Here is a 56,286-nt window from a genome sequence, read left to right as displayed (position 1 = left end):
GCAGCTCGTAGCCGTGCATCGGGGATTCGCGGAGCAGTCCGAGGACAGCGAACTCGAGGATCCCGGAACGTCGGCTCATCCCCTCGCCTCCTCGTCATATCTCGCGCTGATGTATCGACTCGATACATCACGACGATAGAACGGCCTTCCGGGCGCGACAAGTGGGGGAACGGTGAACGGGATCACATCAACGATTCATGTGGAGCGAGTTGCCTGATTTGGGGTGAAGTTCGGGGCTAGGGGGGCTTTGACGGTGCGTAGTCTGTGCGCCATGCACACCACCGGGAACCGAGTGACACCTGAGGGCGTCGTCGTCCTTGGTGCAGTACGGGTGAATGCGGAACCGACCGCATCCGTACTTCGGGGGGACCGGAAATCAGCCGCCGTTGCCAGGCGCGCAGGAGTGCGCCTGCCCGAGGAGTAGTCGTTCGATGAGCGAGCACCGTCGCAAACCGCCGCAGCCGCAGGGAGGCGGACGTGCCGCGGCCCGACGCGGCCAGCCCGGTTCGTCCGCCGGCCGCCGAGCGGCATCGCGAGGCGCCACCGGATCTCCTTCCGACTCGTACGGGTCGGGTTCCAGCGGTTCGGCAGGCGAGGAACGGCCGTATGGCGGCCGCGCCGAGGCACGCCGCGCGGCCCAGAGAAGTGGAGGCGGCCGCCGCAGAGCGGCCGAACCGGGCCGAGGCGGCCGCCGTGCCGCTCCCGGCGGGCCGAACGGTCCTGGGCGCGGCAGAGGGCGCGCGGCCCCGCCCGGCAGGAAGCGGTTCGTCGACTATCCGCGCGCGGGCAAGTACGGAGTGGCGCGGTGGGTGCCGTCGTGGCGGCTCGTCACGGGGACGTTCCTGGCCTTCATGGGCGGTCTGGTCGCTGCCGCCGGCATCGGGTACGCCATGGTGGGCATTCCGAAGGAACAAGACACGGCCCTTGCCCAGAACAACGTCTTCTACTGGTCCAACGGCAAGCAGATGGCGTCGACCGGCGGTCAGACCAACCGCCAGCTGGTGAGCGACGCGGAGATCCCGAAGGAGATGAAGAACGCGGTCGTCTCCGCCGAGAACGCGTCCTTCTACGAGGACAACGGCATCGACCCGGCGGGTATCGGGCGGGCCCTCCTCAACATGGCGAGGGGCGGCGAGACGCAGGGTGGTTCGACCATCACCCAGCAGTTCGTGAAGAACACCTTCCTGAGCCAGGAACAGACGATCTCCCGCAAGTTCAAAGAGCTGTTCATCTCCATCAAGGTGGGCCAGAAGATGTCCAAGGACGACATCCTCGCGGGCTACCTCAACACCGCCTACTACGGCCGTAACGCCTACGGCATCCAGGCGGCGGCCCAGGCGTACTTCGGTGTGGACGCCACGAAACTCAGCACCTCGCAGTGTGCCTTCCTCGCCGCCGTGCTGAAGGGCCCGAACTTCTACAACCCCGACGGCGGTGTGGGAGCGGGTGCCACGGCGGAGTCCAACACCAAGCGGGCCAAGGAACGCTGGTCGTGGATCCTGGACCGGATGGTCGAGGTGGGGCGCTTGTCGGCGGCGGACCGTGCCAAGGTCGGTGACTTCCCCACGTTCAAGAAGCAGAGCTCGAACCTGTCTGGGCAGAGCGGCTATCTCATCGACATCGCCAAGGAGTACGTCGCCAAGAAGGCGGGTCTGTCCCCCGAGGACCTGGAGAAGGGCGGCTACCGCATTTACACGACCTTCGACAAGAAGAAGGTCAACGAGCTGGCGGCGGCCGTCGAGAAGACGCGGAAGGGCTTCCTCGACCCCAAGAAGCGTGAGAAGGACAAGTACGTTCAGTTCGGCGGTGCGTCGGTCGATCCCCAGAGCGGAGCGATCGTCGCGCTGTACGGCGGCGAGGGCTACGACAAGGGCCACTACTCCAACAACGCCAACACGCTGGGTGTGCCGGTCGGATCGACCTGGAAGCCCATCGTGCTGGCCGCCGCGATGAAGTACGGGACCCACGAGACCGACGGAAAGCCGCTCTCGCCGTTGGCCAAGTACAACGGCAACGACCTTCTCGTGATCAAGAACCAGAACGGTGACCCGATCATGGGCGACAACGGAAAGCCGTTCCGGCAGAAGAACGAGGGCACCACGGCCTGGGGCATGGTGACGCTCAAGAAGGCCATGGAGCAGTCCATCAACAGCCCGTTCGCGCAGCTGGGCATCGATGTGGGCCTGTCCAACACCCAGAAGCTCGCGAACGACATGGGCATTTCCTCGAGCTTCTTCGACCAGGCCAACATCAGGAACGTGTCCTTCTCGCTGGGTACGTCGACGCCCAGCGCCATCCGCATGGCCGACGCGTACGGGAGCTTCGCTGCCTCGGGCGACCACTACGAGCCGTACTCCGTCACCAAGGTGATCAAGGACGGCGAGGAGGTCCCGGGGTTCAAGCCTCCGGAGAAGAAGATCGCCATGGACGCCGAGATCGCGAACAACGTGACGGACGTCCTGGAGAACGTGGTCCAGAACGGCACCGGTAAGAAGGTTGCGGACATTGGGTTCCCGGTGGCCGGCAAGACGGGCACGACCGACCAGAACAAGTCGGCGTGGTTCGTCGGGTACACCAGGGAGCTGTCCACGGCCGTGACCCTGTTCCGGACGGATCCCGACAAGGGCAAGCTGCTGTCCATGAACGGCACCGGTGGCGTGCCGTCCATCCACGGTGGTGACATCCCGGCTCAGGTCTGGAAGGACTACATGGTCGAGGCGATGAAGAGTTACGGCACCCCGGAGCCCTTCCCGGAGGCCGAACCCATCGGCGAGATCATCAACGACACGCCGACGCCGACCGTGGTGCCTACGCCCACCGAGACCGTCGAGGAGAGCCCGAGCCCGTCGCCGTCGCCCTCCGAGTCGCTGATCTCGCCGTCGCCGACACCGACCGTGACCTGCGACGACCTCAGCTGGCAGTGCGAAACCGCCAACGGTGGGCAGAACGGTGGCTCGGACGGGGGCGTGACCACGTCACCTACGCCCACGGAGACGGAGACAGACAACTCCGGAGGTAATGCCAACGGCAACGGAGGCTTCTTCGGCGGACCATCAGGCTGACCGACGGGCTCACCTGACGCGAGAAGGCCGGTGGCCGGCACCCATGAAGCAGGGTGCCGGCCACCGGCCTGTTTCACGTGAAACGTCGGTTTCACGTGAAACACTCAGCCGTCGCACCCCGTCGTCCTCGCAACGTTCTCAGACACGTACGGCAGGATGTGCCCCATGCCCAGTGCAGAGACGACGCCCACGAGCGTGCACGAGCCGGACCCGGTGCGGCCGACCAAGGAGGACGAGGTCGCCGCGAGCGGGAGTGAGCTGATCGGTGGCCCCATCGGACGGCGCGCCCTGCTCGGGACGTCCTGGTGGACTCCCGTGCGGATCGTCGCTCTCGTGGCGATCGGCATGTTCGCCCTCGGTCTGGTCCAGAAGGCACCCTGCTACAACGGCGCCTGGTTCTTCGGCGCCAGCTCGCAGTACACACATGCCTGCTACTCGGACATCCCGCACCTCTACCAGGGGCGCGGCTTCGCCGACGGGCTGGTGCCGTACTTCGACAAGCTCCCCGGCGACATGCAGTACCTCGAATACCCGGTGCTGACCGGTGTGTTCATGGAGGTCGCCTCCTGGCTCACGCCGGGCAGTGGCAGCATCCAGGACCAGGAGCAGTGGTACTGGATGGTCAATGCCGGGATGCTGATGGTGTGCGCGGCCGTCATCGCCGTCTGTGTGACCCGCACGCACGCCCGGCGCCCCTGGGACGGACTGCTGGTCGCCCTCGCGCCCGCCTTCGCGCTGACCGCGACCATTAACTGGGACCTGCTGGCCGTCGCCCTGACGGCCGCAGCGATGCTGATGTGGTCGCGCGGCCGCTCCCTTGCTTTCGGCATCCTGCTGGGGCTCGCCACGGCCGCGAAGCTCTACCCCGTCTTCCTGCTCGGCCCGTTGTTTGTCCTGTGCTGGCGTGCCGGCAAGTGGCGGGACTTCGGGAAGGCGCTGGGCGGCACCGTCCTCGCCTGGCTGGTCGTGAACCTGCCGGTGATGCTGCTTGCCTGGGACGGGTGGTCGCAGTTCTATCGGTTCAGTCAGGAACGGGGCGTCGACTTCGGCTCCTTCTGGCTGATCATGGCCCAGAACTCCGCCGACCCACTGAGTACGGAGACCGTCAACACGCTTGCCACTCTGCTGATGCTGCTGTGCTGCGCCGGCATTGCGGCCCTCACGCTCACCGCGCCGCGACGTCCGCGGTTCGCCCAGCTGGCCTTCCTGATCGTCGCGGCGTTCATCCTCACCAACAAGGTCTACTCGCCTCAGTACGTGCTGTGGCTGGTGCCCCTGGCCGTGCTGGCCCGGCCGAGGTGGCGGGACTTCCTCATCTGGCAGGCGGGCGAGGTGGCGTACTTCCTCGGGATCTGGCTGTACCTCGCGTACACGACCAGCGGGGACGCCCACAAGGGACTGCCGCCCGACGGCTACCACTGGGCCATCGGCGTGCACCTGCTCGGGACGCTGTACCTGTGCGCCGTCGTCGTACGGGACATCCTCATGCCGGAACGGGACCCGGTGCGCCGGGGTGGTGACGACGATCCCTCGGGAGGCGTGCTCGACCGGGCGGACGACGTGTTCGTGCTCGGCTCCGCAGCCCATCCACCGCGGCACGCGGCCCACTTCGACGGGCCGCAAGTGGAGTGGGGCAAGCAGGGGACGGCCGACGGTTCGCTCTGAGCGAACAGGGCGTAGGCCGGGCACGCGAAAGGCCGTACACGGAAGAGTCCGTGTACGGCCTTTCCCCGTTCGGAGTGCCGAGCGGCGGTCGTTTCAGTGCCAGCGGCGTTCGTTCAGCGGTCGACGAGCCGGTCGAACTGCGTGGTGGTGTGCCGCAGATGGGCGACCAACTCGTCGCCGACCTTCGGCTCGGGAGCGTCCGAGGGGACGAACAGGATGGAGACCTGCATGTGCGGCGGCTCCGCGAACCAGCGCTGCTTGCCGCCCCATACGAAGGGAGAAAGGTTCCGGTTGACGGTGGCGAGGCCGGCCCGGGCGACGCCCTTGGCGCGCGGCATGACGCCGTGCAGGGCCTTGGGGGCCTCCAGACCCACCCCGTGCGACGTACCGCCCGCCACGACCACCAGGAAGCCGTCGGAGGCCGCCTTCTGCTGCCGGTAACCGAAGCGGTCGCCCTTGGAGACGCGCGTGACGTCCAGGACCGCGCCGCGGTACTCGGTGGCCTCGTGGTCCCCCAGCCACAGCCGGGTGCCGATACGGGCGCGGAAGCGGGTCTGCGGGAACTGCTGCTGCAGGCGGGCGAGTTCCTCGGCCTTGAGGTGGCTGACGAACATCGTGTGCAGTGGCAGCCGCGCGGCACGCAGACGGTCCATCCAGCCGATGACCTCCTCGACGGCGTCCGAGCCGTCGGTACGGTCCAACGGCAGGTGGATGGCGAACCCCTCGAGCCGGACGTTCTCTATGGCGGCGTGCAGCTGCGGCAGGTCGCGCTCGCTCACACCGTGCCGCTTCATCGAGGACATCACCTCGATGACGACGCGGGCGCCGACGAGGCCGTACACGCCGTCCACCGACGACACCGAGCGGATGACCCGGTCGGGCAGCGGCACCGGCTCCTCGCCGCGTCGGTACGGCGTCAGCACCAGCAGGTCACCGCCGAACCAGTCCTTGATACGCGCGGCCTCGTACGTCGTGCCGACGGCGAGGACTTCGGAGCCCAGGCGCGTGGCCTCCTCCGCCAGCCGCTCGTGCCCGAACCCGTAGCCGTTGCCCTTGCAGACCGGGACGAGGCCCGGGAACTGCTCCTGCACGTGCTTGTGGTGCGCCCGCCAGCGCGCGGTGTCGACGTAGAGCGTGAGCGCCATGGCCGGACCTGGAACCTTTCTCGTGGCTGCGGTGTATCAGAGGTATGGAAGCTATCGACGGTGCAGCAGTTGACGGTATCGAAGCAGAGAACGGGAGGTCAGCGGCGCGACATGTAGATGTCGAGCGCCTTGTGGAGCAACTTGTTCAGCGGGAAGTCCCACTCACCGAGGTACTCGGCGGCCTGCCCGCCCGTGCCCACCTTGAACTGGATCAGGCCGAAGAGGTGGTCGGTCTCGTCCAGCGAGTCGGAGATGCCGCGCAGGTCGTAGACGGTCGCGCCGAGCGCGTAGGCGTCGCGCAGCATCCGCCACTGCATCGCGTTCGAGGGCCGGACCTCACGTCCGATGTTGTCGGAGGCGCCGTAGGAGTACCAGACGTGCCCGCCGACGATCAGCATCGTCGCCGCCGACAGGTTCACACCGTTGTGGCGGGCGAAGTACAGGCGCATGCGGTTGGGGTCCTCGGTGTTGAGGGCCGTCCACATGCGCTGGAAGTACGACAGCGGGCGTGGCCGGAAATGGTCCCGCACGGCCGTGATCTCGTACAGGCGCTGCCACTCCGCGAGGTCCTGGTAACCGCCCTGGACGACCTCGACGCCGGCCTTCTCGGCCTTCTTGATGTTGCGGCGCCACAGCTGATTGAAGTTCTTGTGGACCTCTTCGAGGGACCGATTGGCCAGCGGCACCTGGTAGACGTAACGCGGCTGGACGTCGCCGAAGCCGGCACCACCGTCCTCGCCCTGCTGCCAGCCCATACGGCGCAGCTTGTCGGCGACCTCGAAAGCGCGCGGCTCGATGAAGTCGGCCTCGATGTCACGCAGCCGCTTCACGTCAGGATTCTGGATGCCCGCCTTGATGGAGGTGGCCTCCCAGCGCCGGATGATCACCGGCGGGCCCATCTTCACGGAGAAGGCGCCCTGGTGCTTCAGGTGCGCGAGCATCGGTTCCAGCCAGTCGGTCAGATTCGGCGCGAACCAGTTGATGACCGGGCCCTCGGGGAGATAGGCGAGATAGCGCTTGATCTTGGGCAGCTGTCGGTAGAGGACAAGGCCCGCGCCCACGAGTTCGCCGCTCTTGTCGAACCAGCCGAGGCTCTCCGAGCGCCACTCCGCCTTGACGTCCGCCCAGGCCGGAACCTGCATGTGGCTCGCCGACGGCAGGCTCTGGATGTATGCCAGATGCTGCTCGCGACTGATCGTCCTCAGGGTCAGGCTCATTCGGGGCGCTCCTCGGGCTGGTGTGTCCCCATGGGTTCAGGGGCTCCGGCTCTCGCGCCGAAGCCTACTGCGCCTTGGGAGCGCCCCGACTGGGCGTATGGAAGCTTCGCCCCGGCCCTGGGGGCCACCGAGGCGTTCGGTGGTGTTCTATGCGCTGTTCTACCGGTGTTCGGAGGACAGTCTCCGTGGCCGGTTCTTCGGAGGACGATGCCCTGGCGTCAGAAGACCCCGCCGAAGAGGCCACCGTGCGCCATGCCGAGGAAGAAGCCGACCGCCGAGGCGCCGAGGCCGATGATCAGCCCGAAGCGCTCGCGGGTCGTCTCCGAGATCCACTGGCCGTATGCGCCGGTGAAGATCCCCACCAGACCGGTCCAGGAGCTGAGCAGGTGCAGGTTGTGGAACATCGCCGTGACGAAGGCCGTGATGCCCAGCACCAGGGTCACCGCGAGCAGGGTGTCCTGGAGAGGGTGGGGCTTTCCGTCCGTGGCGAAAAGGCCTCCGACGGTGTTGGGTCGCATTGCCTGTGCCATAGGGCACCTCCTGCGGAAGGCGGCGCATCGTAGCGCCATACACACCCGATGTGTACAGATTGTCGGTGATGGCGGCCGGATTTCAACCGGACGCCGGTGTGCAGGTACTGTGTACCGTCTGCACCGGTGTCTGCCCGGGCCAGCTCGGAGAACCGCGAGGTCATCTCCGATTGTCAGTGGCGGCCGATACCGTTGCGTACGCATCACAACCCTCCTGCCACGGAACGACCGTGGCCGCTGAGTCCAAAGGAGGTGGGTTCCACATGCGTCACTACGAGGTGATGGTCATCCTCGACCCCGATCTGGAGGAGCGCGCTGTCGCCCCCCTGATCGAGAACTTCCTCTCCGTCGTCCGTGAGGGCAACGGAAAGGTCGAGAAGGTCGACACCTGGGGCCGTCGTCGTCTGTCGTACGAGATCAAGAAGAAGCCCGAGGGCATCTACTCGGTCATCGACCTGCAGGCCGAGCCTGCGGTCGTCAAGGAGCTCGACCGCCAGATGAACCTGAACGAGTCGGTCCTCCGGACCAAGGTCCTCCGCCCCGAGACCCACTGAGCTCTCCCGCTCAGCTCATCTCGGGATTCGAGTAGCAGCACAAGCAGCCAGCAGCAAACCCGCCGAGAGGTTCCCCCATGGCAGGCGAGACCGTCATCACGGTCGTCGGCAATCTTGTCGATGACCCCGAGCTGCGCTTCACCCCCTCCGGTGCGGCGGTCGCGAAGTTCCGTGTCGCGTCCACTCCCCGCACCTTCGACCGCCAGACGAACGAGTGGAAGGACGGCGAGAGCCTGTTCCTGACCTGCTCGGTCTGGCGTCAGGCGGCGGAGAACGTCGCAGAGTCGCTCCAGCGAGGCATGCGCGTCATCGTGCAGGGCCGGCTGAAGCAGCGGTCCTACGAGGACCGTGAGGGCGTCAAGCGCACGGTCTACGAGCTGGACGTCGAGGAAGTCGGCGCCAGCCTGCGCAACGCCACGGCCAAGGTCACCAAGACCGCCGGCCGCGGTGGCCAGGGTGGTTACGGTGGCGGTGGCGGTGGCGGCCAGGGTGGCGGCGGTTGGGGCGGTGGCCCCGGCGGCGGTCAGCAGGGCGGCGGCGCTCCCGCTGACGACCCGTGGGCGACCGGTGCTCCCGCCGGTGGCCAGCAGGGCGGCGGCGGTGGCGGCGGCTGGGGTGGAAACTCCGGCGGCAGCGGCGGCGGCTACTCGGACGAGCCCCCCTTCTAGGCCTTGGGCCGGGGGCGGGTCGTACCCAAACTTCTTGATCACACAGGAGATACACCATGGCGAAGCCGCCTGTGCGCAAGCCGAAGAAGAAGGTCTGCGCTTTCTGCAAGGACAAGGTCACGTACGTGGACTACAAGGACACGAACATGCTGCGGAAGTTCATTTCCGACCGCGGCAAGATCCGTGCCCGCCGCGTGACCGGCAACTGCACGCAGCACCAGCGTGACGTCGCCACGGCCGTGAAGAACAGCCGTGAGATGGCGCTGCTGCCCTACACCTCCACCGCGCGATAAGGGAAGGGTGACCGACACATGAAGATCATCCTCACCCACGAGGTCTCCGGCCTCGGTGCCGCGGGCGACGTCGTCGACGTCAAGGACGGTTACGCTCGCAACTACCTGATCCCGCGGAAGTTCGCTATCCGCTGGACCAAGGGCGGCGAGAAGGACGTCGAGCAGATCCGTCGTGCTCGCAAGATCCACGAGATCCAGACCATCGAGCAGGCCAACCAGGTCAAGGGTCAGCTCGAGGCGGTCAAGGTCCGTCTGGCTGTCCGCTCCGGCGAGGCCGGCCGTCTCTTCGGTTCCGTCACCCCGGCCGACGTCGCCTCGGCGATCAAGGCTGCCGGTGGCCCCGAGGTCGACAAGCGCCGCATCGAGCTCGGTGCGCCGATCAAGACCCTGGGCGCCCACGAGACGTCCGTGCGTCTGCACCCCGAGGTTGCCGCCAAGGTCAACATCGAGGTTGTCGCGGCCTGATCGCTGCGCTCGGCTGGAACAGCTGAATGAAGGGGCCGTACCCGGTGGGTACGGTCCCTTCGCTGCACAGAGAGCGGATCCGGCCCGTTTCACGTGAAACAGCGTGTTTCACGTGAAACATTCAGCGCGTCGCGCCGGTGACGATCCAACGGCCCGAGCGCGTGCGCGCCCAGAGCGTCAGCATGCGCACCGTCATCATCAGCGTCATGGCCGCCCAGACTGTGGTGAGGCCGCCGCCGAACGCGGGGATGAGCAGGGCCACCGGAGTGAACACCGCCAGGGTGAGCACCATGGCCCACGCTAGGTAGGGACCGTCGCCTGCCCCCATCAGGACACCGTCCAGGATGAAGACGACGCCGCAGATCGGTTGGGAGAGCGCCACCATGAGCAGGGCGGGAACCGCGGTTTCCTTGACGACCGTGTCACTGGTGAACAGCGGCAGGAAGAGCGGTCGGGCGAGCACCACGAGCAGCCCGAGGACGACGCCGGATGCGATGCCCCACTCCACCATGCGGCGGCAGGCGGCGCGAGCCCCCTCGGCATCGCCGGCACCGAGATACCGCCCGATGATGGCTTGCCCAGCGATGGCGATGGCGTCCAGTGCGAAAGCGAGCAGGCTCCACAGCGACAAGATGATCTGGTGCGCCGCGATGTCGGCGTCCCCGAGGCGGGCTGCGACGGCCGTGGCGATCAACAGAATGGCCCGCAGGGAGAGGGTGCGGACCAACAGGGGCACTCCGGCCTGTGCGGAGGCCCTTATCCCGGCTGCGTCAGGGCGCAGGGAAGCATCGTGCTTGCGGGCCCCGCGGACGACCACCACGAGGTAGGCCGCGGCCATGCCGCACTGAGCGAGGACGGTGCCCCAGGCGGAGCCCGCGATGCCGAGGTCGGCGCCGTAGACGAGGCCCGCGTTGAGGGCGGCGTTGGCGACGAAGCCCGCGACAGCGACGTAGAGCGGCGTCTTGGTGTCCTGCAGTCCGCGTAGAACGCCGGTGGCGGCGAGTACGACGAGCATGGCCGGTATGCCGAGTGTCGAGATCCGCAGATAGGTGGTGGCGTAGGGGGCTGCTGTGTCCGAGGCGCCGAAGAGTTCCACGAGATACGGTGCGGTCGGCAGTACGACTGCAATGACGGCGGCACCGAGCAGGAGAGCCAGCCAGATGCCGTCCATGCCCTGGCGGATGGCGGCCTGGAGGTCACCAGCGCCGACACGTCGGGCAACGGCGGCTGTGGTGGCGTAGGCGAGGAAGACGAAGACGCTGACCCCTGTCATGAGGAGAGCCGAGGCGACCCCAAGTCCGGCGAGCTGTGCGGTGCCGAGATGGCCGACGATCGCACTGTCGGCCATGACGAAGAGGGGCTCGGCGACGAGCGCGCCGAAGGCCGGGACGGCGAGTGCGACGATCTCTCGGTCGTGCTTTCGCCGTGTGGCCGTAGGAGTCGCGGGAGCCTGTGTCATGGCCACCAATCTAATCGTCCACAGGTAAGAGATGCAATGCGGATGTGACCCTTACTGGTCATCTCATGGTGTGTGCTTCTGTGTACCGTTCGAAGCGATCTTGGTCCGACTGGGGAAGTTTTTCTTCTGCACAGCCGGTGGACGGTAAATGGGCAGGTCAGGGTGGGTGTTCGGAATTCTTGCGGGGCTTGTTCACAGGGCTGTCCACCGCCTCGTGCACAGGTTTTGCGGAGTTCTCCACAGCATCCGGGCCGTCGTCCACATGGCCTGTGGATAACCAGATTGGCTGACGGTGCCTGCGGGCCTACCGTGGTCCGGCGCCCGCTCCGTCCGCCGACCGTGAAACCCTCACAAAACCGGCGAGCCAGAACCGGAGTTGGGCCTCTTATTTGTCAGTGGCGTGCCGTAGAACTGATGGGCACGGCGAGGTCCGCTCGGCGGACGGGAGGAGGTGGCTCGGTTGAGCATTTCCGAGCCCTTGGACGACCCGTGGGCCGACAGCGGTCCCAGTGATCGTCTGCCTGCTTCCCGCCGACGCGGTGACGGTGGCCGGGGACGCGGTGAGCAGCATGATCGCGGCCGGGACAACGGCGAGTGGGACGGCGGTGGTTCGGCCTTCGAGCGGGTTCCGCCGCAGGATCTCGACGCCGAGCAGTCCGTCCTCGGCGGCATGCTCCTGTCCAAGGACGCCATCGCCGATGTGGTCGAGGTCCTCAAGGGCCACGACTTCTACAAGCCCGCGCACGAGACGATCTTCCAGGCGATCCTCGATGTGTACGCCAAGGGCGAGCCGGCCGACCCCATCACCATCGCCGCCGAGCTCACCAAGCGCGGCGAGATCAACAAGGTCGGCGGAGCCTCGTATCTCCACACCCTCGTCCAGACGGTGCCGACGGCGGCGAACGCGGAGTACTACGCGGAGATCGTCCATGAGCGCGCCGTACTGCGCCGCCTGGTCGAGGCCGGCACCCGCATCACGCAGATGGGATACGCGGCCGACGACGACGTCGACGAGATCGTCAACCGCGCCCAGGCCGAGATCTACGCGGTCACCGAGCAGCGCACCAGCGAGGACTATCTGCCGCTCGGCGACATCATGGAGGGCGCGCTCGACGAGATCGAGGCGATCGGTTCGCGCAGCGGCGAGATGACGGGTGTGCCCACCGGGTTCACGGACCTCGACTCACTCACCAACGGTCTGCACCCGGGCCAGATGATCGTCATCGCGGCACGTCCTGCCATGGGTAAGTCCACGCTGGCGCTGGACTTCGCGCGGGCGGCGTCGATCAAGCACAACCTGGCGAGCGTCATCTTCTCCCTGGAAATGGGGCGCAACGAGATCGCGATGCGTCTGCTGTCGGCCGAGGCGCGGGTGGCCCTGCACCACATGCGCTCCGGCACCATGACGGACGAGGACTGGACACGCCTGGCGCGGCGTATGCCCGAGGTCTCGGCGGCGCCGCTCTACATCGACGATTCCCCGAACCTGTCGATGATGGAGATCCGTGCGAAGTGCCGCCGGCTGAAGCAGCGCAATGACATCAAGCTCGTGATCATCGACTATCTGCAGCTGATGCAGGCCGGTGGTTCGAAGCGTTCCGAGAGCCGTCAGCAGGAGGTCTCGGACATGTCCCGTAATCTCAAGCTCCTGGCCAAGGAGCTGGAGGTCCCGGTGATCGCGCTTTCGCAGCTCAACCGTGGTCCCGAGCAGCGTACGGACAAGAAGCCGATGGTGTCCGACCTGCGTGAGTCCGGCTCCATCGAGCAGGACGCCGACATGGTGATCCTGCTGCACCGTGAGGACGCCTACGAGAAGGAGTCGCCGCGCGCCGGCGAGGCGGACATCATCGTGGGCAAGCACCGTAATGGCCCGACGGCGACGATCACGGTGGCCTTCCAGGGCCACTACTCGCGGTTCGTGGACATGGCGCAGACCTGATCCACCCCACCTGGGGATATGCGCTCGACTCCCGAGAGTCCACCGGGGTGGACTGGGGGCATGACGACATCTCAGGAAGAACTGCTCCCCACCACTCGCCGGGCGCTGCTGCACCGCATCGCCGTGGCACAGTCCGAAGGGCGTGCGCCCTCGCTGGTCGCCGCTGTCGTACGGGACGGCCGGACCGTGTGGCACGGCTCACGTACGTCGGTGGACGGGCACGCGCCGGACGAGAACGTGCAGTACCGCATCGGCTCGATCACCAAGACCTTCACGGCGCTTCTCGTCCTGCGCCTGCGTGACGAGGGACTGCTCGACCTGGGCGACCCGCTGGAGAAGCATCTGCCGGGGACGGGCGTGGGGGAGGCCACCATCGCCGAACTGCTCGCGCACACGAGTGGGCTGGCAGCCGAGACGCCGGGACCGTGGTGGGAGAGGAGCCCCGCATCACTGCGACCCGAGCTCCCCGACGTGCTGGGCGAGCAGCCGCTCCTACATCCGTCCGGCCGCCGATTCCACTACTCGAACCCCGGCTACGCGCTGCTGGGCACGCTGGTCGAGAGGCTCCGGGGGGCTTCCTGGGAGGACGTACTCCGGCGTGAAGTGCTCGAACCCCTGGGTCTGAATCGCACGAGTATGCGACCGCAGGCGCCGCACGCGGGAGGCTGGGCGGTGCATCCCTGGGCCGATGTGATGCTTCCCGAGCCCGTCGAAGACCTGGGCTTGATGGCTCCCGCTGGTCAACTATGGTCGACGACCGGCGACTTGGCGAGGTTCGCGGCCTTTCTGGCCAAGGGTGACGATCGTGTGCTGAGCGCCGAGTCGCTGCGGGAGATGAGGACGCCGGCGGCTCCGCCCGAGGCGATGGACGTGGCGAGTGGCTATGCGTATTGCCTGGGGCTGGAGATCCGGCATCAAGACGGCAGGACCCTGGTCGGACACACGGGCTCCCTGCCGGGTTTCCTTGCCTGCCTCACCGTCGGCGTGGAGGACGATGTGGCCGCCGTCGTCCTGGCCAACTGCACCTCTGGCCCTCTGCTGTTCTCCGTTGCCGCCGACCTCGTCCGCATCGTCGCCGAGGCCGAGCCGCGCATCCCCGAGCCATGGCGTCCGATGCCCGAGGCCGAGTCAGCGGCACTGGAGTTCGCAGGCCAGTGGTACTGGGGAACCCATGCCTTCGGTCTGCGGCTGACGGCCGACGGACTGGTCTCGTTGGAGCCGTTGTCCGGCAAGGGCCGCCGTTCCCGGTTCCGGGCCAACGGTGACGGCACATGGACGGGCTTGGAGGGCTACTACGCAGGTGAGCTCCTGAAAGCCGTACGACGCCCGAACGGCGCCGTCGACCATCTGGACCTCGGGTCGTTCGTCTTCACGCGTCAGCCGTACGACGAGGGGGCTGCTGTACCGGGCGGCGTGGATCCCGACGGATGGCGGGGGATCGGCTCGGTCTGACCGCCTGGTGAAGGCGCCTGTTTCACGTGAAACAGGCGCCTTCACCTTGTCACAGCGTGAGCTTGAAGCCCACATGCGAGGCTGTGAAGCCGAGCCGCTCATAGAAGCGATGGGCGTCTGTACGGGTGTTGTCGGAGGTCAGCTGCACCAACTGGCAGCTCTGGCGCCTGGATTCGGCGACCGCCCACTCGATGAGCTGTGTGCCGAGGCCGCTGCCGCGCTCATCGGCGTGGATGCGTACACCTTCGATGATGGAGCGGGTCGCGCCTTTGCGGGACAGTCCGGGAATGACAGTGAGCTGGAGCGTGCCGACTACGCGGCCTTCGCGGGCGGCGACGACCAGGTGCTGGTTCGGGTCGCTGCTGAGGCGCTCGAGCGCGGCCAGGTAAGGCGTCAGGTCGTCCGGTGACTCGCGCTGGGCGCCCAGTGGATCGTCCGCGAGCATGGCAACGATCGCGGGGACGTCGTCGGCGACGGCGGCTCGTATCTCAAGATCTCCCATGATCGCACCCTAAACGGGTGCCCGGAGCGTCTCCACGGCCCGGACGAGCGGGGTCAGTTCGGGATTCTTGGCGGCCTCGTCGAGGGCCTCGCGCAATGCGGCCTCGTTGGTGGGCCGTGCCTCTTCCAGGAGGTCGCGGCCGGCTTCGGTGACGTCGGTGTAGATGCCGCGGCGGTCGGTGGGGCAGAGGTAGCGGGAGAGCAGGCCGCGGTCCTCGAGGCGGGTGACGAGGCGGGTGGTGGCGCTCTGGCTGAGGACGACGGCGTCGGCGACCTGCTTCATCTGCAGATGCCCGCCTTCGCCGTCGTGCTGGCGGCTGAGCACGTCGAGCAGGGAGTACTCGCGCACGCTCAGGTCGTGCTTGGTCTGCAGGGCGCGCTCGATGTGCGCCTCGATCCTGCCGTGCAGCAGGGAAAGGGTGCACCAGCCCTGGGCGAGGGCGGTGAGCGCGGGGTCCTTGGCGGTCATGGCTTTTCCTCCGGGCCGGAGCGGCTGAAGCCAGAGTAGAGCAGAAGCGCAATAACCTGCGCTTGCAAGTATGCCGCGTGCGCAAGTATTGTCTTCAGTTGTAAAGCGCTCCTGCAATCTTTTGGGAAGGTGTACTCCTACATGCCTCTCGCGCTCCTGGCCCTCGCGATCGGGGCCTTCGGAATCGGAACGACCGAGTTCGTGATCATGGGCTTGCTGCCCGAGGTCGCGGGCGACTTCGGGGTCTCCATCCCCACGGCAGGGCTGCTCGTGACCGGCTACGCGCTCGGCGTGGTCCTCGGCGCTCCCCTGATGACGGTGCTCGGCACCAAGGTCTCTCGCAAGCGGATGCTGATGCTGCTGATGGGACTGTTCATCGCCGGCAACCTGCTGTCCGCTCTCGCCCCCGCCTTCGGCGTCATGCTGATCGGCCGTGTGGTCGCCTCGCTCGCCCACGGCGCCTTCTTCGGCATCGGCTCGGTCGTCGCGGCAGACCTGGTCGCCCCGGACAAGAAGGCCGGGGCCATCGCGATGATGTTCACCGGCCTGACCGTCGCCAACGTCGTCGGCGTCCCGCTGGGCACGTTCGTCGGGCAGGCCGCCGGCTGGCGCGTCACCTTCGGCATCGTCGCCGCCCTCGGCGTCGTCGGCCTGGTCGGCATCGCCAAGCTCGTCCCCGAACTGCCGCAGCCTCAGGGCGTACGCCTGCGCCACGAACTGGCCGCGTTCAAGAACGCCCAGGTCCTGCTCGCCATGGCGATGACGGTCCTCGGCTTCGGCGGCGTCTTCGCGGCCATCACCTACATCGCACCGATGATGACCCATGTCGCCGGCTTCGCCGACGGCTCCGTCACCTGGCTGCTGGTCCTCTTCGGGCTCGGCATGGTCGGCGGAAACCTCGTCGGCGGGAAGTACGCCGACCGCGCGCTGATGCCCATGCTGTACGTCTCCCTGGGCGCCCTGGCCGTCGTGCTCGCGCTCTTCACGCTCACGGCCCAGAACAAGGTCCTCGCGGCCGTCACCATCGCGCTGATCGGCGCCCTGGGCTTCGCCACTGTCCCCCCACTGCAGAAGCGCGTCCTCGACCAGGCACACGGCGCACCGACGCTGGCCTCGGCGGTGAACATCGGAGCCTTCAACCTCGGCAACGCCCTCTCCGCCTGGCTCGGCGGCATCGTCATCGCGGCAGGCTTCGGCTACACATCCCCCAACTGGGTCGGCGCCGCCCTGGCCGCGGCCGCGCTGCTGCTCGCCCTCCTCTCGGCCGCACTGGAGCGCCGCGACGGAGCATCCTCCAGCACGGTCGTCACGGGCACCGCGCCCACCGAGCGGCGAGCCGCCGTACACCACTGAGCCGAACCAAGTGCGGGGTCAGGGCCGCTCCCGCACCTCCGGCGCCTCGAGAACCACCTCAGCACCATGCACCACACCACGAGGAGAAACCCCTCATGAGCACTGCCACCGCCGTCGCCCCCCTGACCACTCAGGACGCCGACGTCCTCCTAGCCGCAGCCCACAGGGCCGCCGATAGCGCCGGTGTGGCCGTCAGCGTCACGGTCCTGGATGCCGGCGGCAATCTGCTCGCCTTCCGACGGGACGACCGGGCCGTGCTGATCTCCGGGGAGACCAGCACCCGCAAGGCCTACACGGCACTCCAGCTCGACGCCCCCACCGCCGATCTCGTCGATGCCGTACAGCCTGGCGGTCCCTTCCACACCCTGCCCACGGCGCTCGACCGGCCGCTGCTGTTCATCGCGGGCGGTGTGCCGATCCATCGGGACGGCCGGCTGATCGGCGCGATCGGGGTGGGCGGCGGGGCGCCGGAGCAGGACCGCCGCTTCGCGACGGCCGCGATCGAGGCGCTCGCCTGACGACTCCCCAGCGTCGATGACTCCCCAGCATCGACAACGAAGCCATCGACAACGAAGGCGTCGACTGCGAACGCCCGGCAACAAGACGCCGGTCCCCGACGGGACCGGCGTCTCCTATGGCTGTCTCAACCCGCCGCCACCGTCAGCGGAGCGAACCGCCGGGTCCAGTCGCCGGGCAGTTCCGAGATGCCGTACGCCATGACCGAGTTGAAGGCGACGGAGGCCAGACCGCGTTCCTTGGCCCAGGTCAGCAGCTCCTCGTGGCGTACGTCGATGTCGGTGCGCAACGGGCGGTCGGTGTGAGCGGCGAGGGAGGCGATGAGTGCCTTGGCGGTCTCCGTGTCGCGGGCGATCAGTGGGCCCACGACCTGCGTGGCCATGTTGGGCCAGGCACCCGCGTATCCGATGATCCGGCCGTTCTCCTCGGCGACGCGCAGCTGATCGGCGAATGCGGGCAGCCGCGTGATGATGTGCGTGCGATCGGCGCCGAAAACCTCCTCGTCGAGCCGCAGGATCGCGGTGAGATCCTCGGCGGTGGCGCCGCGCGTGACGACCGACGGCCCCGAGGGGCCGGGCGTGAAATGCCCGCACAGCATCTCTACCCGACCGGTGACCTTGAAGCCGAGTTCCTCGTAGAGCGGTTGGCCGTTCGGCGTCGCATGCAGCGTCAGCGGTGTCGTGCCCATCGCGGAGACGACGTGACGCATCAGGCGACGCCCGATGCCCTGGCGGGAATGCCGCTCGGCGACCAGGACCATGCCGATGGCCCCCAGGTCGAGGCGGTCGTGTGGCCCGTACTCCGTGACGACGCAGGCACTGACGAGCCCGCCGTCTGGGTCATCGATGCCGTAGCCCTTCCCGGCTGTGAGGAGGAACCCCCACTTGTGTTCCTCACGGGGCCACCCCCGATCCTCGGACAAGTCGGCGCAGGCGGTGAGATCGCGAGGCGTCAGACGGCGGATGGGCAGAGCGGCGAGGGAAGGAGTCGGCACGCAGGTCAGGCTGTCTGACGACTGCCCTGGTCGTCCAGCCGTTTCCGGGGAGACGTACGAGCTTTTGGCCATGCCATGGGCCGACGCACAGCGTGCCTATGGACGCTGGGTGTTTCACGTGAAACATGGAGAAACGGCTGGCGTCCAGCAAGCGAGCGATCATCAAGGGTGGAAGCCTCAGGCCAGTACAGTCTCCGGCCAAGACGGTCTCCGGCAAGCGGCTACAGCACATCCCATTAGCCTCATGGCCCATGGCGAGACTTCACCTCTTCGACCTCGACGGCACGCTTCTGCATGGAACTTCCGCCCCCGTCGAGATCTCGCGACAACTCGGGCTGGAAGCCGAGACCGTGGCGCTCGACCGGGAAATCTCGGCAGGGTTGATCGGGCCACCTGAGTATGCGGCGCGGGTGCACGCCCTCTGGGTGGATCTCGCCGAGGCTCATGTGGCGGCTGCTTTCGAGGGCGCTCCTTGGCTGGCCCGGATCCATGAGGTCTGGGCGGAGATCAGGGGACAGGGCGACTACTGCGCGGTCGTATCGCTCTCGCCCTCCTTCTTCGTGGAACGGCTGACGGGCTGGGGCGCGCACGCGGCGTACGGCTCCCGCTTTCCAGCCGTGCCGTTCACCGAGCCCGTCGACCCGGCCGGAGTTCTCAGTGCCGCGGCCAAGGTCCTTATCGCCGACCGGCTCTGTGAGGAGTTCGGGGTGACGCGGGCCGATTGCGTCGCTTATGGCGACTCGCTGTCGGACAAGGACCTGTTCGGTGCTGTCCCGGTCTCCGTCGCCGTCAACGCCGACAGCCATCTGGCCGGCCTCGCGACGCACTCTTATATGGGGATGGATCTGTGGGAAGCCTATGAATTGGTGCGCAGTAGCCGGTAATTGAAGGAATTAGTCGTTCGCTGCCTCACCCAATTCGTGTGGGAGGCAGGGGGGACTTGTGATCGGGGCATCGGCCGGTAGGGTCGACTCCGGTTCGTGTCCGAGCTGTGATGCAGACTCCCAGCGCGGACCAAGCGCAAGGCAATGCAGCCTAACGGGACGGAGAGATCGAAGACCCGCATTCACGGGTATGCGGCCGGAGCGCCCACGCGCGGTGGGATGCTGCGGTGAGAGCACTGCGGCCAATGTCACACTCTCGCCCTACTTGTCCGCACCGAGTGTGCATACGGGTTGAATATGGCCGTATTGGTCACGGCAACGAACAGGGAAAAGCAAGCCGTCGCGGGGGAAGCAGGCACATCCCGACCGAGGAAGTGCGCAGACCGACCGAAAGATGTTCGAGGCGAGGCACACCATGGACGCTCCGACCACCACGTCGGCCGACAACGGCACTTCCGGCGGCGGGGGCGGCTGGTTCACTCCGCGCAAGCAGCCGACGACGACTCCGGGCAGCGAACAGGAGACGGCCGACGGCCGCCGCCTGGCCGCGATGCGCCCGGTCGGAAGGACGGCGACGGGCGACGACCCGTCCCTGTCGGCCCAGGACGGCACACAGCCTGCCACGGAGGTCGGCCCGGCAGCGCCCACCCCCACCCCCGCAGACGCCGGTCCCGGAACACCGGACCCCGCCTCACACCTGGCCCCGGAACAAACGTCCCCCGGGGCCGGATACGGCACCGGCGAACCCGGCCGGGCATCGAACGCCTCCGCTGACCCGACCTGGAGCCCCGGGCCCAGCTCTGCCGACGCCTACCACGCGGGCCACGGCACACTGTCCCCGGAGCGAGAGGCGTCGACCGCGATATCGACGCCCGGCATGCCTGCCCCGGGTCACCTACCGCCCGCGTCCCCGCTGTCGACGCCTGCTGCCGCGCCCGCTCCTGCTCCCGCCTCGGCCAGAACTCAAGCGCCGGCTGCACCTGCCCCCACCCCAAGCCAAGCGCCACCTGCCCCCGCGGCCGCCCAGTCCACCGCCGCCCACCCGGGGATATCAGGCCCCAGCCCCATATCCCCGCCCTCGCCCCAACTGCGCGTGCCCACCCAGCGCCCGGCCCCGGCCCAACCCGCCTCCCCGGACGCCGTCCTGATCCGCCGGACGATGGCCGAGGTCGCCCCCGTGGCCGACAAGGTCACCTCGTACTTCTACGCGCTGCTCTTCGTACGCCACCCCGACCTGCGCTCTCTGTTCCCGGCCGCGATGGACACCCAGCGCGACCGGCTGCTCAAGGCGCTGCTCACCGCAGCCGAGCACATCGACAACACGCCCGTCCTCGTCGAGTATCTGCAGAACCTCGGCCGCGGCCACCGCAAGTACGGCACCCGCGCCGAGCATTACCCGGCCGTCGGCGAGTGCCTCATCGGCGCGCTGCACAAGTACGCCGCCGGCGTCTGGGATGCGGAGACGGAGGCCGCCTGGGTGCGGGCGTACACGACGATCTCGCAGGTCATGATCGACGCGGCGGCCGCGGACGAACTTCGCGCCCCCGCTTGGTGGTACGCGGAGGTCGTGTCGCACGACCTCAGGACGTCGGACATCGCCGTCGTCACCGTCCGCCCCGACCAGCCCTACCCCTTCCTCGCCGGGCAGTACACGAGCCTGGAGACGCCTTGGTGGCCGCGGATCTGGCGGCACTATTCCTTCGCCTCCGCGCCCCGCTCCGACGGCCTGCTGACGTTCCATGTGAAGGCCGTGCCCGCGGGCTGGGTCTCCAACGCGCTGGTGCACCGAGCCCGGCCTGGGGACATCATCCGGCTCGGCCCGCCGACCGGTTCGATGACCGTGGACCACACCACCGACAGCGGTCTGCTCTGCGTGGGCGGAGGCACCGGCATAGCGCCCATCAAGGCACTCGTCGAGGACGTCGCCGAGCACGGCGAACGGCGGCCGGTAGAGGTCTTCTACGGCGCCCGTACCAACCAGGACCTGTACGACATCGACACGATGCTCCGGCTTCAGCAGTCCCACCCCTGGCTGGCGGTCCGCCCCGTCGTGGACCGTCACGGACTGCTCCAGCTTCCCGATGCCATACGCGAGTACGGCCCCTGGACCGAGTACGACGCCTATGTCTCCGGACCGCCTGGCATGATCCGCAGCGGTGTGGATGCGCTCAGGGACATAGGCATTCCGTCCGAGCGCATACGCCATGACTCGGTGGAGGAACTCGTCGCCACGGGGGACTGAGGACCGTCGCCACAGCCGAGTCCGGCCGTAGGTATCAGCCCAGGTCGGGGGCGTGCATGGCGCGGACGCCCTCGATGTTCCCGTCCAGGTAGTGCCGTAGTGACAGCGGCACGAGATGGACGGAGGCGATCCCGACCCGGGTGAACGGCACCCGCACGATCTCGTACTCGCCGACCGGCTCGTCCACCTCGGGCCCGTGCCGCAAGGACGTGTCCATCGACTCCAGGCGGCAGACGAAGAAGTGCTGCACCTTCACACCGGTCGCGCCGCCGTCCTCGCCTATGTGCTCGACGGTGTCGACGAAGCAGGGCACCACGTCGATGATCTTGGCGCCGAGCTCCTCGTACACCTCGCGGTGCAGGGCTTCGACGACAGTCGTGTCCGTCGGCTCGACCCCTCCACCGGGAGTGAGCCAGTAGGGATCCAGACCAGGCTTGGTGCGCTTGATCAGGATCAGATCGTCGCCGTCCAGGAGAACGGCGCGTGCGGTGCGCTTGACCACGGGTCGGACGGTCATGGGAGAAATGTGGCCCGGCTGGTTCCACGTGAAACATCGCAAGACGTCACCGGTCGAGCTCACGGTGTGATGGGCCTGAATGCCCTGCTCAGGCCCAGTCGGAAGCCGCGTGCAGCAACCACTCGTGGGCCCGAGCGATGTGCGGCATCGCCAGCGTGCCGGTGCGGACCACCAGGAAGTACGTCCGCAGTGGCGGCACCGGCGGATCGTGCAGGGCGACGACGTCGCCGCGCTCCAGGGCGTCCGCGCACAGATAGCGGGGCAATACCGCCAGCCCTGCCCCCGCGGCCGCACAGGCGAGGACCGCGCGTAGGTCCGGGACGATCACGGTGCCCGGAGCGGCGGGCCGGGAGTCGTAGACCGAAGCCCAGTAGCGGGAGACGAAGGGCAGGGACTCATGCACCTCCACCACGGGGATCTCCTCCAGCGCGTGTGCTCCCTTGAGGCGCAGCGTCCCCGAGCCGATCCGGTCGGCCCAGCGGGGAGCGGCGACGAGGACGTGCTCCTCGTCGCAGAGCGGAGCCGCCGTGAGCAGAGCGCCACGCGGACGGGCCGTACAGATGGCCAGATCGTGATGCCCGGCGGCCAGCCCTTCGAGGGTCTCCTCGGCATTGCCGAAGGACGTGCGCAGGGCGAAGCCTTGGCCGTCTTCGCCGGTCAGCTCGGTGAGGGCGGGCAGTGCCCGCTCGGCGGTGAACTCAGGAGGGCCGGCGAGGTGCAGGGTGCGTAAGGAGGACTCGTCGTCCAGACCCGTCTCGGCGATCTCCACCAAGGCGTCGAGGTGCGGTGCCGCCTTGTGGGCGAGTTCGTCTCCGATGGTCGTCGGGGTCACACCGCGGGCCTGCCGCAGGAACAGGGGGCGGCCCAACTGTCGTTCCAGGGTGCGTATCTGGGAGGTCACGGCCGGCTGTGACAGCCCGAGCAGTGCGGCGGCACGGGTGAAGGAGCCGGCCCGGTGCACCGTCACAAAAGTGCGTAACAAGGCCAGATCCATGCCACATCCTCCCCTTCCCCGCCCTTCTCCCCACCCCCAGAGCAGGGCCCAACTATAAATAAGTCGATAGGTCGCTGTCGCTACTGTGATTGGACACTGACAGAGAGTCAACTAGCCTTGTTCGCGCGGTTCTTCGCGCGCAGAACCGAGGACGGTCCGAGCCACGAGGGGGGAGGTTCGGACCGTCCGTTCTACGTAGCCGGACGCCGACAGCCGCAGGGGCGAACCCGATCACTCCGCCGATTCGTCCAGCGCACGCAGCACATCGGCCACCAGATCCTCGGGATCCTCCGCACCGACCGACATACGAATGAAGCCCTCCGGTACGGCGTCGCCGCCCCAGCGTCCGCGCCGCTCGGCCGTGGATCGCACCCCGCCGAAGCTGGTCGCGTCGTCGACCAGCCGCAGGGTGTCGAGAAAGCGCTCGGCACGCGCGCGCGTGGGCAGCGTGAAGGACACCACGCACCCGTAAGCTCGCATCTGCTGCGAGGCGATCTTGTGAGAGGCATCGCCGGGCAGCCCCGGATAACGCACCCCGAGCTCCTCCGGCCAGTTCTGCAGCGCCTCGGCGACCGCCAGGGCATTGGCGTTCTGCCGCTCCACCCGCAGCTGGAGCGTGGCGAGGGAACGGTGCGCGAGCCAGGCCTCCATGGGCCCCGGAATCGCCCCGACGATCTTGCGCCAGCGCCGTACGGCGGCCATGGCAGCGGCGTCGCGGCCGGTGACGTATCCCAGCAGGACGTCGCCATGCCCTGTCAGCTGCTTGGTGCCGCTGGCCAGGGAGAAGTCGGCACCGAGTTCCAGTGGCCGCTGCCCGAGCGGCGTCGCGAGCGTGTTGTCGACGGCGACGAGTGCGCCACGCGCGTGTGCCGCTTCGACGAGTCGCCGGATGTCGCACACGTCGAGGCCGGGATTCGAGGGGCTCTCGATCCACAGCAGCTTCGCGCCCTCCAGGACGCCGAGCTGTGCGTCCCCGCCGGTCGGCGCCGTGCGCACCTCGATGCCGTACGCCTCCAGCTGCGCCCGTGCCAGGGACAGCGCCTGGTAGCCGTCGCTGGGCAGGACGACCGCGTCCCCGGCGCGCAACTGGGAGAAGAGCACCGACGAGGTGGCGGCCATGCCCGACGCGAAGACCAGCGTCTCGACACCGTCCTCCCCCGGCGCCTCCAGCTCGCCGATGGCGCGCTCCAGGTGGGTCCAGGTCGGGTTCTCGTCGCGGCCGTAGGTGTACGGTCCCGTGGGCTCGCCCGGCAGGTGGTAGTGGGCGGCGAACACCGGACCCGGCAGGGTCGGCTCGTACTTGACCGGCTCGGGCAGCCCGGCCCGCACCGCGCGCGTGCCGTCTCCGCCCCCGGAGGGCCGTCCCTGAGGACCCGTAGCGCTCATGCCGCCTCCCCCTCCACCTGCTCGCGGACCGCCGCGAGGAGGCCTGCGCTTGCCGCCTCCACCATCTCGATGCACTCCTCGAAGCCGTCCCGGCCCCCGTAGTACGGGTCGGGTACATCGAGGTCCTCGCCCGCGGCGGGGTCATAAGAACGCAGCAGCCGCACCTTCGCCGCGTCCTCCGGCGAGGGCGCGAGGCGGCGCAGCGCCTTGAGGTGCCCGGTGTCGAGCGCGACGACGAGGTCGAGACGGGCGAACCACGACTGCTGGAACTGCCGGGCGGTGTGGCCGCCGTCGTAGCCGTGCTCCTCGAGGACGGAGACGGTGCGCGGGTCGGCGGGGTCACCCTCGTGCCAACCGCCGGTGCCGGCGCTGTCGACCTCGACCAGCCCGTCGAGCCCGGCTTCCGCAATGCGGGCGCGGAAGACGGACTCGGCCATCGGGGAGCGGCAGATGTTGCCGGTGCACACGAAGCAGACGCGGTAGGTCATCGGATGCTCAGTCCCCGTCGGGCAGGACGACGTTGAGCGCCCAGGAGACGATCGAGATGATCAGGCCGCCGAGCACGGCGGTCCAGAAGCCCTCGACATGGAAGCTCAGGTCGAGCTTGTCGGCGAGCCATGAGGTCAGCAGCAGCATGAGCGCGTTGACGACCAGCGTGAACAGGCCGAGCGTCAGGATGAGCAGCGGGAGGCTCAGGAGCTTGACTATCGGCTTGACCAGGAAGTTCACCACACCGAAGATCAGCGCGACGACGATCAGGGTGCCGATCTTCTTGCCCGTGCTGTCACCGGTGAGAGTGATCTTGTCGAGCAGCCACACAGCGACCGCCAGGGCCCCCGCGTTGGCGATCGTCTTGACTACGAAATTCTTCATGTGTCTGATCGTGGCAGACGAAATCGGCCACGGGCACTGTGACAAGGGCGGACGACAGCGATGAAGGCATTCCGGCTGGACGAACTGGAGGCGGAGCGCGCCGCCAATGAGGGCGCCTACCTGCAGTTTCTGCGGGAGCGGAACATGTCGGTCGGTCTGTATGCCCTCAACGCGGGCGAGCACGATCCACAGAAGCCGCACAACCAGGACGAGGTCTACTTCGTTGTGAGCGGGCGCGCCCAGATCACCGTCGGCATGGAGACCACACAGGTGGCGCGCGGCAGCGTGGTGTACGTGCCGGCCGGGGTCGCCCACAAGTTCCACCACATCAGCGAGGACCTGCGGGTGCTCGTGGTGTTCTCTCCGCCAGAAAGCTGACCTTTGGCCTCGGGGTTCCCTAGGGGATCGATCAGGGGAGGACAAGGGCTGCGAGGCCCCCGCCGAGACACCTGCCCGCCTAGCATCGAGTGCAGGGAATCAGCAGATTCGAAGGATCGGACCCGGCACTGTGACGGGCGGAGAGGTAAGGACGAGGGCGATGCGTGAGATCTTCGCAGGACTGCCGTGGTGGGTGAAGTGGATCGCGGTGCCTGTCATCGCCCTGGTCGTGTTCGGCGGGTTGATAGCCAGCGTCGTCGGGTTCGTCATCGGGCTGCTCTTCAAGGTGCTGGTCTTCGTGGCACTGGTCGGTGGACTGATCTACGTCGTACGGAAGTTCACGTCGAGCTCGTCGTCGCGCAGCGACTGGTGAGGGCCGGCAGCGGCTGATGAGGGCCGTGGGGACGGGGAGGCGGTAACAGGAATCACCGGTTCCCTCGGGCGAGGGAAGTTTTCCGGGCAGAGCGTCTGCGAGCGGTGGCGGACGAATAGAGTCCGGAAATCGTCGCGGGGACGCCCCCGCGAGCGGCGTGCACCCCCTCCCGTGTTCCCCCGCACGGGCTCCCCCCTCGCGCCTTTGGGAGTGACCCTTGGCCACGGTTGACACCGCACCCTCAGAACCCCACGCACCCCTCGGACGGTCGCGCTCCTCCGAACCCAAGGTACCGAGGCAGGCCTCCCCGACATCCCCCGAGCAGCCGCACTCCGCGACGCTCATCGGATCCGTCCAGCGCGCGATGCGCCTGCTGGAATGCGTCGCCGAGCACGAATACGGAGCTCCCGCGAAGCAGCTCGCCCGCGAGACGGGCCTGGCGCTGCCCACCGCGTACCACCTGTTGCGGACCCTGGTCCACGAGGGCTATCTGCGCCGAGACAAGGGCCTGTTCTTCCTCGGCGAGGCGGCGGTTCGGCTGGGCAGCAGCGGAGCCCAGCAGAAACGTCGCAGCACGGTCGCCGAAGCACTCGCCCAATGGCGTGATGCCATCGGTGTCCCCGTTTACTACGCCCAGTACCGCGACGGCGAGATCGAGGTCATGTGCGTTTCCGACACGCCGGGCAATCCGGCGGTCGAGGAATGGGCCGACTTCCGTGAGACCGGCCACGCGCACGCCATCGGTCAGTGCCTGCTGTCCCAGCTGGACGAGGACGCCCGCCGCGATCACCTCGACCGCCATCCTGTGCAGTCCATCACCCCGTACACGGTGCGCGACAGCCGCACGCTGCTGCGACGCCTCGAACGGACGCGTCGGATGGAGCCGGTGACCGAGCGTCAGGAGTACGCGCTGGGCACGGTGTGCGCGGCGATTCCGATCACGGTGGGCACCACGGCCGCGACGATGGCCATTTCCCTGCCTGCTCATCAGGCCGACCGGCTGCTGTCGGCGGCACGGCAGCTGCAGGACGAGGTGGGGCGGCTCCTCGGGTCGCTGGCAATCTCTATCAGTATCTGAAAACTCACTCCTTGTGATCTCTCGTGTACGTTCAGCAAGATTCCACAGTGTCGGGTCCGTTCCCGGCCAGTCGAAGGCAAACGACGGGGTAGGCGATGCGCGAGTCCGTACAGGCAGAGGTCATGATGAGCTTTCTCGTGTCCGAGGAGCTGTCCTTCCGCATCCCGGTGGAGCTGCGCTACGAGACCTGTGATCCCTATGCCGTACGGCTGACCTTCCACCTGCCCGGTGATGCCCCCGTGACCTGGGCATTCGGCCGTGAGCTGCTAGTCGATGGGGTGGGCAGACCGTGCGGGGAGGGAGATGTGCGGGTCTCACCGGCCGGCTCCGAGACGCTGGGCGACGTCCTGATCCGGCTTCAGGTCGGTGCCGACCAGGCGCTGTTCCGCTCCTCGGTGGCGCCCCTCGTGGCCTTCCTCGACCGCACCGACAAGCTGGTGCCGCTCGGGCAGGAGGGCGCGCTCGCCGACTTCGACGCCCACCTCGACGAGGCCCTGGACCGCATCCTGGCGGAGGAGCAGAGCGCGGGCTGAAGCTACGGCAGCGAGGGAGTGGCGTAACGCTTCGCCGGGGCGCTGAGGGGGCGCTCAGGGAGCTGCCGGGGCGCGCGGGAACGCTTCTTCTCGCGGGTGTGCACCGTGTTCCGTCGGGTGGGCGGGGCCGCCGACTGGGCGGGATCGGCGGCCGTGTCCGTCACCGCTTCCGGCGTCGCCCTCGCCCGCCCCGCCCTGGAGGCGACTGCCCCGGAGCTGACTGCCCCGAAGGCCGTCCGGGCCCCGACTGCCCGCCCGTCGGCACCGGCTGGGCACCCGCAGCCACCGTCCCCTTCTCCGGCCGGTCGGCCGAGACCACCAGGGCCGCGAGAGCCGTGGTGACCGGCACCGACGCGACCAGTCCGATGGAGCCCACCAGTGTGCGCACGATCTCCTCCGCCACCAACTCACTGTTGGCGACCGTGCCGACGCTGCTCTGCGCGATCGAGAAGAGCAGCAGCAACGGCAGCGCGGCGCCGGCGTAGGCGAGGACCAGTGTGTTGACAACGGACGCGATGTGGTCGCGGCCGATCCGGATACCCGCGCGGTACAGCCCGCGCCAGCCCATCGTCGGGTTGGCCTCGTGCAGCTCCCAGACCGCGGACGTCTGGGTGACCGTCACATCGTCGAGGACACCGAGCGAACCGATGATGACGCCGGCGAGCAGCAGACCGCTCATGTCGATGGACGGGTACAACCCGTGGATCAGACCGGTGTTGTCGTCCGTGTTGCCGGTGAGCGCGGCCCAGTCGATGAACCCCGAGCCCAGAAGGCCGATCAGCAGCAGCGAAAGCAGTGTGCCCAGCACGGCCACGGATGTACGGGCCGACAGGCCATGGCACATGTAGAGCGCGATCAGCATGATCGCGCTCGCCCCCACGACCGCCACGACCAGCGGGTTCGAGCCCTGCAGGATCGCCGGGAGGATGAAGAAGGTCAGCACCATGAAGCTGATGGCCAGCGCGACCAGCGCCATGACTCCGCGCATCCGGCCCACCAGCACGACGGCGAGCGCGAAGATACCGGCGAGCAGCGCCATCGGGACCCTGCGGTTCACATCGGTGACCGAGTACTGCAGGTCCTTGGGTGCGGAGGGCTCATAGGCGACCACGACGTCCTGGCCCTCGTGCAGCTGGCGTGACTGGTCGGGCTGCACGATCTCCGTGAAAGTGCGGCCCTTGTCCTTGCCGGTGTCGACGCGGATCGTCGCCTTCTTGCAGGTTCCGCTCTCCTGCTGCACGGCGGAGGAACCCTCGGCAGTGGAGGTGTCGCCGGTCGGGGGCACTCCCGAGGCGCCGACGTCCTTGCAGCTGACCTCGACCACCTTGGTGACCGTGGCATTCTGCGTCTGCCGGTCGAAGCCGACCCCCGTGCGCTCGTGCGGCGGGGCACCGCCCGGCCACAGCACAGCGAGCCCCACGACCACCGCCGCGGCGAAGGGGATCAGGATCGCCGCGATGACCTTACGCAGGTGCCGGGAGACGGGCGCCGCGGGACCGTGGGCGTGACTGTGGGAGTGGGCATGCCAGCCATCACCGTCGCCGCTGTTACCGCCGTTACCGCCGCCACGGGATCCGCCGGATCCGGCCCCGTGCCCATGGCCACCACCGGAGTCGTGACCGTCACCCGGACCGGGCCCCTGCCCCGGTGAGCCGCCGGAACCGGGACCCTGATCATGCAGCCCACCAGAACCGGGACCGCGCAGGCCGCCGGATCCGGGCCCACGCCCATGCCCACCGCCGCCCCCTCTCCCGTGCATCCCACTGGCCTCGGTTCGGTGCACATGTTCACCGCCGCTCCCGCTCCCATGCCCCTGCATCCCACCGGCCCCAGTCCCGTGTTCGTGCCAGCCGTCGGAACCAGCCGCTGGATCGCCATGGCCGCCTTCGGGGCCAGGCCCGTACCCACCGTCGTATCTGCCTGCGGCAACCCCCGAACCCCGCCCGTCTGTACGGCCGTTCGCCCGCGTGGGGCCGTTTGCGGGGCCGTTTCCGAAGCCGGAGCCGCGGGGCGGCTCGGGCGGTGGGTACGGAGGCTCATGCGTCGTGGTCACCGACCGATCATCGCAAGAACGACCGGGGCCCTCTGTTCACCGCGCCCGAATTGACGCTAGCGTGGAGCCACCTTTGTACACGCGGGAGCTCGGAGCACCGGGCTGAGAGGGCGCTGACCTCCGTCCCTGCGATGTTTCACGTGGAACATCATCCGAAGAGAGTGACGTTCCCCACGAAACGTCGGCAGACGGAAGCCGCTGCGTCGACCGCCGAACCTGTTACCGGGTAATGCCGGCGTAGGGAGTAGGTCTCATGACCATCAAGGACGCGCGCACGCCTGCCTCCGTTCAGGACGACAAGTCCGAGGAGGCCGGGAAGTCCATCGGCTGGCACAAGGCGTACATCGAGGGCTCACGCCCCGATCTGCGGGTGCCAGTCCGCCAGGTGCACCTCACCAACGGGCAGTCGGTCACGCTGTACGACACATCGGGCCCGTACACCGATCCACTCGCCGACACCGACGTCCGCAGGGGGCTGCCCCCGCTGCGCGAGAACTGGATCATCGGCCGCGGCGACACGGAGGAGTACGCGGGCCGTCCCGTCCGCCCGGAGGACGACGGGATCAAGCACACCTCGCCGCGCGGCGGCCTGCGCAACCTCGACGCGGTCTTCCCCGGACGGCCGCGCCAGCCGCGTCGGAGCCGTGACGGCGGAGCGGTCACGCAGCTCGCCTATGCACGCCGCGGCGAGATCACGCCCGAGATGGAGTACGTGGCCATCCGGGAGAACGTTTCTCCGGAAGTGGTCCGCGAGGAGATCGCGGCAGGCCGGGCCGTGCTGCCCGCCAACGTCAACCACCCGGAGATCGAGCCGATGATCATCGGCAAGCGGTTCCTGGTGAAGGTCAACGCCAACATCGGCAACTCCGCGGTCACCTCGTCCATCGAGGAGGAGGTGGAGAAGATGACCTGGGCGACCCGCTGGGGCGCCGACACGGTCATGGACCTGTCGACCGGTCGCAACATCCACACCACGCGCGAGTGGGTGCTGCGCAACTCCCCCGTGCCGATCGGCACCGTGCCGCTCTACCAGGCGCTGGAGAAGGTCGACGGCAGGGCCGAAGAACTGACCTGGGAGATCTACAAGGACACGGTCATCGAACAGGCCGAGCAGGGCGTGGACTACATGACGGTCCACGCGGGCGTGCGCCTGCCGTACGTACCCCTCACCGCCAACCGCAAGACCGGCATCGTCTCCCGCGGCGGCTCGATCATGGCGGCGTGGTGCCTGGCGCACCACAAGGAGAGCTTCCTGTACGAGAACTTCGAGGAGCTCTGCGAGATTCTCGCGGCCTACGACGTCACGTACTCGCTGGGCGACGGCCTCCGGCCGGGCTCGATCGCGGACGCCAACGACGAGGCGCAGTTCGCGGAGTTGAAGACGCTCGGGGAACTCAACCGGATCGCGAAGCGTTTCAACGTACAGACCATGATCGAGGGCCCGGGACATGTCCCGATGCACAAGATCAAGGAGAACATCGACCTGCAGCAGGAGATCTGTGATGAAGCTCCGTTCTATACGCTCGGCCCGCTGACGACCGACGTCGCGCCGGCGTACGACCACATCACCTCCGGCATCGGTGCCGCGATGATCGCCTGGTGGGGCACGGCCATGCTCTGCTACGTCACGCCCAAGGAGCACCTGGGCCTGCCCAACCGTGACGACGTCAAGACCGGCGTCATCACCTACAAGATCGCCGCTCATGCGGCCGATCTCGCCAAGGGGCACCCCGGTGCACAGGAGTGGGACGACGCGCTGTCCGACGCCCGCTTCGAGTTCCGGTGGGAGGACCAGTTCAACCTGGCTCTCGACCCGGACACCGCACGGGAGTTCCACGACGAGACCCTGCCGGCCGAGCCCGCCAAGACGGCCCACTTCTGCTCCATGTGCGGGCCGAAGTTCTGCTCGATGAAGATCTCCCAGGACATCCGCCGCCAACACGGCGGGTCCCAGGAGGAGATCGAGGAGGGCATGGCTCAGAAGTCGAAGGAGTTCGCGGCGACAGGCAACCGGGTGTACCTGCCGATGGCGGACTGACCTCGACGTCCTGACCCAGGGCGCCATGCCCCGGCGCCTGGCGTGCTGTCCCGCTGTCGGGCGTGCTGCCAGGCGCCCGGCTTTGCGCCTCCCCGAGGAGGTCTCCCGGGGCTCCGTCGTGGAGGAGGGGCCCCTGGCGAGGGCTCTCCTACGGCGGGGGCGCAAGCCGGGGTGCTACTCCGGCTGGTGTTCCGGCCCTCCGAAGTCCGGGCTCGTGTAGTCCGGGCTGGAGAAGCTCGGCCGGGAGCCCCGGGAGCCACCGTCGTCCGGGCTGCTGAAACCCGGGCGGTCGTATCCGAGGTTCGGGATACGGCCGGCCGGTGTCGACGGTGGTGTGCGGTGCAGTGCCGATGCCGTGCCGGGGTCGGCGAGCGCCTCCCGCAGGAAGGGCAGGATGCCGCGCTCCAGGAGGGCCTCGCGCCAGGCTTCCCTGGCTCGGGCCACCTCCTCGCTCAGTTCGCCGTACGGACCGCCGTCGAATGCCGGCCGGTTGCGCAGGGCGGTGAGCAGGAGTCCGACTGCGGCGACCAGGATCGCGGCCGCCGCCACGGCGCCGAACACCCATCCGGTGGTCAGCATCGTCTGCGCGAAGGCCGGTTCGGGGTCGAGCATCTTCAGGATGTAGCCGACGAGCAGGAAGATCGCCGCGGCGGTGCCGGCGAGGACGGGTGCCAGAACGGCGACCACGGCGACCACGCCGGGGCCGGCGGTCTCGGCGACTTCTCCCATGGTGGTGGCGAGCCCCATCGCACCCGTGCCCGGCTCGGTGGAGCTGGACTCTCGGCTGGACGACGGGGTGGACGGCGCCGGCTGGCGCAGTTCCTCGCGGACCTTCACATAGTGCTGGTACTCGGTCGCCGCGGCCGCCGTGATGAGTGCGGTGGCGTTGAGCGCCATGGTGCGCAGCTGTTCGGAGTTGAGCCGCTGTCCGACAGCGGACAGTTCCGGGCGGTGTGGTGCGGAGCGCAGCGCCTCATCGAGGATCCGCTCGTACTCTTGGCGGTCCTCGCTGTGCAGGTGCTGCGGAACGCTGTTCATGTGCATCCCCCGATGCTCCGTAGGGCTTGGGGCTCGCATGCCAACGAGCCGTCGGGCAGAAACGGAGGGGAGCCTGCTACGGATAAGCCGATGGTAGAGCGGTGACGGCACACGGTGACAGGGGGTTTGACAAAATTGGGCCCTGGCCTGCGCCGTCTTCCGTCACTGCGCCATGGGGGGACGTCTGCCCGGTGAACGTTCAGATATCCAGGGGAAGTTGCTGGACCAGCAGCTTCCCGGCCATGGTCACGCCGCCGTCCATCGCGATCGCGAGGCGGTCGGCGTAGACGTGCGGTCCCTCGATCACGGGCCCGGCGCTGTCCTCGCCCTCCTCGGAGCCGACCTCGCCCAGCAGGTACGGAATGGGGCTGTGGCCGTGAACGATGCGGGTGCCGCCGTACGTATCGAGCAGGGAACGGACATGGTCGGCGCCGCCCTCGTCGCGGAAGGAGAACCGCTTGGTGAACTTGCGGAACAGGTCCCAGACTTCGTCGGCGTCGTTGCGCGTGAGCGTCTCGCGGACGGTGTCGTTGACCGCCTCGATCGAGTCGCCGTAGTCGAGATAGGCGGTGGTGTCCGAGTGGACGAGCAGATGGCCGTCGACCTGCTCCATGGCGTCCAGCCGGGACATCCACTGCAGGTGGTGGTCCTGGAGACGGTCCATGTCGGTCTTCTGGCCGCCGTTGAGCAGCCAGGCGGCCTGGAAGGTGGCGGTGCCCGCGCCGGAGTTGACGGGGGTGTCGCCGAAGCGCTTGGCGCCGATCAGCAGCAGCTCGTGGTTGCCCATCAGGGCCTTGCAGTAGCCGCCGGCCGCGGCCGCCTCCGCCGACAGCCGCATCACGAGGTCGATGACGCCGATGCCGTCGGGGCCGCGGTCGGTGAAGTCGCCGAGGAACCACAGCCGGGCGGTGCCCGCGCACCAGTTACCCGCCGAGTCGATGAGGCCCTTCTCCTGGAGAGCGGCGACCAACTCGTCGAGATAGCCGTGCACGTCGCCGACGACGAACAGCGGACCCGGACTGTCCGCCGACTGCGGAGCCGGCACGGATGCGGGGTCGATGGTCACCTGAAGGGTGTCACCGCGGTTGATCACGGGCAGGTCGCGCTCCGTGGGCGTGTAGCCCTCCGGATAGGCCTCGTCGAGGGGCGGGGCGACGTCGCCCGGGTGCGTGCTGTGGACGTACGGACCGGTCTCGTGGACGTAAGCGGGCACTCGGAAGTCGCGCAACGTCGCCGTCCGCTCCATCTCGGGTCCCTGACCGGCCCCCTGAGTCATCAGACCCCTCCACCATCGCGCCGCAGCTGCACCGCATCGGACTGCCTGGTCGCAGCGGCCCGCGGGTGTCGTGGGCCCATCATAGGAATGCCGATCGCGCCATGTGATGACCCAGGGGTGGTGAATCGGAGCAGGACTCCTGTTCACCGCGGCATTCGCCCCGATTGGGCATGGCTTCGGCCGCCCGATGACCGCGCTTTCTTTCGCTCCTCGACCTGCTTGTGCCCTCCCCCGACCTGCTCCTACCGCTCCTCGGGCGACCGAGGCGGGCTGACCGTCGTACGCGGCGGACGTCGCTGGGACGAGGTACGCACGATCAGTTCGGTCGGTATCACCTGCTCGACCGGCCGGTCCGACTCGACCCCCTCGATGGCGTCGATGAGGAGCTGGACCACGGCCGTGCCGATGCGACGGGGCTTGAGGGAGAGCGTGGTGACGGGCGGCTCGGTGTTGGCGTACACCGTGGACTCGCTGCAGCAGACCAGAAGCAGGTCGTCAGGTACGCGCATGCCGTAGCGGCGGGCGGCGGCGAGCAGGTCGGTGCCGTTCGGGTCGAACAGGCCGTAGACGGCGTCGGGGCGGTCGGGGCGGGCGAGCAGCCGGTCGGCGGCCACGGCGCCCGCGCACGGGTCGTGCGCCGGGTAGGCCTCGTACACCGGATCCTGGCCGACCCGCTCGCACCAGCGCAGATAGGCGGTGGTCGACAGGTGGGTGTACGTGTCCGTCGTGGTGCCCGTGAGCAGCCCGATCCGGCGGGCGCCCGCGTCGGCCAGGTGGTCGAGGATGCCGAGTACGGCGGCCTCGTGGTCGTTGTCGACCCAGGCGGTGACCGGGAGCGAACCGGCCGGGCGGCCGTCGGAGACGACCGGCAGACCCTGCCTGACCAGCTCGCTGACGACCGGGTCCTGGTCGGACGGGTCGATGACGACCGTGCCGTCGAGGGCGACATTCGACCAGACGTCGTGGCGTGAGGTCGCGGGGAGGATCACCAGGGCGTAGCCGCGGGCGAGCGCGGCCGAGGTGGCCGCGCGGGCCATCTCGGCGAAGTACGCGAACTCCGTGAAGGTGAAAGGTTCATCCCCGTATGTCGTCACGGTCAGGCCGATGAGTCCTGACTTGCCGGTACGGAGTGTCCGGGCGGCGGCCGAGGGCCGGTAGCCCAGCCGGTCGGCGACCTCGCGGACATGCCGTCGGGTGGCGTCCGGAAGCCGGCCCTTGCCGTTGAGGGCGTCGGAGACGGTCGTGATGGAGACTCCGGCAGCGGCGGCCACGTCTCTGATGCCGGCCCGGCCGGGTCGACTGCCTCGGCGTGAGGTTTCCGCGCGGCTCACCTGGTGCTTCCCTGCTGCTGTCATGGCGAGCCGATAGTAGGGCTCATGCGGTGGGGTAGTGCGGACGCATATGCACGCGTTGACAGGCACGTTTCTGCAAGGTCATTGAGCGTCAAGCGCCTTGGAAGGTAAGGGAGTTGAACGATCCAATGGTAAGACCTGACTTGTCGGCGCGCATGGGCCTGCCAAGTGCCCGATGTTTCGAAGAGGTCTCAACTCACCTTCACGGGGGATGCGCGCCACGGCGCGAGCCACCGGCGCGTAGATATATGTGTGACGCGCCCCCCAATTCGTACAACTTCGTACGACGATGCCCGTGATGCAGGTGTGACGGAAGGTGGGCCGCACTCGAGGCGTCACACCTGTACGCATCGGCGCTGAATCCTCATAAGGTGAGGAGTATTGGAGCCGGCGGTGGTGATGGGCCGCCGGTGGTCGCGAGGAGGACTGCGGTGAGCGAGACGAGCCCCAAGCTGCGCGCCGAGCTGGAGGGGATCCCGACCTACAAGCCCGGCAAGCCCGCCGCGGCCGGTGGTCCGGTGGCCTACAAGCTGTCCTCCAACGAGAACCCCTATCCGCCGCTGCCCGGCGTGCTGGAGACCGTGACGTCCGCCGTCTCGTCCTTCAACCGCTACCCGGACATGATGTGCACGGCGCTGATGAACGAGCTGTCCGAGCGCTTCGGCGTCCCGGCCTCCCACCTGGCCACCGGCACCGGCTCGGTCGGCGTCGCCCAGCAGCTGCTGCAGGCCACCTCCGGACCCGGCGACGAGGTCATCTATGCCTGGCGGTCCTTCGAGGCGTACCCGATCATCACGCAGATCAGTGGTGCCACGTCCGTGAAGGTGCCGCTGACCCCGGGTGATGTGCACGACCTGGACGCGATGGCCGCCGCCATCACCGACCGAACCAGGCTGATTTTCGTCTGCAACCCCAACAACCCGACGGGCACGGTCGTGAAGCGGGCCGAGCTGGAGCGGTTCCTGGACCGGGTGCCCGGCGATGTGCTGGTCGTGCTCGACGAGGCGTACCGCGAGTTCATTCGCGACCCCGAGGTGCCGGACGGTGTGGAGATCTACCGTGAGCGGCCGAACGTCTGTGTCCTGCGGACGTTTTCCAAGGCGTACGGCCTCGCCGGTCTCCGCGTCGGCTTCGCGATCGCCCATGAGCCGGTCGCGGCGGCGCTGCGCAAGACGGCCGTGCCCTTCGGGGTGAGCCAGCTCGCGCAGGACGCGGCCATCGCCTCGCTGCGCGCGGAGGACGAACTGCTCGGCCGGGTGGGCTCGTTGGTGTGCGAGCGCAACCGCGTGGTCGAGGGGCTGCGTGCCCAGGGCTGGACGGTGCCCGAGACCCAGGCCAACTTCGTGTGGCTGCGGCTGGGGGAGCGCACGGTCGACTTCGCGGCGGCGTGTGAGCAGCACGGCGTGGTGGTCCGACCGTTCCCGGGCGAGGGTGTGCGGGTCACGGTCGGGGAGGCCGAGGCGAACGACATCTTCCTGAAGGTGGCGGAAGGGTTCCGCAAGGAGCTGTAGGGCTCCGCAAGCAGGCAAGAAGCTTTAGGGCCCCGCGAGGAGGCATGAAGCTTAGGGCTCCGCAAGCGGGTCAGGCGTCCACGATTTCCACGCGCACGGGGTCGCCGCCGCGGACGGTCGCCAGCAGACGGGGGTCGCCGTCTATGCGGGCGAGGATGTTGCACGGGCTCGCGAGGCGGCACTCGTCGCCTTGCGAGATCGGCGTGGGTCCGTAGGGGAGGGCGAGCGCGTCGCCGTCCGTCCAGAAGGCGACCGTGCCCGGTTCGACGACCTGCCGGGCGTTGGTTTCACGTGGAACGGCGACGCCCGTGTCGAAGTAGACCTCTTCGCCCCAGGTGCGGGCGGTGGAGACGAGGGGTAGGGCCTTGGCAAGCGCCTGCGTGGTCGGGGTGTCGTCGAGCGCCGCGGTGAGGTGTCCCGCGGGCCAGGAGATCCGTATCCGTAGTGGTGTCTGTGTCTGCATGCAGGCGATTCAACAATATGTTGAAGTCCGAGCCAAGAGGTTGACCCTAATGAGGGACCCCCCTCGGGGGCCGGAAAGTGGGTGCTGCATAATTGCTTGTGAATGTGAACGCTTTCACAAGCGTAGGTAAGGAGCGGCGACGTGGACCTGGCTTTGGCGCCGGAGACTCTGGCGCGCTGGCAGTTCGGTATCACCACCGTCTACCACTTTCTGTTCGTCCCCCTGACGATCTCGCTGGCCGCCCTGACGGCCGGGCTGCAGACCGCCTGGGTGCGCACGGAGAAGGAGAAGTACCTCAGAGCGACGAAGTTCTGGGGCAAGCTCTTCCTGATCAACATCGCGATGGGTGTGGTCACCGGCATCGTGCAGGAGTTCCAGTTCGGCATGAACTGGTCCGACTACTCCCGCTTCGTCGGTGACGTCTTCGGCGCTCCGCTCGCCTTCGAGGCTCTGATCGCCTTCTTCTTCGAGTCCACCTTCATCGGCCTGTGGATCTTCGGCTGGGACAAGCTGCCGAAGAAGATCCACCTGGCCTGTATGTGGATGGTCTCCATCGGCACGATCCTGTCGGCGTACTTCATCCTCGCGGCCAACTCGTGGATGCAGCACCCGGTCGGCTACCGGATCAACGAGGCGAAGGGACGGGCCGAGCTCACCGACTTCTGGCTCGTGCTGACCCAGAACACCGCGCTTGCGCAGGCCTTCCACACCCTGTCGGCGGCCTTCCTCACGGGCGGGGCGTTCATGGTCGGCATCTCCGCCTTCCACCTGCTGCGCAAGAAGCACATCCGCGAGATGAAGACCTCGCTGCGGCTCGGCCTGGTCACCGTCGTCATAGGCGGCATGCTCACCGCGATCAGCGGCGACGTCCTCGGCAAGATCATGTACGAGCAGCAGCCGATGAAGATGGCCGCGGCCGAAGCACTGTGGGACGGCGAGGAGCCGGCGCCCTTCTCGGTGTTCGCCGTCGGTGACGTCGACAAGGGCCACAACAAGGTCGCCATCGAGATTCCGGGCCTGCTGTCCTTCCTGGCCAAGGACGACTTCACCTCGTACGTCCCCGGTATCAACGACGTCAACAAGGCCGAGCAGGAGAAGTACGGTCCCGGCGACTACCGGCCCAACATCCCCGTCGCCTACTGGGGCTTCCGCTGGATGATCGGCTTCGGCATGGCGTCGTTCACCATCGGTCTGATCGGGCTCTGGCTGACCCGCAAGAAGTTCATGCTGCCGCAGCACCTGAGGGTCGGGGACAACGAGGTGCCGCATCTGGTGCTGCTCCCGAAGAAGGCGCTCGGCCCGAAGCTGACGAAGTGGTACTGGCGCATCGCGATCTGGACCCTGGCCTTCCCGCTGATCGCCAACTCCTGGGGCTGGATCTTCACCGAGATGGGCCGCCAGCCGTGGGTCGTCTACGGCGTCCTGCGCACCCGTGACGCGGTCTCCCCCAGCGTCTCCCAGGGCGAGGTCATCACCTCGATGATCGTCTTCACCACGCTCTACGCCATCCTCGCCGTCGTCGAGGTCAAGCTGCTGGCGAAGTACATCAAGGCCGGCCCGCCCGAGCTGACGGAGGCCGACCTGAACCCGCCCACGAAGATCGGCGGCGACTCCCGTGACGCCGACAAGCCGATGGCCTTCTCGTACTAGGCCGAGGGAGCTGCACAGTCATGGAACTTCACGACGTCTGGTTCGTCCTGATCGCCGTCCTGTGGATCGGCTACTTCTTCCTGGAGGGCTTCGACTTCGGGGTCGGCGTCCTCACCAAGCTGCTGGCCCGGAACCGGCCCGAGCGGCGGGTGCTGATCAACACCATCGGCCCCGTCTGGGACGGCAACGAGGTATGGCTGCTCTCGGCCGGCGGTGCGACCTTCGCCGCCTTCCCCGAGTGGTACGCCACGCTCTTCTCGGGCTTCTATCTGCCGCTGTTGCTCATCCTGGTCAGCCTGATCGTCCGAGGTGTCGCCTTCGAGTACCGGGCCAAGCGGCCCGAGGAGAACTGGCAGCGCAACTGGGAGCACGCGATCTTCTGGTGCTCGCTGATCCCGGCGTTCCTGTGGGGTGTGGCCTTCGGCAACATCGTGCGGGGCGTGAAGCTCGACCAGGGTCATGAGTACGTCGGCACCGTCCTGGACCTGCTCAACCCGTATGCGCTGCTCGGTGGTCTGGTCACGCTGACGCTGTTCACCTTCCACGGGGCGGTGTTCACCGCACTCAAGACCGTCGGGGAGATCCGGGAGCGGGCGCGGACTCTGGCCCTGTGGGTCGGTCTCGTCGCCGCTGGGCTGGCGCTGCTCTTCCTGCTCTGGACGCAGGTTGAGAACGGCGACGGGCAGAGCCTGGTCGCTCTTATGGTGGCCGTGGCCGCGCTGGTGGCGGCATTGGTGGCGAACCAGGCCGGGCGCGAGGGATGGTCGTTCGCCTTCTCCGGTGTGACCATCGTGGCCGCCGTGGCGATGCTCTTCCTGACGCTCTTCCCGAACGTCATGCCGTCCTCGCTCAATGACGAGTGGAGCCTCACGGTCACCAACGCCTCGTCGAGCCCATACACCCTGAAGATCATGACCTGGTGTGCGGTGATCGCCACGCCGATCGTCATGCTCTACCAGGGCTGGACCTACTGGGTGTTCCGCAAGCGGATCGGCACGCAGCACATCGCCGCGGATGCCGCTGCGGGGGCCACGCACTGAGTCCGATGCGGGCGGGGTGGTTCACGATGTTTCACGTGAAACACCCCGCCCTGGACCGAAGGGCATGTTTCACGTGAAACCGATCGATCCGCGTCTTCTCCGATACGCCCGCACCACTCGCCTCTTCCTGATCGCGGTCGTCGGCCTGGGTGCCGTCGGTGCGGTGCTGGTCATCGCGCAGGCGATGCTCATCGCCGAGGCGGTGGTAGGTGCGTTCGAGCACGGGATGTCCGCCGCTGAACTGCGCACTCCCCTGCTGTTGTTGGCGGCTGTCGCGGTCGGCCGTGCGGTCGTCGCGTGGCTCACCGAGCTCGCCGCTCACCGTGCGAGCGCGGCGGTGAAGTCGGAGCTACGGGGGCGGCTGCTGGAGCGGTCGGCTGAGCTGGGGCCCGGCTGGCTGAGCGGACAGCGAACCGGCTCGCTCGTCTCCCTCGCCACGCGAGGTGTCGATGCCCTCGATGACTACTTCTCCCGCTATCTACCGCAGTTGGGGCTCGCGGTGGTCGTGCCCGTGGCCGTGCTGGCCCGGATTGTGACCGAGGACTGGGTCTCGGCGGCGATCATCGTCGGCACCCTGCCGCTGATTCCGATCTTCATGATGTTGATCGGCTGGGCCACGCAGTCCCGGATGGACCGTCAGTGGCGGCTACTGTCCCGGTTGTCCGGGCACTTCCTGGACGTCGTCGCCGGGCTGCCGACCCTGAAGGTGTTCGGGCGGGCCAAGGCGCAGGCCGAGTCGATCCGGCACATCACCGGCGAGTACCGCAGGGCGACCATGCGGACCCTGCGGATCGCCTTCATCTCCTCCTTCGCGCTGGAGCTGCTCTCGACGCTCTCGGTGGCCCTGGTCGCGGTGACGATCGGCATGCGGCTCGTCCATGGTGAGATGCATCTGTACGACGGCCTGGTCGTCCTTGTGCTGGCGCCCGAGGCCTACCTCCCGCTGCGTCAGGTGGGCGCGCAGTACCACGCGGCGGCCGAGGGCCTGGCTGCGGCCGAGGAGATCTTCGAGGTGCTGGAGACTCCGGTGCCGGCCTCGGGGACCGCCGCGGTGCCGACGGGGACGGTGTCGTTCGAGGGCGTCTCCGTCCGCTACCGCGGACGGTCCACCGACGCCGTGTCGGACGTGTCTCTCGCCGTCGAACCCGGAGAGACGGTCGCGCTCGTCGGGCCGAGCGGCGCGGGCAAGTCGACACTGCTGAACGTGCTGCTTGGATTCGTGCGGCCGGCCGAGGGGCGGGTACTGGTCGGGGGAGTCGATCTCGCCGAACTCGATCTGCGGGAATGGCGCTCACACATTGCCTGGGTGCCGCAGCGGCCGCATCTGTATGCCGGGACGATCGCTGAGAACGTACGGCTGGCGCGTCCCGACGCGGACGATGCCGCCGTGCGGCGTGCGCTGGGGGACGCCGGGGCGTTGGAGTTCGTGGACGCGCTGCCCCAGGGCGTCGACACCGTGCTCGGTGAGGACGGGACCGGGCTGTCCGCAGGGCAGCGGCAGCGGCTCGCGCTGGCCCGGGCGTTCCTCGCGGACCGGCCCGTACTGCTGCTCGACGAGCCGACGGCCGCGCTCGACGGGGCCACCGAGGCCGAGGTCGTGGAGGCCGTGCGAAGGCTGGCGGTGGGGCGGACGGTGCTGCTCGTGGTGCATCGGCCGGCGCTGCTGGGCGTGGCGGACCGGGTGGTGCGGCTCGCGGAAGCCGTGGCCCCTGTGCAGGCAGAGGCCTCGCCCAGGGCGTCTGTCGTCCGTCCGATCGAGCAGGAAGCGCACGGCGGTTCCCCTTCGGACGATGCCGAGACCGGGCCCCTCGCGGCGGCGGACGCACGGGGTGTCCTTGCCCGGGTCCGCGCCATGTCCGGTCCCCGGCGCGGTCGCCTCGCCCTCGCGCTGCTGCTCGGGAGCCTCGCGCTCGGCAGTGCCGTCGGGCTCATGGCGACCTCTGGATGGCTCATCTCGCGGGCCTCGCAGCAGCCGCCCGTGCTGTACCTGATGGTGGCCGTGACGGCGACGCGGGCCTTCGGCATCGGACGGGCCGTGTTCCGGTACGCCGAGCGGCTGGTGTCGCACGACGCGGTGCTGCGGATGCTGGCCGACACTCGGGTCGCCGTCTACCGGCGGCTGGAGCGGCTCGCTCCCGCCGGGCTGCGTCGCACGCGCCGGGGCGATCTGCTGTCGCGGCTCGTCGCCGACGTGGACGCATTGCAGGACTACTGGCTGCGGTGGCTGTTGCCCGCGGCCGCGGCGACCATGGTGTCCGCCGGGGCCGTCGGCTTCACCGCGTGGCTGCTGCCCGAGGCCGGTGCCGTGCTCGCGGTGGGGCTCCTGGCGGCCGGGGCGGGTGTCCCGCTCGTCACGGGTGCCGTCGCCCGCCGTGCCGAGCGCAGGCTGGCGCCTGCCCGCGGAGTGCTCGCGACACGTGTGGCGGATCTGCTCACCGGCACCGCGGAGCTCACCGTCGCCGGCGCCCTGCCCAGCCGTACGGCCGAAGCGCGGCGGGCCGACGGGGTTCTCACCCGGATCGCCTCGCGGGCCGCCACCGCCACCGCGCTCGGCGACGGACTCATCGCGCTGATCTCCGGGCTCACCGTCGCCGCCACCGCCCTCGTGGGCGCCCAGGCGGTCGCCGACGGGCGGCTGGGCGGCGTGACGATGGCCGTGGTCGTCCTGACCCCCCTGGCTGCCTTCGAGGCCGTCCTGGGGTTGCCGCTCGCCGTGCAGTACCGGCAGCGGGTGCGCAAGAGCGCGGAGCGCGTGTACGAGGTGCTGGACGCCCCTGAGCCCGTGCGGGAGCCGGTACGGCCCCGGCAGGCGCCCGCGTCGCCCTTCCCGGTCGCCGTCCGAGGCCTGACCGCCCGGCACGTGGGGCAGGACAGGGACGCGCTCGCCGGCCTCGATCTGACCCTGGACGAGGGGCGCCGGATCGCGGTGGTCGGCCCGTCCGGGTCCGGTAAGACGACGCTAGCGCAGGTGCTGCTGCGCTTCCTGGACGCGGACGCGGGTTCGTACACGCTGGGCGGCGTGGACGCGTACGCGCTGGACGGTGACGACGTACGGCGGCTCGTCGGCCTGTGTGCGCAGGACGCGCACCTCTTCGACAGCTCCGTGCGCGAGAACCTGCTCCTCGCCAAGAAGGACGCCACCGAGGCCGAACTGCGCGACGCCCTCGAGCGCGCCCGGTTGCTCGACTGGGCCGACAGCCTGCCCGACGGGCTGGACACGCTCGTGGGCGAGCACGGGACGCGGCTGTCGGGCGGGCAGCGGCAGCGGCTCGCGCTGGCCCGTGCACTGCTCGCCGACTTCCCCGTCCTCGTGCTCGACGAGCCTGCCGAGCACCTCGACCTGCCTACCGCCGACGCCCTCACCGCCGATCTGCTGGCCGCCACCGAGGGCCGTACGACCCTGCTCATCACCCATCGACTGGCTGGTCTGGAAGCGGTGGACGAGGTGGTCGTCCTGGGCGAGGGGCGTGTGGTGCAGCGGGGCACGTTCGCGGAGCTGGCGGCTGCGGACGGGCTGCTGCGGGGGATGGTGGAGCGGGAAGGGGAGGCGGATTCGTTGGTGGGGGCGCCGTAGCGCGCGACCGGCCCGTGGCCGTGGGTGACCGCTGTCCGGTGGGGACCGCTCGTCGACACCCGCGTCAACAGCCGTACTGACCCGTCCGCAGCAACAAGTCCCCCAGGCGTACGACCCGAACAGGACCCGGCCCCGGTCCGCGGGCCAGGATCGCTGACATGCGCTCATATCGCCGCAAATGTCTGCTCGTTCCGGCGCTGCTGTGCGCGCTCGCCCTCCTCGTGGCCCCGGCCGCCGGTGCCTCCGGTGACGGGAAGGACACCCCCGCCCGCGACGGCGGGGGAATCGGCGGTGCCTTGGGCCTCGGTGCGCAGGTGGCGCGGTTGTACGAGGACGCGGCTCTGGCGACGCAGCGGTACGAGGCGGGGCGGCAGAAGGCCGAGGCGCAGCGGGGGAAGGCACAGCGGATCGAGGCGCTGCTCGAACGCGAGCGGCGGCAGATCGGCATCCTGCACGAGGACCTGGGCCGGATCGCGCGCGCCCAGTACCGCAGCAGCGGCGGGATGCCGCTCACCGCGCAGTTGATCCTCGCCAAGAGTCCGGATCAGCTGATGCGCGGTCAGCACGTCTTCTCGCAGACGAACCTGGCAGTCAACAACGCCATCGAGAAGAACCGTCGCGCCGAGGCCCGGCTGGCCGCGGACGAGGCGAGGGCCGAGGCGGCCTGGCAGGCCCTGGACAAGCGCAACGCCGAGCTCGCCGATCTCAAGAAGGCCATCGAGCAGAAGCTCGAAGCGGCGCGGTGGCAGTTGCAGGGGCAGGCCGACGCCTCCGTGGCCGCCGGCTCCTGCGCCGGTGCCGTGCGGCTCGACCAACCGCAGACGGACTTCCCGACCGAGTGGGTCGCGCCGGTGGAGTCGTACGAGCTGTCCGCGGCGTTCGGCAGCGGCGGGTCGCGGTGGGCGAACCGGCACACCGGGCAGGACTTCGCGGTGCCGATCGGTACGCCAGTGCGGGCGGTCGGGGACGGGCGCGTGGTCAGGGTGTCGTGTGGGGGCGCCTTCGGCATGGAGATCGTCGTCCGGCACGCGGACGGCTACTACACGCAGTACGCCCACCTGGCCTCCGCCGCCGTCGACCAGGGCGAGCGCGTGGACACCGGGCAGTGGATCGGCCAGACGGGCACGACCGGCAACTCCACCGGTCCCCACCTGCACTTCGAGGTACGGGTCACCGCGGAGATGGGCTCGGCGGTGGATCCGGTGCCATGGCTGGCGGCGCGGGCGGTGCAGGTGGAGTAAGGGGGCGGCGGCCCGGGTCTAGTCCCGCTGGGCCAGCAGCTGCTCGATCACGACCGCCACACCGTCCTCGTTGTTGGCGACCGTCCGCCCCGAGGCGGCGGCGATGACATCCGGGTGCGCGTTGCCCATCGCGTACGACTGGCCCGCCCAGGTCAGCATCTCCACGTCGTTCGGCATGTCCCCGAAGGCCACGACCTCCTCGTGCGAGATACCGCGCTCGGCGCAGCACAGGGCGAGCGTGCTGGCCTTGGAGACGCCGGGGCCGCTGATCTCCAGCAGGGCGCTGGGACTGGAGCGGGTGACATTGGCGCGGTCGCCGATGGCGAGGCGGGCGAGGGTGAGGAAGGCGTCGGGGTCGAGGGTGCGGTGGTAGGCGAGGATCTTGAGCACGGGCTCGCCCGCCCCGGGGGCGTCCGGCGCCAGGAGGTCCTCGGCCGGCGCGAGCTCGTCCGGTATCTCCATGTGCAGCTTGGGATAGTCCGGCTCCTGGTAGAAGCCGTAGGTCTGCTCCACCGCGTACACCGTGCCCGGAGCCGCCTCGCGCAGCAGCCGTACGGCGTCCAGCGCGTTCTCTCGCGCCAGCTCCCGCACCTTCACGAACCGGTGGGCGCCGGGGCCGCCGTGCAGGTCGACCACCGCGGCACCGTTGCCGCAGATCGCGAGGCCGTGACCGTGGACGTGGTCGCTGACGACGTCCATCCAGCGGGCCGGGCGGCCGGTGACGAAGAACACCTCGACACCCGCCTCCTCGGCGGCGGCCAGCGCGGCCACCGTGCGGGGGGAGACCGACTTGTCGTCCCGCAGAAGGGTGCCGTCCAGGTCGGTGGCGATGAGCCGCGGGCGGACAGCGGCGGCGGCCGGGGTCTGGGGCTGTCGAGTCGCTGAGGTCACCGGGTCATTCTCCCGCATATGCCTGCACGGCCGTGCGGCAGTCCGCACATCTGAGGCGGCACCTGAGGAGAAACCGCCCCCGAGAACACCACGCACATGGTCCTGACCAGCGCTGTCGCAGGCGACCGGCTCACCGCAGCTGAGCCGCCGCATCCATGGCGATCTGCTCGAAGACCTTCTCGTCGCCCGCGAAATCGGAGTCGGGGATCGGCCAGTGGACCACGATCTCGGTGAATCCCAGTTCCTGATGGCGCCCCGCGAAGTCCACGAACGCGTCGAGGGACTCCAGCGGACGGCCGCGGTCCGGGGTGAAACCGGTGAGCAGGACCTTGTCGAGGCCGGCGGTGTCCCGGCCGATTTCGGCGCAGGCGTCGGCCAGCTTCTCGGCCTGTCCACGAATGGCTTGAATCGACTGTTCAGGAGTGCCGTTCTCGTACAGCTTGGGGTCGCCCGTGGTCACCCACGCCTGCCCGTAGCGCGCCGCAAGCCGCAGTCCGCGCGGGCCCGTCGCGGCGACCGCGAAGGGCAGCCGGGGGCGCTGCACACAGCCCGGAATGCCACGCGCCTCGTGCGCCGAATAGAAGTCGCCCTCGTACGACACCGAGTCCTCGGTCAGCAGCCGGTCCAGAAGCTGGACGAACTCAGCGAACCGGTCGGCCCGCTCGCGCGGCGTCCAGGGGTCCTGCCCGAGCACGGTGGCGTCGAATCCGGAGCCGCCCGCACCGACGCCGAGCGTGAAGCGACCGCCGGAGATGTCGTCGAGGGAGATGAGCTCCTTGGCATAGGGCACCGGATGCCGGAAGTTCGGCGAGGTCACCAGTGTGCCGAGCCGCAGACGGTCGGTGACGGCCGCGGCTGCGGTCAGCGTCGGCACGGCACCGAACCACGGGCCGTCCCGGAAGGTGCGCCAGGACAGGTGGTCGTAGGTGTACGCGGCGTGGAAGCCGAGCTGCTCCGCGCGCTGCCATGCCTCGCGGCCCCCCTCGGACCAGCGGCGGTACGGGAGGATCACGGTGCTCAGGCGCAGACTCATGTTGTCGAGCCTAAGCGGCCGCACTGTTTCACGTGAAACAGTCACCGCACGCGGCTGCTCAGCCACGGAGTGAGGCCGATCATCGGCATGTACTCCCGATGCGTACGGTCGCCCGGTAGCGGCACGATCAGGAAGTGGCCCGGCGGGAAGCGGCGCGCCTTGACGTGGGCCAGGCCGTCGTAGAGGGCGCGGACAAAGGCGGGCACGTCGTCGCGCCGGACATCGGGGCATTCGACCCCCTCGACGGTGATCAGCGCGTCGTCCTCCGGATAGAGCCGCACGCTCACCCGGGGCAGGCCACCCAATTCGATGTACGCCTCGTGGGGCAGTGAACCGTCCCGGTCCGTGGTGACTCCGATGCCCGCGGCGCTGCGGCGGGAGGTCTGGTCGGCGCCGATGTCGTGGCTCACCTCGATCTCGCGCGCGTACTCCGCGGCGACGGCTCGTAGTGCGGTGACGGCGGCCTCGGTGGTGGGGAGGTGATCACTGTGGCGGTCCCTGTAATGGTCCATACCACCGATCTTGCCGGACGAGGGGTCAGTGTGACTCGGGAAAGCGCAGGTACTCCGGCGGCACCGTCTTCGTCAGCCACACGCCGTTCGCGCTGACGTGGAAAACGTGGCCGTCGCGGTGCATGGCGCCGGTGTCCACGGAGAGCACCACGGGGCGGCCGCGCCGGGCGCCGACCCGTGTGGCGGTCTCGCGGTCGGGCGAGAGATGCACGTCGTGCCTGTTCATGGGCCGCAGCCCTTCGGCGCGGATCGCGTCCAGGCTGCCGGCCACGGTGCCGTGGTAGAGGTACGGCGGTGGCGTCGCCGGGGGCAGTCCGAGGTCGACGTCGATGCTGTGGCCCTGGCTGGCGCGGATCCGGGTGCCCTCGATCGCGAAGCGCTGCTTGTCATTGGCGGCGACCACGTGATCCAGCTCTTCCCGGGTGAACCGGAATCCGTGCGCGGCCGCGGCGGCGATCAGACTGTCGATCTCGACCCAGCCTGCCTCGTCGAGCGTGAGTCCGATGCGCTCGGGTTGATGCCGCAGGTGCTTCGAGAGGTACTTCGACACCTTCACGGTGCGTCTTTCGTCCATGCGACCAGCGTGCCGGGAGAGGTGTGAATCACGCGAATGATTTCGCTCCGGATGTTTGATCCACAACCAAGTGTGGTTATCCACAGGGGAATTGGCGATTCTGTGGACAACGACCCGTCGACTCAAGAGGTTTCGTCAAGATCAGTTGACGCGGCGTGACTTGCGGTCAGCCGGTCCAAGGCCCGGGCGCGCACCTCGCGTTCGGCGGCCAGCGCGATGAAGGAAGAAGCCTGTTCCGGGCCAACAAGCCTCTCCACGGCCGCCATCGTGTCGGCGGGGAGGGTCACGGAACGCGTCCGGTTCCGTGGATCCGGGGTCTCGCCCGAGTCCAGGTGCTGACGCAGGTGCCGCACCGCCAACAGGCGCATTGCACGGGCGAGTTCCGCGTCCACGGTCTGCTGGGCGAGCGGGCGCAGCCGCCGTACGAGAGAGGCCGCTTCGGCCGCTTCGGTGTCGGTCGGACGGTGTGGGCCGTCGAGGTAGCGGGCGAAGACGTGTTCGGTGGTGAACTCCAGGAAGCGGGCGGCTATGTGCTCGACCTGACCTCTCAACTCCCTTAGATGGCCCGAGATCGCGGACAGGGGAACTCCGGCAGCATGCAACTCGACCGCCACGGCGAGTTCTTGAGGGCTCGGCACGAGAAACGAGTCCTCGTCGCCGGGGGCCGGCTCCAGCACGCCGAGCTCCACGGCATCGGCCACCGCCGCGTCGTCCGGGGTGCCGCCGAAGCGCTCGTCCAACTCGGCGCGCGAGATCCGTACCGCCTCCTCGTCGGTCCACGGCCCGTCCACCTCGGCGACCAGCCCGAGCACCCCGCCGAGGCCCCGGCCGGCGTCCCAGGCCTCCAGGAGCTCCTTGATGGAGGCCAGGGTGTAGCCGCGGTCGAGGAGATCGGCGATCTGGCGCAGGCGGACGAGGTGGGCGTCGGAGTAGACGTTGGCCCGGCCACGGCGCTCGGGGCGGGGGAGCAGGCCTCGGTCCTGGTAGGCGCGGATGGTGCGGACGGTGGCACCGCTGAGGTGCGCGAGGTCCTCGATCCGGTAGGCGGGAGGCGCCGGCCCGTCGGCCGCGTGGCCGATCTCATCGCGCGGGTCGGTGAAGCGGCTGGCCTCACTCATAGGGGTGGTGCCGAACTCGTGGCGCCGACGCCGAATTTGTGGGGGTGGCGCCGAACTCGTGGCGTGTCACCGAACTCATAGCGGCGGCTCCAATCGCGCGATCCTGCGCAGTGCCCTCGGCGTGAACCTCGACATGAGGTACGCCCCACGTGCCTCCGCCGTCACCGGAACCACGGCCTCACCCCGCACCACCGCCCGCAGGATGGCGTCGGCGACCTTCTCCGGCGGATAGTTCCGCAGCCCGTACAGCCGCGCGGACTTCTTCTGGCGCCGCTTCTCCTCCTCGGCGTCGACCCCGGCGAAGTGCGCGGTCGAGGTGATGTTGGTGTTGACGAAGCCGGGACATATGGCGGTGACGCCGATGCCCTGGCCGGCCAGCTCCGCGCGCAGGCACTCGCTCAGCATCAGTACGGCTGCCTTGGAGGTGCTGTAGGCGGGCAGTGCCTTGGAGGGCTGGTACGCCGCCGCCGAAGCGGTGTTGACGATGTGGCCGCCCTGGCCGCGCTCGGCCATCTGCTTCCCGAACAGGCGGCAGCCGTGGATGACGCCCCACAGGTTGACGTCGAGGACCTTCTTCCAGTCCTCCGGTGTGGTGTCGAAGAAGGAGCCCGACAGGCCGATCCCGGCATTGTTGACCAGGACGTCCACTACGCCGTACTCAGTCGCGACCTTCTCGGCGAGCTTCTCCATGGCCTGCTCGTCGGAGACATCGACCGTCTCCGCCCAGGCCGCGGGTGCGCCGATCAGACGGGACATCTCGGCCGTGCGGGCCGCGGCCTCGGCGTCCCGGTCGACGGCCACCACGCGCGCGCCTGCCTCGGCGAACGCGTACGCCGTCGCCCGTCCGATGCCGCTGCCGGCGCCGGTGACCAGGACGAGCTGCCCGCCGAAGCGGTCGGCGTACTTCCCGGTCGCCGTCACCGCTTCCGGCCGCCCGCCCTCCACGGACGTCACGAACTCCGAGATCCAGGCCACGAGTTGGTCGGGGCGGCTGCGCGGGATCCAGTGCTTCGCCGCAAGCGTGCGCCGGGTCAACTGCGGAACCCACAGCTCCAGTTCGTCGTAGAGCCGCTCCGACAGGAAGGCGTCGCCGAGGGGGGTGATGAGCTGCACGGGCGCGTGCGCGTACGCGTCCGTGCGTGGACGGCGCAGCCGGGCCCGTACGTTGTCGCGATACAGCCACGCCCCGTGCGCCGCGTCCGTCGGTAGGGACGAGGTCGGGTAGTCGCCGCCCGGGACCTTCTCCATGCGCTCCAGGATGCGCGGCCAGCTCTTGCCGAGCGGGCCGCGCCAGGCCAGTTCCGGCAGCCCGGGCGTGTGCAGCGCGTAGACGTACCAGGACTTGGCTCCCTGGCCGAGGAGTTGGCCGAACCGGCGCGGGGTGGGGCGCTTGAGGCGCTGGTTGATCCAGTGCCCGAAGTGGTCCAGGGACGGGCCGGACATGGAGGTGAAGGAGGCGATCCGGCCTTCGGTGCGCTTGACGGTGGCGAACTCCCAGGACTGCACCGAGCCCCAGTCGTGCCCCACCAGATGCACGGACCGGTCCGGGCTGACCGCGTCCACGACGGCCAGGAAGTCGTCCGTCAGCTTCTCCAGCGTGAAGCCGCCCCGCAGCGGCTTCGGTGCCGTGGAGCGGCCGTGGCCGCGGACGTCGTACAGCACGACATGGAAGCGGTCGGCCAGCCGCGGCGCGACCTCGGACCACACCTCCTTGCTGTCCGGATAGCCGTGCACGAGGATCACCGTCGGCTGCCCGGGGTCGCCCAGCTCGGCGACGCACAGCTCGACCCCGCCGGTCCGCACCCGGCGTTCACGCGCGCCCTGAAGAGTCACCGGCACCGTCACTTCTCCTCCGCCCAGCGCCGCACATGCGGCAGATCGTCGTCCAGCCAGAAGGCGCTCTCCTCGGGATCCGCGGAGTCGGTCACGACCAGGATCTCCTCGAACTTCGCGCCCGTACCCCTGAAGCCCAGGTGCGGTTCGACCGCCCACAGGCCCGGCTGCGGCAGGTGGTCGGAGAAGCGGTACGGCGACCACAGCGGGGACCAGCCCTCGCGGTGACCGTGCAGCGCGTCGCTCGCCAGGCCCTTCAGGGACTGGGTGCCGAACCCGAAGACATGCGCTGACCAGCGGCGCTGCCTCACCCGGTCGACCTTGTGCGCGATCACGCCGAAGGGATAGGCACGGTGCCGGTTGGCATAGCCCTGGCGGACCATGAGCCGGTCCACGTCCTCGTAGATCTCCCGCAGGGACCGCCGCTCACGCACCTCGCGCAGGATCAGCTCCCGATGCGCCTCCAGGTCGGCCATCAGCTTGTCCTGGACGGGGTTGATGCCGAGCGAGCCCGAGTAGCCGATGTCGGCCGTGTAGCCGTCGTACACCGGGGCCATGTCCAGGATGAACGGCATCCCGGGCTCCAGTCGGCGGTTGGTGGGAAAGAACTGCAGCGGGATGCGGAAGTTCACGAACGCCGTGCGGTCCCCGAACCAGGCGAAGGGGAGATGGAACCAGTCCCGCACACCGCGCTCACGCAGCCACTCGCGCTGCATGCGCGCCGCCTCGCGCTCGGTGATACCCGGCTCCAGCCGCGCCGCGACGGCCTCGGCGCACTCGTACGCCAGTCGCTGAACCTGCCTGAACCCCCGCAATTCCGCGGAATCCGCACGGAGTTCGCCTGTCGCCGCCGTAGTCATGCCACCGCCTCACTTCGTCCAAACTGACTGCGGTACGTGTCCGTAACTTGACACTGGCGAATGTGACAGTTGTTAGAGGCTGCGTCAATAGGGGTGCCGAGGGCTGTGGAAAACCGCGCTGGTGTCCCCGCTGATGCCGCGGCCGATGTCCCCGCCGATGTGGAAAACCTCGGCCGCGTTGTTCGACCTCAGGGTGTGACCCCTAGGGTCCCGTAGTCCTGGAGTCTGACCCCAAGACAGCTCTGCGGGGTGACGACCGGCGTGGCCCGTGTCACTACCTTCGAAGCGTGACTGTGATCGCGACCGAAAGCCTGAGCAAGCGGTTCCCCAGGGTGACCGCGCTTGACCGGCTCTCCGTGGACGTCGGGCCCGGTGTGACCGGACTCGTCGGAGCCAATGGAGCCGGCAAGTCCACACTGATCAAGATCCTGCTGGGTCTGTCCCCCGCCACCGAGGGCCGCGCCGAAGTGCTCGGCCTCGACGTCGCCACCAAGGGCGGCGCCATCCGCGAGCGCGTCGGGTACATGCCGGAGCACGACTGTCTGCCGCCCGACGTCTCGGCCACCGAGTTCGTCGTGCACATGGCGCGCATGTCCGGCCTGCCACCCACCGCCGCGCGCGAGCGCACCGCGGACACGCTGCGCCACGTCGGTCTGTACGAGGAGCGCTACCGCCCCATCGGCGGCTACTCGACCGGCATGAAGCAGCGCGTGAAGCTGGCCCAGGCCCTGGTGCACGACCCGCAGCTGGTCTTCCTGGACGAGCCGACCAACGGCCTCGACCCGGTCGGCCGCGACGAGATGCTCGGCCTCATCCGCCGCATCCACACCGACTTCGGCATCTCGGTCCTGGTCACCTCGCACCTCCTGGGCGAACTGGAACGCACCTGCGACCACGTCGTCATCATCGACGGCGGCAAGCTCCTGCGCTCCAGCTCCACCACCGACTTCACCCAGACCACGACGACCCTCGCCATCGAGGTCACCGACACCGACGACCACCCGGACGGCACCCGCGCGGTGCGCGACGCGCTCCACGCGCGCGGGGTGGACGTCCTCGACGGCAGCGGAGGCCTCCCGGGCGCCGGTCACATCCTGCTGCTCACCGCGCAGGGCGACGAGACCTACGACCTGGTACGCGACGTGGTCGCCGACCTCGGCCTCGGCCTGGTGCGCATGGAACAGCGCCGGCACCACATCTCGGAGGTCTTCACGGACGGCGAGCAGGGCAGCGAGCAGAGCACCGACGCACAGCGGAAGGAGGCGGTCGGCCATGGCGGTTGAGCACCCCGCAGCGACACAGTCGGGTGACCAGACCCGCATCCACAACATCGGCTACCGCAGCTACGACGGCCCCCGCCTCGGCCGCTCCTACGCCACGCGGTCCCTCTACTCGCAGTCCCTGCGCGGCGCCTACGGCCTCGGCCGCTCGGTGAAGTCCAAGGTGCTGCCGATGCTGCTGTTCGTGGTGATGTGCGTGCCCGCGGCCATCATGGTGGCCGTCGCGGTCGCCACCAAGGCCAAGGACCTGCCCGTCGACTACACGCGCTACGCGATCATCATGCAGGCCGTCATCAGCCTGTACGTCGCCTCGCAGGCACCGCAGTCCGTCTCGCGCGACCTGCGCTTCAAGACCGTACCGCTGTACTTCTCGCGGCCCATCGAGACCGCCGACTACGTACGGGCGAAGTTCGCGGCGCTGGCCTCCGCGCTGTTCATTCTCACCGCGGCCCCGCTGATCGTGCTCTACGTGGGCGCGCTGCTGGCCAAGCTCGACTTCGCCGACCAGACCAAGGGATTCGCACAGGGACTCGTCTCCGTGGCACTGCTCTCGCTGCTCTTCGCCGGCCTCGGCCTGGTCATCGCATCCGTCACCCCGCGCCGGGGCTTCGGCATCGCGGCGGTGATCGCCGTACTGACCATCTCCTACGGCGCGGTGTCCACCCTCCAGGCCATCGCCGACGCCCAGTCACTCGGTGACGGCGGGGGCAGCAGCGGCGCCATCGCCTGGATCGGCCTGTTCTCGCCGGTCACACTCATCGACGGGGTGCAGTCCGCCTTCCTGGGCGCGAGCTCCGCGTTCCCCGGCGCGGTGGGCCCGAGCAACGGCGTCGGCGTCGTCTACGTCCTCGTCACCCTCGGCCTGATCGCCGCGAGTTACGGCCTCCTGATGCGCCGCTACCGAAAGGTCGGACTGTGACCACGCTCTCCATCGACCACGTCTCCCGCTGGTTCGGCAACGTGGTCGCCGTCAACGACATCACCATGACGATCGGCCCCGGCGTCACCGGCCTCCTCGGCCCCAACGGCGCCGGAAAGTCCACCCTCATCAACATGATGGGCGGCTTCCTCGCCCCCTCCACCGGCACCGTCACCCTCGACGGACAGCCGGTCTGGCGCAACGAGTCGATCTACAAGCACATCGGCATCGTCCCCGAGCGCGAGGCGATGTACGACTTCCTCACCGGCCGTGAATTCGTTGTCGCGAACGCCGAGTTGCACGGCCTGGGCGCCAAGGCCGCCCAAACGGCGCTGGCCACGGTCGAGATGGAGTACGCGCAGGACCGCAAGATCCAGACGTACTCCAAGGGCATGCGCCAGCGCGTGAAGATGGCGAGCGCCCTCGTCCACAACCCCTCGCTGCTCCTGCTCGACGAGCCCTTCAACGGCATGGACCCGCGCCAGCGCATGCAGCTCATGGACCTGCTGCGACGCATGGGCGACGAGGGCCGCACGGTGCTGTTCTCCTCCCACATCCTCGAAGAGGTCGAGCAACTCGCCTGGCACATCGAGGTGGTCGTCGCCGGACGGCACGCGGCCAGCGGTGACTTCCGCAAGATCCGCCGCCTGATGACCGACCGCCCACACCGCTACCTGGTGCGCTCCAGCGACGACCGCACCCTCGCGGCCGCGCTGATCGCCGACCCGTCGACGTCCGGGATCGAGGTCGACCTGGCCGAGGGCGCGTTGCACATCCAGGCCGTCGACTTCGGCCGCTTCACGGCCCTGCTGCCGAGGGTGGCGCGCGACCACGGCATCCGTCTGCTCACGGTCTCGCCGTCCGACGAGTCCCTCGAGTCCGTCTTCTCGTATCTCGTCGCGGCGTAGGAGGCCGAAGATGTACGACCCCACAGTCGCCCGACTTACCTACCGAGCCCTGCTCGGCCGCCGCCGGGCCCTCATCCTGGGCGCGCTGCCGCTGCTGCTCATCGCCGTCTCCGTGGTGGTGCGCGGTCTCGCCGGAGCCGACGACCAGACCGCGTCGGACCTGCTCGGTGGCCTCGCGCTCGCCACCATGGTGCCGATCATCGGCGTCATCGCCGGCACGGGCGCGATCGGGCCCGAGATCGACGACGGCTCGGTGGTGTATCTCCTGTCCAAGCCGGTGAAACGGTCGACGATCATCTTCACCAAGCTGATCGTGGCGATCGCCGTGACGATGGTGTTCTCGGCGCTGCCCACCTTCATCGCCGGGTTCATCCTGAACGGCAACGGCCAGCAGATCGCCGTCGCCTACACGGTGGCCGCGCTGGTCGCCTCCATCGCCTACGCCGCCCTCTTCCTGCTGCTCGGCACGGTGTCCCGGCACGCCGTGGTCTTCGGGCTCGTCTACGCGCTCGTCTGGGAGGCGCTGTTCGGCTCCCTGGTGGAGGGGGCGCGCACGCTGAGCGTCCAGCAGTGGGCGCTGGCGGTGGCGCAGAAGGTCGCAGGCGGGGAGATGGTGACGTCGGACGTCGGCCTGACGACGGCGACGGTGCTGCTGGCCGTGGTCACGGTGGTGGCGACCTGGTACGCCGGGCAGAAGCTGCGGTCGCTGACGCTCGCCGGTGAGGAATGAGTCGTCCGGAAGACGTAAAGAGCCGGGCCCTTGACCGGGCCCGCTCTTGACGGAGGCTTCACCGCTGTCCGGGCACACTGAGTACATGGGAATGGTCGGCTGAGAGGAACGGGGATGGCAGACGACTGGGACGACCTCGCCCTGGACGAGGACTTCATACGGTCCGCCGAGACATCCGAACCGTCCGCCCGCGCCCGCATGCTGGCCGCCCGCTGGCGCCGCGAGAAGCCCGAGCCGCAGCCGTGGCGCTCCGACGAGCCGCCCGCCGGATGGTTCTTCAGCAAGGCGCGCCGACGCAAGTGGCGCCGCCGGTGAGGAGCGCTGCCGGTAAGGGGCGTGCGGTGCCTCACCAGGGCCTTTAATCAGTGGCGCCCAACTCGTCCTACAGGCACAGTGGTTGTGTCCACACCGCCGGACGACGAGTTCGGCGCCACGTACTGGGAGAGGAGTTCGGCGATGTCCATGCACGGCAGTACGTCGAGCTCCCGACAGGGCAGTCGGCGGCGGACTCCGGAGTAATCGCTACCCCTCCGTAGAGTCCGTACCGCACGGGGAGCTGCCCGGGGCGGCCGCTTCGAGCACGCGGCGCGGTGCGCCGGCGTGGGCCGCCCTCCCAACTTCCGCCTCTCCAAAGAGGCAACCTGCGCTGGGCCGGGCGGGTGGGTCGCGCAACTCGGCGCTATGAGGTGCCGCTGCGCCCACCCGTGCCGCCCCAGCGGCACCACTGCCCGCAGCTACGCGAGCGAACGGCTCTGCTCGCAGCCCGCAGCTAACGACGGTCGACAGCCGCGCGGCCGCCAGCCAGCTCCAGTCCAGCCAGCGCCAGTCCAGCAACCGCCGGCCGGCGCCAGT

52 protein-coding genes (1 of these 52 running past the window's edge) are annotated in these 56,286 nt (G+C 68.8%); 27 read left to right on the top strand and 25 right to left on the bottom strand.

What is annotated here, in order from left to right; all coding sequences use genetic code 11:
• A protein-coding gene (locus tag ACTMVF_RS01275; RefSeq protein ID WP_441269070.1) for a helix-turn-helix transcriptional regulator crosses the window boundary here: on the bottom strand, positions 1–79 show its start. 605 nt of this gene lie to the left of the window's left edge; the window shows 79 of its 684 coding nt (coding positions 1–79); its start codon is at positions 77–79; the stop codon falls past the left edge of the window.
• A gap of 352 nt (positions 80–431) precedes the next feature.
• On the opposite strand from ACTMVF_RS01275, the gene ACTMVF_RS01270 reads away from it, so the two are divergent.
• Positions 432–3,062, top strand: a complete 2,631-nt coding sequence (locus ACTMVF_RS01270; protein ID WP_441269069.1) for a transglycosylase domain-containing protein — start codon at positions 432–434, stop codon at positions 3,060–3,062.
• Positions 3,063–3,227: 165 nt separating this feature from the next.
• On the top strand, positions 3,228–4,727 hold the full coding sequence (locus ACTMVF_RS01265) for a glycosyltransferase family 87 protein (protein WP_441269068.1): 1,500 nt from the start codon (positions 3,228–3,230) through the stop codon (positions 4,725–4,727).
• A gap of 113 nt (positions 4,728–4,840) precedes the next feature.
• On the opposite strand, the gene ACTMVF_RS01260 is transcribed toward ACTMVF_RS01265, so the two are convergent.
• The 3 genes from ACTMVF_RS01260 to ACTMVF_RS01250 form a co-directional block, all read right to left on the bottom strand.
• Complete coding sequence (locus tag ACTMVF_RS01260; protein WP_301999165.1) at positions 4,841–5,872, bottom strand: alanine racemase; 1,032 nt, start codon at positions 5,870–5,872, stop codon at positions 4,841–4,843.
• A 98-nt stretch (positions 5,873–5,970) separates the two neighbouring features.
• Entirely contained in the window at positions 5,971–7,089 is a 1,119-nt protein-coding gene (gene femX / locus ACTMVF_RS01255) for a peptidoglycan bridge formation glycyltransferase FemX (protein WP_128435528.1), read from the bottom strand.
• A 218-nt stretch (positions 7,090–7,307) separates the two neighbouring features.
• Positions 7,308–7,619: a hypothetical protein gene (locus ACTMVF_RS01250; protein WP_441269067.1), complete on the bottom strand. Its 312-nt coding sequence runs from the start codon at positions 7,617–7,619 to the stop codon at positions 7,308–7,310.
• Positions 7,620–7,882: 263 nt separating this feature from the next.
• On the opposite strand from ACTMVF_RS01250, the gene rpsF reads away from it, so the two are divergent.
• The 4 genes from rpsF (at position 7,883) to rplI (ending at position 9,599) form a co-directional block, all read left to right on the top strand.
• The gene (gene rpsF / locus ACTMVF_RS01245) at positions 7,883–8,173 is read left to right on the top strand and encodes a 30S ribosomal protein S6 (protein ID WP_005482942.1); all 291 of its coding nucleotides are present in this window, start codon (positions 7,883–7,885) and stop codon (positions 8,171–8,173) included.
• Positions 8,174–8,250: 77 nt separating this feature from the next.
• The gene (locus tag ACTMVF_RS01240) at positions 8,251–8,841 is read left to right on the top strand and encodes a single-stranded DNA-binding protein (RefSeq protein WP_441269066.1); all 591 of its coding nucleotides are present in this window, start codon (positions 8,251–8,253) and stop codon (positions 8,839–8,841) included.
• A gap of 56 nt (positions 8,842–8,897) precedes the next feature.
• Positions 8,898–9,134, top strand: a complete 237-nt coding sequence (rpsR, locus tag ACTMVF_RS01235) for a 30S ribosomal protein S18 (RefSeq protein ID WP_003949403.1) — start codon at positions 8,898–8,900, stop codon at positions 9,132–9,134.
• Positions 9,135–9,152: 18 nt separating this feature from the next.
• A complete protein-coding gene (gene rplI, locus ACTMVF_RS01230) occupies positions 9,153–9,599 on the top strand; it encodes a 50S ribosomal protein L9 (RefSeq protein ID WP_301999173.1) in 447 nt (148 codons plus the stop codon).
• 121 nt (positions 9,600–9,720) lie between these two features.
• On the opposite strand, the gene ACTMVF_RS01225 is transcribed toward rplI, so the two are convergent.
• The gene (locus ACTMVF_RS01225; protein ID WP_441269065.1) at positions 9,721–11,058 is read right to left on the bottom strand and encodes an MATE family efflux transporter; all 1,338 of its coding nucleotides are present in this window, start codon (positions 11,056–11,058) and stop codon (positions 9,721–9,723) included.
• 460 nt (positions 11,059–11,518) lie between these two features.
• Between ACTMVF_RS01225 and dnaB the strand changes: the two genes are divergently transcribed.
• Together dnaB and ACTMVF_RS01215 are read left to right on the top strand one after the other, a co-directional pair.
• The gene (gene dnaB, locus ACTMVF_RS01220; protein WP_441269064.1) at positions 11,519–12,997 is read left to right on the top strand and encodes a replicative DNA helicase; all 1,479 of its coding nucleotides are present in this window, start codon (positions 11,519–11,521) and stop codon (positions 12,995–12,997) included.
• Positions 12,998–13,057: 60 nt separating this feature from the next.
• Positions 13,058–14,449 carry a serine hydrolase domain-containing protein gene (locus ACTMVF_RS01215; RefSeq protein ID WP_441269063.1) on the top strand — a complete coding sequence of 464 codons (1,392 nt, stop codon included), beginning with the start codon at positions 13,058–13,060 and terminating at the stop codon, positions 14,447–14,449.
• 49 nt (positions 14,450–14,498) lie between these two features.
• Here the strand turns inward: ACTMVF_RS01215 and ACTMVF_RS01210 are convergent, their stop codons facing one another.
• Entirely contained in the window at positions 14,499–14,951 is a 453-nt protein-coding gene (locus ACTMVF_RS01210; protein ID WP_441269062.1) for an N-acetyltransferase family protein, read from the bottom strand.
• 9 nt (positions 14,952–14,960) lie between these two features.
• Complete coding sequence (locus ACTMVF_RS01205; protein WP_441269061.1) at positions 14,961–15,419, bottom strand: MarR family winged helix-turn-helix transcriptional regulator; 459 nt, start codon at positions 15,417–15,419, stop codon at positions 14,961–14,963.
• Between the two features lie 141 nt (positions 15,420–15,560).
• On the opposite strand from ACTMVF_RS01205, the gene ACTMVF_RS01200 reads away from it, so the two are divergent.
• On the top strand, positions 15,561–16,772 hold the full coding sequence (locus ACTMVF_RS01200; protein WP_441269060.1) for an MFS transporter: 1,212 nt from the start codon (positions 15,561–15,563) through the stop codon (positions 16,770–16,772).
• A gap of 95 nt (positions 16,773–16,867) precedes the next feature.
• Complete coding sequence (locus ACTMVF_RS01195; protein WP_441269059.1) at positions 16,868–17,290, top strand: GlcG/HbpS family heme-binding protein; 423 nt, start codon at positions 16,868–16,870, stop codon at positions 17,288–17,290.
• 125 nt (positions 17,291–17,415) lie between these two features.
• Here the strand turns inward: ACTMVF_RS01195 and ACTMVF_RS01190 are convergent, their stop codons facing one another.
• Positions 17,416–18,282, bottom strand: coding sequence for a GNAT family N-acetyltransferase (locus tag ACTMVF_RS01190; RefSeq protein ID WP_441269058.1), 867 nt, complete (start codon positions 18,280–18,282; stop codon positions 17,416–17,418).
• A 251-nt stretch (positions 18,283–18,533) separates the two neighbouring features.
• Between ACTMVF_RS01190 and ACTMVF_RS01185 the strand changes: the two genes are divergently transcribed.
• Together ACTMVF_RS01185 and ACTMVF_RS01180 are read left to right on the top strand one after the other, a co-directional pair.
• Positions 18,534–19,166: an HAD family hydrolase gene (locus ACTMVF_RS01185; protein ID WP_441269057.1), complete on the top strand. Its 633-nt coding sequence runs from the start codon at positions 18,534–18,536 to the stop codon at positions 19,164–19,166.
• A 415-nt stretch (positions 19,167–19,581) separates the two neighbouring features.
• Positions 19,582–21,408: a globin domain-containing protein gene (locus ACTMVF_RS01180; protein WP_441269056.1), complete on the top strand. Its 1,827-nt coding sequence runs from the start codon at positions 19,582–19,584 to the stop codon at positions 21,406–21,408.
• 34 nt (positions 21,409–21,442) lie between these two features.
• Here the strand turns inward: ACTMVF_RS01180 and ACTMVF_RS01175 are convergent, their stop codons facing one another.
• From ACTMVF_RS01175 to ACTMVF_RS01155, 5 genes are all read right to left on the bottom strand, one after another.
• A complete protein-coding gene (locus ACTMVF_RS01175; RefSeq protein ID WP_062707956.1) occupies positions 21,443–21,925 on the bottom strand; it encodes an NUDIX domain-containing protein in 483 nt (160 codons plus the stop codon).
• An 88-nt stretch (positions 21,926–22,013) separates the two neighbouring features.
• On the bottom strand, positions 22,014–22,919 hold the full coding sequence (locus ACTMVF_RS01170) for a LysR family transcriptional regulator (protein WP_441269055.1): 906 nt from the start codon (positions 22,917–22,919) through the stop codon (positions 22,014–22,016).
• A gap of 231 nt (positions 22,920–23,150) precedes the next feature.
• Entirely contained in the window at positions 23,151–24,305 is a 1,155-nt protein-coding gene (locus ACTMVF_RS01165) for a cystathionine gamma-lyase (RefSeq protein ID WP_441269054.1), read from the bottom strand.
• A complete protein-coding gene (locus ACTMVF_RS01160; protein WP_441269053.1) occupies positions 24,302–24,793 on the bottom strand; it encodes a low molecular weight protein-tyrosine-phosphatase in 492 nt (163 codons plus the stop codon). Before ACTMVF_RS01160 ends, ACTMVF_RS01165 begins: the two co-directional genes overlap by 4 nt.
• Before the next feature lie 7 nt (positions 24,794–24,800).
• Positions 24,801–25,178: a phage holin family protein gene (locus ACTMVF_RS01155; RefSeq protein ID WP_441269052.1), complete on the bottom strand. Its 378-nt coding sequence runs from the start codon at positions 25,176–25,178 to the stop codon at positions 24,801–24,803.
• Between the two features lie 60 nt (positions 25,179–25,238).
• Here ACTMVF_RS01155 and ACTMVF_RS01150 point away from each other — a divergent pair, with 60 nt between their 5' ends.
• The 4 genes from ACTMVF_RS01150 (at position 25,239) to ACTMVF_RS01135 (ending at position 27,540) form a co-directional block, all read left to right on the top strand.
• The gene (locus ACTMVF_RS01150; protein WP_019755167.1) at positions 25,239–25,556 is read left to right on the top strand and encodes a cupin domain-containing protein; all 318 of its coding nucleotides are present in this window, start codon (positions 25,239–25,241) and stop codon (positions 25,554–25,556) included.
• A 160-nt stretch (positions 25,557–25,716) separates the two neighbouring features.
• Positions 25,717–25,929, top strand: coding sequence for a DUF5326 family protein (locus ACTMVF_RS01145; protein ID WP_030048440.1), 213 nt, complete (start codon positions 25,717–25,719; stop codon positions 25,927–25,929).
• Positions 25,930–26,272: 343 nt separating this feature from the next.
• On the top strand, positions 26,273–27,007 hold the full coding sequence (locus tag ACTMVF_RS01140; protein ID WP_441269520.1) for an IclR family transcriptional regulator: 735 nt from the start codon (positions 26,273–26,275) through the stop codon (positions 27,005–27,007).
• Between the two features lie 95 nt (positions 27,008–27,102).
• Complete coding sequence (locus ACTMVF_RS01135) at positions 27,103–27,540, top strand: SsgA family sporulation/cell division regulator (protein WP_062707976.1); 438 nt, start codon at positions 27,103–27,105, stop codon at positions 27,538–27,540.
• 160 nt (positions 27,541–27,700) lie between these two features.
• Here ACTMVF_RS01135 and ACTMVF_RS01130 read toward each other — a convergent pair whose 3' ends face one another.
• The gene (locus ACTMVF_RS01130; protein ID WP_441269051.1) at positions 27,701–29,299 is read right to left on the bottom strand and encodes a YibE/F family protein; all 1,599 of its coding nucleotides are present in this window, start codon (positions 29,297–29,299) and stop codon (positions 27,701–27,703) included.
• A 547-nt stretch (positions 29,300–29,846) separates the two neighbouring features.
• Here ACTMVF_RS01130 and thiC point away from each other — a divergent pair.
• On the top strand, positions 29,847–31,631 hold the full coding sequence (gene thiC, locus ACTMVF_RS01125; protein ID WP_441269050.1) for a phosphomethylpyrimidine synthase ThiC: 1,785 nt from the start codon (positions 29,847–29,849) through the stop codon (positions 31,629–31,631).
• Positions 31,632–31,805: 174 nt separating this feature from the next.
• Here the strand turns inward: thiC and ACTMVF_RS01120 are convergent, their stop codons facing one another.
• From ACTMVF_RS01120 to ACTMVF_RS01110, 3 genes are all read right to left on the bottom strand, one after another.
• A complete protein-coding gene (locus tag ACTMVF_RS01120; RefSeq protein ID WP_441269049.1) occupies positions 31,806–32,675 on the bottom strand; it encodes a hypothetical protein in 870 nt (289 codons plus the stop codon).
• Between the two features lie 193 nt (positions 32,676–32,868).
• A complete protein-coding gene (locus ACTMVF_RS01115; protein ID WP_441269048.1) occupies positions 32,869–33,945 on the bottom strand; it encodes a metallophosphoesterase in 1,077 nt (358 codons plus the stop codon).
• Between the two features lie 242 nt (positions 33,946–34,187).
• On the bottom strand, positions 34,188–35,300 hold the full coding sequence (locus ACTMVF_RS01110; protein WP_301999214.1) for a LacI family DNA-binding transcriptional regulator: 1,113 nt from the start codon (positions 35,298–35,300) through the stop codon (positions 34,188–34,190).
• A 428-nt stretch (positions 35,301–35,728) separates the two neighbouring features.
• On the opposite strand from ACTMVF_RS01110, the gene hisC reads away from it, so the two are divergent.
• Positions 35,729–36,808, top strand: a complete 1,080-nt coding sequence (hisC, locus tag ACTMVF_RS01105; protein WP_441269047.1) for a histidinol-phosphate transaminase — start codon at positions 35,729–35,731, stop codon at positions 36,806–36,808.
• Positions 36,809–36,878: 70 nt separating this feature from the next.
• On the opposite strand, the gene ACTMVF_RS01100 is transcribed toward hisC, so the two are convergent.
• Positions 36,879–37,271, bottom strand: a complete 393-nt coding sequence (locus ACTMVF_RS01100; RefSeq protein WP_441269046.1) for a cyclophilin-like fold protein — start codon at positions 37,269–37,271, stop codon at positions 36,879–36,881.
• Positions 37,272–37,412: 141 nt separating this feature from the next.
• On the opposite strand from ACTMVF_RS01100, the gene ACTMVF_RS01095 reads away from it, so the two are divergent.
• The 4 genes from ACTMVF_RS01095 to ACTMVF_RS01080 all read left to right on the top strand — a co-directional run bounded on the left by ACTMVF_RS01095 (position 37,413) and on the right by ACTMVF_RS01080 (position 44,776).
• Positions 37,413–38,921: a cytochrome ubiquinol oxidase subunit I gene (locus ACTMVF_RS01095; protein ID WP_441269045.1), complete on the top strand. Its 1,509-nt coding sequence runs from the start codon at positions 37,413–37,415 to the stop codon at positions 38,919–38,921.
• 20 nt (positions 38,922–38,941) lie between these two features.
• Positions 38,942–39,961, top strand: a complete 1,020-nt coding sequence (gene cydB / locus ACTMVF_RS01090) for a cytochrome d ubiquinol oxidase subunit II (protein WP_441269044.1) — start codon at positions 38,942–38,944, stop codon at positions 39,959–39,961.
• A 64-nt stretch (positions 39,962–40,025) separates the two neighbouring features.
• Entirely contained in the window at positions 40,026–43,535 is a 3,510-nt protein-coding gene (gene cydD / locus ACTMVF_RS01085) for a thiol reductant ABC exporter subunit CydD (RefSeq protein ID WP_441269043.1), read from the top strand.
• 158 nt (positions 43,536–43,693) lie between these two features.
• Positions 43,694–44,776, top strand: a complete 1,083-nt coding sequence (locus tag ACTMVF_RS01080; protein ID WP_441269042.1) for a M23 family metallopeptidase — start codon at positions 43,694–43,696, stop codon at positions 44,774–44,776.
• Positions 44,777–44,794: 18 nt separating this feature from the next.
• On the opposite strand, the gene ACTMVF_RS01075 is transcribed toward ACTMVF_RS01080, so the two are convergent.
• The 7 genes from ACTMVF_RS01075 to ACTMVF_RS01045 form a co-directional block, all read right to left on the bottom strand.
• On the bottom strand, positions 44,795–45,667 hold the full coding sequence (locus tag ACTMVF_RS01075) for an HAD hydrolase family protein (protein ID WP_441269041.1): 873 nt from the start codon (positions 45,665–45,667) through the stop codon (positions 44,795–44,797).
• A gap of 130 nt (positions 45,668–45,797) precedes the next feature.
• Positions 45,798–46,700 carry an LLM class flavin-dependent oxidoreductase gene (locus ACTMVF_RS01070; protein ID WP_441269040.1) on the bottom strand — a complete coding sequence of 301 codons (903 nt, stop codon included), beginning with the start codon at positions 46,698–46,700 and terminating at the stop codon, positions 45,798–45,800.
• Positions 46,701–46,741: 41 nt separating this feature from the next.
• Entirely contained in the window at positions 46,742–47,212 is a 471-nt protein-coding gene (locus tag ACTMVF_RS01065) for a hypothetical protein (RefSeq protein ID WP_441269039.1), read from the bottom strand.
• 25 nt (positions 47,213–47,237) lie between these two features.
• Positions 47,238–47,786, bottom strand: a complete 549-nt coding sequence (locus tag ACTMVF_RS01060; protein WP_441269038.1) for an RNA 2'-phosphotransferase — start codon at positions 47,784–47,786, stop codon at positions 47,238–47,240.
• 122 nt (positions 47,787–47,908) lie between these two features.
• Complete coding sequence (locus tag ACTMVF_RS01055; RefSeq protein WP_441269037.1) at positions 47,909–48,904, bottom strand: MerR family transcriptional regulator; 996 nt, start codon at positions 48,902–48,904, stop codon at positions 47,909–47,911.
• A 75-nt stretch (positions 48,905–48,979) separates the two neighbouring features.
• Complete coding sequence (locus tag ACTMVF_RS01050) at positions 48,980–50,737, bottom strand: SDR family oxidoreductase (protein ID WP_441269519.1); 1,758 nt, start codon at positions 50,735–50,737, stop codon at positions 48,980–48,982.
• An 8-nt stretch (positions 50,738–50,745) separates the two neighbouring features.
• On the bottom strand, positions 50,746–51,597 hold the full coding sequence (locus ACTMVF_RS01045; RefSeq protein ID WP_441269036.1) for a M24 family metallopeptidase: 852 nt from the start codon (positions 51,595–51,597) through the stop codon (positions 50,746–50,748).
• A 293-nt stretch (positions 51,598–51,890) separates the two neighbouring features.
• Here ACTMVF_RS01045 and ACTMVF_RS01040 point away from each other — a divergent pair, with 293 nt between their 5' ends.
• The 5 genes from ACTMVF_RS01040 to ACTMVF_RS01020 all read left to right on the top strand — a co-directional run bounded on the left by ACTMVF_RS01040 (position 51,891) and on the right by ACTMVF_RS01020 (position 55,749).
• On the top strand, positions 51,891–52,880 hold the full coding sequence (locus tag ACTMVF_RS01040) for an ABC transporter ATP-binding protein (RefSeq protein WP_441269518.1): 990 nt from the start codon (positions 51,891–51,893) through the stop codon (positions 52,878–52,880).
• Positions 52,870–53,796 (top strand): ABC transporter permease, encoded by a 927-nt coding sequence (locus ACTMVF_RS01035; RefSeq protein ID WP_441269035.1) that lies wholly within the window; start codon positions 52,870–52,872, stop codon positions 53,794–53,796. The genes ACTMVF_RS01040 and ACTMVF_RS01035 overlap by 11 nt, the downstream gene beginning before the upstream one ends.
• Positions 53,793–54,704: an ABC transporter ATP-binding protein gene (locus ACTMVF_RS01030; RefSeq protein WP_441269034.1), complete on the top strand. Its 912-nt coding sequence runs from the start codon at positions 53,793–53,795 to the stop codon at positions 54,702–54,704. Before ACTMVF_RS01035 ends, ACTMVF_RS01030 begins: the two co-directional genes overlap by 4 nt.
• A 10-nt stretch (positions 54,705–54,714) precedes the next feature.
• Complete coding sequence (locus ACTMVF_RS01025) at positions 54,715–55,434, top strand: ABC transporter permease subunit (protein WP_301999241.1); 720 nt, start codon at positions 54,715–54,717, stop codon at positions 55,432–55,434.
• Positions 55,435–55,548: 114 nt separating this feature from the next.
• Positions 55,549–55,749: an SGM_3592 family protein gene (locus ACTMVF_RS01020; RefSeq protein WP_441269033.1), complete on the top strand. Its 201-nt coding sequence runs from the start codon at positions 55,549–55,551 to the stop codon at positions 55,747–55,749.
• Positions 55,750–56,286: the final 537 nt, after the last annotated feature.

The sequence above is a fragment of the Streptomyces sp. SD31 genome (assembly GCF_052068475.1).
GTDB lineage: Bacteria > Actinomycetota > Actinomycetes > Streptomycetales > Streptomycetaceae > Streptomyces.
Note: the sequence above shows the minus strand (reverse complement) of the source record. Positions and strands in the feature narration are given on the sequence as shown.

Bases quoted from the DNA above. Each gene is read 5' to 3' on its own strand.
- ACTMVF_RS01130 (WP_441269051.1), bottom strand. From the start codon at position 29,299: ATGCACGGGAGAGGGGGCGGCGGTGGGCATGGGCGTGGGCCCGGATCC.
- ACTMVF_RS01210 (WP_441269062.1), bottom strand. From the start codon at position 14,951: ATGGGAGATCTTGAGATACGAGCCGCCGTCGCCGACGACGTCCCCGCG.
- rplI (WP_301999173.1), top strand. From the start codon at position 9,153: ATGAAGATCATCCTCACCCACGAGGTCTCCGGCCTCGGTGCCGCGGGC.
- ACTMVF_RS01070 (WP_441269040.1), bottom strand. From the start codon at position 46,700: ATGAGTCTGCGCCTGAGCACCGTGATCCTCCCGTACCGCCGCTGGTCC.
- ACTMVF_RS01240 (WP_441269066.1), top strand. From the start codon at position 8,251: ATGGCAGGCGAGACCGTCATCACGGTCGTCGGCAATCTTGTCGATGAC.
- ACTMVF_RS01100 (WP_441269046.1), bottom strand. From the start codon at position 37,271: ATGCAGACACAGACACCACTACGGATACGGATCTCCTGGCCCGCGGGA.
- cydD (WP_441269043.1), top strand. From the start codon at position 40,026: ATGTTTCACGTGAAACCGATCGATCCGCGTCTTCTCCGATACGCCCGC.
- ACTMVF_RS01205 (WP_441269061.1), bottom strand. From the start codon at position 15,419: ATGACCGCCAAGGACCCCGCGCTCACCGCCCTCGCCCAGGGCTGGTGC.
- rpsR (WP_003949403.1), top strand. From the start codon at position 8,898: ATGGCGAAGCCGCCTGTGCGCAAGCCGAAGAAGAAGGTCTGCGCTTTC.
- ACTMVF_RS01020 (WP_441269033.1), top strand. From the start codon at position 55,549: ATGGCAGACGACTGGGACGACCTCGCCCTGGACGAGGACTTCATACGG.
- ACTMVF_RS01215 (WP_441269063.1), top strand. From the start codon at position 13,058: ATGACGACATCTCAGGAAGAACTGCTCCCCACCACTCGCCGGGCGCTG.
- ACTMVF_RS01045 (WP_441269036.1), bottom strand. From the start codon at position 51,597: ATGACTACGGCGGCGACAGGCGAACTCCGTGCGGATTCCGCGGAATTG.
- ACTMVF_RS01065 (WP_441269039.1), bottom strand. From the start codon at position 47,212: ATGGACCATTACAGGGACCGCCACAGTGATCACCTCCCCACCACCGAG.
- ACTMVF_RS01035 (WP_441269035.1), top strand. From the start codon at position 52,870: ATGGCGGTTGAGCACCCCGCAGCGACACAGTCGGGTGACCAGACCCGC.
- ACTMVF_RS01170 (WP_441269055.1), bottom strand. From the start codon at position 22,919: ATGGATCTGGCCTTGTTACGCACTTTTGTGACGGTGCACCGGGCCGGC.
- femX (WP_128435528.1), bottom strand. From the start codon at position 7,089: ATGAGCCTGACCCTGAGGACGATCAGTCGCGAGCAGCATCTGGCATAC.
- ACTMVF_RS01115 (WP_441269048.1), bottom strand. From the start codon at position 33,945: ATGACTCAGGGGGCCGGTCAGGGACCCGAGATGGAGCGGACGGCGACG.
- rpsF (WP_005482942.1), top strand. From the start codon at position 7,883: ATGCGTCACTACGAGGTGATGGTCATCCTCGACCCCGATCTGGAGGAG.
- ACTMVF_RS01120 (WP_441269049.1), bottom strand. From the start codon at position 32,675: ATGCACATGAACAGCGTTCCGCAGCACCTGCACAGCGAGGACCGCCAA.
- ACTMVF_RS01060 (WP_441269038.1), bottom strand. From the start codon at position 47,786: ATGGACGAAAGACGCACCGTGAAGGTGTCGAAGTACCTCTCGAAGCAC.
- ACTMVF_RS01135 (WP_062707976.1), top strand. From the start codon at position 27,103: ATGCGCGAGTCCGTACAGGCAGAGGTCATGATGAGCTTTCTCGTGTCC.
- ACTMVF_RS01155 (WP_441269052.1), bottom strand. From the start codon at position 25,178: ATGAAGAATTTCGTAGTCAAGACGATCGCCAACGCGGGGGCCCTGGCG.
- ACTMVF_RS01265 (WP_441269068.1), top strand. From the start codon at position 3,228: ATGCCCAGTGCAGAGACGACGCCCACGAGCGTGCACGAGCCGGACCCG.
- ACTMVF_RS01055 (WP_441269037.1), bottom strand. From the start codon at position 48,904: ATGAGTGAGGCCAGCCGCTTCACCGACCCGCGCGATGAGATCGGCCAC.
- ACTMVF_RS01160 (WP_441269053.1), bottom strand. From the start codon at position 24,793: ATGACCTACCGCGTCTGCTTCGTGTGCACCGGCAACATCTGCCGCTCC.
- ACTMVF_RS01110 (WP_301999214.1), bottom strand. From the start codon at position 35,300: ATGACAGCAGCAGGGAAGCACCAGGTGAGCCGCGCGGAAACCTCACGC.
- ACTMVF_RS01150 (WP_019755167.1), top strand. From the start codon at position 25,239: ATGAAGGCATTCCGGCTGGACGAACTGGAGGCGGAGCGCGCCGCCAAT.
- ACTMVF_RS01260 (WP_301999165.1), bottom strand. From the start codon at position 5,872: ATGGCGCTCACGCTCTACGTCGACACCGCGCGCTGGCGGGCGCACCAC.
- ACTMVF_RS01225 (WP_441269065.1), bottom strand. From the start codon at position 11,058: ATGACACAGGCTCCCGCGACTCCTACGGCCACACGGCGAAAGCACGAC.
- ACTMVF_RS01145 (WP_030048440.1), top strand. From the start codon at position 25,717: ATGCGTGAGATCTTCGCAGGACTGCCGTGGTGGGTGAAGTGGATCGCG.
- ACTMVF_RS01185 (WP_441269057.1), top strand. From the start codon at position 18,534: ATGGCGAGACTTCACCTCTTCGACCTCGACGGCACGCTTCTGCATGGA.
- ACTMVF_RS01180 (WP_441269056.1), top strand. From the start codon at position 19,582: ATGGACGCTCCGACCACCACGTCGGCCGACAACGGCACTTCCGGCGGC.
- ACTMVF_RS01080 (WP_441269042.1), top strand. From the start codon at position 43,694: ATGCGCTCATATCGCCGCAAATGTCTGCTCGTTCCGGCGCTGCTGTGC.
- ACTMVF_RS01195 (WP_441269059.1), top strand. From the start codon at position 16,868: ATGAGCACTGCCACCGCCGTCGCCCCCCTGACCACTCAGGACGCCGAC.
- ACTMVF_RS01270 (WP_441269069.1), top strand. From the start codon at position 432: ATGAGCGAGCACCGTCGCAAACCGCCGCAGCCGCAGGGAGGCGGACGT.
- ACTMVF_RS01165 (WP_441269054.1), bottom strand. From the start codon at position 24,305: ATGAGCGCTACGGGTCCTCAGGGACGGCCCTCCGGGGGCGGAGACGGC.
- ACTMVF_RS01175 (WP_062707956.1), bottom strand. From the start codon at position 21,925: ATGACCGTCCGACCCGTGGTCAAGCGCACCGCACGCGCCGTTCTCCTG.
- thiC (WP_441269050.1), top strand. From the start codon at position 29,847: ATGACCATCAAGGACGCGCGCACGCCTGCCTCCGTTCAGGACGACAAG.
- ACTMVF_RS01200 (WP_441269060.1), top strand. From the start codon at position 15,561: ATGCCTCTCGCGCTCCTGGCCCTCGCGATCGGGGCCTTCGGAATCGGA.
- ACTMVF_RS01250 (WP_441269067.1), bottom strand. From the start codon at position 7,619: ATGGCACAGGCAATGCGACCCAACACCGTCGGAGGCCTTTTCGCCACG.
- cydB (WP_441269044.1), top strand. From the start codon at position 38,942: ATGGAACTTCACGACGTCTGGTTCGTCCTGATCGCCGTCCTGTGGATC.
- ACTMVF_RS01025 (WP_301999241.1), top strand. From the start codon at position 54,715: ATGTACGACCCCACAGTCGCCCGACTTACCTACCGAGCCCTGCTCGGC.